Here is a 57,088-nt window from a genome sequence, read left to right as displayed (position 1 = left end):
CGCGCTGGAGCGCAAGACCGGTGCTCGAGGGCTGCGTTCGATTCTCGAAGGCGTACTGCTGGATACCATGTATGAGATTCCTTCCCAGAAGGACGTCAGCAAGGTAGTCATCGACGAGAGCGTTATCGAAGGTACTTCTCAGCCGCTGCTTATTTACGAAAACAGCGAGCCGCCTGCCAAGGCCGCGCCTGACGCGTGACAGAACAAGGGGCCTCCGGGCCCCTTTGCTTTTCTTCCTCTCCTTGTTTTTTACATCGCGCGCCCTCATCTTGATTGCCAGGGTATGAATTTCCCGTTTACCGCCGTATGGCCGTCGTAGAGCTGAATTTATGAAGACAACCATCGAATTGCCCCTTTTGCCGCTGCGCGACGTAGTGGTCTACCCGCACATGGTGATTCCGCTGTTCGTTGGGCGGGAAAAATCCATCGAGGCCCTAGAATCCGCAATGGCCGGCGATAAGCAGATATTGCTTTTGGCCCAGAAGAACCCAGCCGATGACGACCCGAGCGAAGATGGGCTATATCGTGTGGGTACGGTCGCGACCGTGTTGCAACTGCTCAAGCTGCCGGATGGCACTGTCAAGGTGCTTGTGGAGGGAGAACAGCGCGGGGTTATCGACCGTTTCTTTGACGTCGAGGACCATTGTCGAGCCGACGTCGCTCTGATCGACGAGTCGGAGATCGAAGAGCGCGAAGCGGAGGTCTTTACCCGTAGTCTTCTGAGCCAGTTTGAGCAGTATGTTCAACTGGGTAAAAAGGTGCCTTCTGAGGTGCTTTCCTCGCTTGCAAGCATCGACGAGCCGGCGCGTCTGGTTGACACAATGGCCGCGCACATGGCGCTCAAGATCGAGCAAAAGCAGGCGATTCTCGAGATTACCGATCTGCCGGCCCGCGTCGAGCATGTGTTGTCGTTGCTTGATGCCGAAATCGATCTCTTACAGGTCGAGAAGCGTATCCGTGGTCGGGTCAAGAAGCAGATGGAGCGCAGCCAGCGTGAGTACTATTTGAATGAGCAGATGAAGGCCATTCAGAAGGAACTGGGCGATATCGATGAAGGCCACAACGAAATCGATGACCTCAAGAAGCGCATCGAGAATGCTGGGCTGAGTAAAGACGCCCATACCAAAGCAACCACCGAGCTGAACAAGCTCAAGCAGATGTCGCCTATGTCGGCGGAAGCGACCGTGGTGCGGACCTACATCGATTGGTTGGTTAACGTGCCGTGGAAGGCGGCTAGCAAGGTTCGCCTCGATCTCGCCAAGGCTGAGGAGGTGCTGGATGCCGATCACTACGGCCTCGAAGAGGTCAAGGATCGGATTCTTGAATACCTCGCGGTGCAAAAACGGGTGAAAAAGTTGAAAGGTCCAGTCTTGTGCCTGGTAGGTCCGCCAGGCGTCGGCAAGACGTCGCTCGCCGAGTCGATCGCACGCTCGACGAATCGCAAGTTCGTACGCATGGCGCTGGGTGGCGTGCGGGACGAGGCCGAGATTCGTGGGCATCGTCGTACCTACATCGGCTCAATGCCCGGCCGCCTGATCCAGAAGATGAGCAAAGTCGGTGTACGCAATCCGCTGTTCTTGCTCGATGAAATCGACAAGATGGGCAACGACATGCGTGGAGACCCTGCGTCTGCCCTGTTGGAGGTGCTTGATCCTGAGCAGAACCACAACTTCAACGATCACTATCTCGAGGTCGACTACGACCTGTCTGACGTAATGTTCCTGTGCACTGCCAACTCCATGAATATTCCAGCGCCGCTGCTTGACCGCATGGAAATCATTCGTCTACCGGGTTATACGGAAGACGAGAAAATCAATATCGCCATTCGCTATCTGGTTCCGAAGCAGGTTCAGGCCAATGGGCTGAAAAAGACCGAGTTGCTGTTCGATGATGAGGCCATTCGCGACATTATCCGTTATTACACCAGGGAAGCCGGCGTTCGCGGACTTGAACGTCAGATAGCCAAGGTATGCCGCAAGGTGGTGAAGGAGCATGCGGCAGAAAAGCGTTTTGAAGTCAGCGTAACCGCCGAATCGCTCGAGCATTTCTTGGGCGTTCGCAAGTTCCGCTACGGGCTTGCCGAACAGCAAGACCAGGTTGGCCAGGTCACCGGCTTGGCGTGGACTCAGGTTGGCGGCGAACTGCTTACCATCGAAGCGGCAGTGGTGCCCGGCAAAGGGCGACTGACCAAGACCGGGTCGCTGGGCGATGTGATGGGTGAGTCCATTACAGCGGCGCTCACGGTAGTGCGTAGTCGCGCGAAGAGCCTTGGTATTGCTGTTGATTTCCACGAGAAACAGGACATTCATATTCATGTCCCTGAAGGGGCTACGCCGAAAGATGGCCCTAGCGCAGGTATCGGTATGTGTACCGCGTTGGTCTCGGCACTGACGCAGATTCCGGTTCGGGCCGAAGTCGCCATGACCGGGGAAATCACCCTACGTGGCCAGGTCCTCGCTATCGGTGGCTTGAAAGAGAAATTGCTCGCGGCACACCGGGGCGGTATCAAAACGGTGATCATTCCTGAAGAGAATCAGCGTGATCTGAAAGAGATTCCTGACAATATTAAGCAAGACCTGCAGATTAAACCGGTGAAGTGGATTGACGAAGTCCTCCAAATTGCGCTGCAATACGCGCCGGAGCCCTTGCCTGACGCGGCTCCCGATATCGTTGCAAAGGATGACAAGCGCGAGTCTGATTCCAAGGAGCGAATCAGCACGCATTAGTCCGAGAGGCTTTTTTGACACATTTTCGGCGGCCTTGATATAAGCCGGCTTTTTGTGCACTTGCTATCTCGGCACAGCTTTGCTTACACCTAAAATTAAAGATACGACTCAACAGAAATAAGGGGACTTAGAGTGAACAAGTCGGAACTGATCGATGCTATCGCCGCATCTGCTGATATCCCGAAAGCTGTTGCTGGCCGCGCGCTGGATGCAGTTATTGAATCCGTCACAGGTGCTCTGAAGGCTGGTGATTCCGTGGTGCTGGTTGGTTTCGGTACTTTTGCTGTCAAGGAGCGCGCTGCGCGCACTGGTCGCAATCCTCAGACTGGCAAGCCGATCGATATCGCGGCCGCCAAAATCCCTGGCTTCAAAGCGGGCAAGGCCCTGAAAGACGCCGTTAACTAAGCGTCTTCGATCCAGCCGGCTGTCAGTTAGCGCTGGCCCTGGCTTGGAGCGGTTAGTCGAACAGGCACTGCTTGTTGCGTTCGGGCTTGGGGGATTAGGCCCAACTGCTCCAAAAGCTCCGAGAAGGCGCATCCCTGGATGCGCCTTTCTTTTTATCCGGATTCCCGCGCTGCAGCGGTGACTGCGCAGCTGACTCCTGGGGGACGCATGCTTCAGAATATCAGGGACAATTCACAAGGCTGGATTGCCAAAACCATCATCGGCATCATCGTAGTGCTGCTGGCGCTGACCGGCTTCGACGCCATCTTCAATGCCAGCAGCAGCCGCAATGCCGCAGAGGTCAACGGTGAAGAGATATCACTGGATGAGCTCAACCAGGCTATGAACATGCAACGTCGGCAACTGGCCCAGCAGCTCGGAGGAAACTTCGACCCATCAATGCTGGACGACAAGCTGGTACGCGAATCATCGCTGCGGGCGCTCATTGATCGAGCACTGTTGCTGCAAGGGGCGCGCGATGCAGATTTCGCGTTTTCCGAAGCAGCGCTTGATCAACTGATCCTGCAGACGCCTGAATTCGCAGTGGACGGTGCGTTTAATGCTGCGCGCTTCGATCAGGTAATTCAGCAAATGGGTTATACCCGGCTGCAGTTCCGCGAGCTGTTGAAGCAGGAAATGTTGATCGGCCAACTCCGCGCAGGCATATCCGGTTCAGGTTTCGTCACGGATGAGCAGATCGAAGCATTTGCTCGGCTGGAACAGCAAACGCGCGATTTCGCAACTGTTACCGTGCCGGCTGAAACGGCCGCGGTTGACGTAAGCGATGACGAAGCGCGCGAATATTACGAAGAAAATACAGACCGCTTTCGTTCGCCCGAGCAAGTTATCGTCGAGTATGTCGAGCTGAAAAAGGAGTCCTTCTTTGATCAGGTCGAGGTCTCGGAGGAGGAGCTGCAGGATTTGTATCAGCAGCGCATCGCCGCTCTGGCAGAGCAACGTCGTGCGGCGCATATTCTGATCGAAACCGATGATAGTGGCGATGCCGCTGCCAAGAAGAAAATCGACGAGATCGCCAAGCGTTTGGCCTCTGGTGAGGACTTCTCGGCGTTAGCGAAGGAGCTTTCAGAAGATCCTGGTTCCGCAAATGAAGGGGGCGATCTCGGCTTTGCCGGTCCGGGCGTTTATGACCCGGCATTTGAGGAGGCGCTGTACGCCTTGGGTGAAGGCGAGGTCTCTGCGCCGGTTCGCTCTGACTTCGGCTGGCATCTGATCAAGCTGCTCGACGTTCAGTCGCCAGAGATCCCGACCCTGGAGAGCCTGAAGCCGGAGCTGGTGCGCGAACTTAAGGCGCAACAGGTCGAGCAGCGTTTTGTCGAAGCCAGCAAGCAGCTCGAGGACACGGCATTCGAATCATCCGACCTTCTTCAGCCGGCACAGGAGCTGGGCCTTTCAGTGCAAACGACCGAGGCATTCGGGCGTGAGGGTGGGGCTGGGGTCGCATCGAATCGGCAGGTTGTCCAGGCTGCGTTCAGTGATGAGGTTCTGGTCGATGGTGCTAATAGCAGCGTAATCGAACTGGATCCGGATACCGTCGTTGCGGTCCGCGTGAAAGAGCACCTGCAACCTGAAGTGTTGCCCTTCGATAGGGTGAAGGACGACATTGTTACTCAGCTCAAGGGCAGCAAGGCGGCAGAGCAAGCTCTCGAAGCAGGCACTCAGCTGATCGCTACGCTGCGTGATGGCGGGCAGATCGAACAGCAATGGCAACCGATCGAGGCCGCTTCTCGCAACCAGGAAGGCGTTGAGCCGGCGGTGCTACAACAAGTGTTTCGGATGCCGAAACCGGAGACAAGTGACAAACCGAGTTACGGTAGTGTTCGTCTTGCCAACGGTGATTTCGTCGTGGTTCGTCTAAGCGGCGTAAGTGAGCCAAAAGCGGATCTCTCGGCGGAAGATAAGCAGAACTATCGTCGCTTTCTGGCTTCACGCAGCGGCCAGCAGGATTTCGCTGCCTACCGCCAGATGCTGCATGCGGACGCCGAGATCGAGACCTTCTGATCGAGCTGTAGCGCAAAAAAAACCCGCATCATGTGCGGGTTTTTCTTTTACTGGCGAATCAGTCTTCTATTGCACCCATCGCGGTAGTGTTAAAGCCGCCATCGACATAGAGAATCTCGCCACTGATACCCGATGCCAGATCTGAGCAGAGGAAGGCGCCAGCATTGCCGACCTCGTCAATGGTCACATTGCGGCGTAGCGGCGTTTGCTTTTCGTTGGCCGCCAGCATCTTGCGGAAGCTCTTGATTCCGGACGCTGCCAGCGTCCGGATAGGGCCAGCAGACACCGCGTTGACGCGAGTACCCTCAGCGCCCAGGCTGCCGGCGAGATAGCGAACGCCTGCTTCGAGACTGGCCTTGGCCATGCCCATAACGTTGTAGTTGGGCATGGTGCGCTCAGCGCCGAGGTAGGAAAGCGTCAGGATGCTTCCATTGCGGCCCTTCATCATCGGGCGCCCGGCCTTGGCCAGCGCAACGAGGCTGTACGCGCTGATGTCATGAGCGATGCGGAAGCCTTCACGGGTGGTGACTTCGGTGAAGTCGCCATCGAGTTGGTCACCCGGGGCGAAACCTACCGAGTGGACGATACCGTCCAGACCGTCCCACTTCTTGCCAAGCGCTTCGAAAACCTTGACGATCTCGTCGTCGCTGGCGACGTCGCAAGGGAAGCACAGTTCAGGCCCCGAGCCCCAGCCGGCAGCGAACTCCTCGACACGGCCCTTGAGCTTCTCGTTCTGATAGGTGAAAGCCAGTTCGGCGCCTTCACGGTGCATGGCCGCTGCGATCCCGGAGGCAATCGACAATTTGCTGGCGACGCCGACGATCAATACGCGCTTACCGGTAAGAAAACCCATGTGCTTTTCCCTCTTCTGGTTGTTCATCAGTGGCTGGGATCATGAAGGCCGATTCCAGCAGCTGCTGTGTGTATGGATGTTGCGGAGCGGCGAAGATGGCCTCCGCCATTCCCTGTTCTACGACTTTGCCTTGCTTGACCACCATCATCTGATGGCTCAACGCCCGAACCACCGCCAGGTCATGGCTGATGAACAGGTAGGTCAGGTTGTACTTGGCCTGAAGTGAGCGCAGTAGCTCCACCACTTGCCGCTGTACAGTTCGATCCAGTGCCGAGGTCGGTTCATCAAGCAGAATTAAATCAGGCTTGAGGACCAGCGCCCTGGCTATGGCTATTCGCTGCCGCTGGCCTCCGGAAAACTCGTGGGGATAGCGGTGCCGGCTATCAGGGTCGAGTCCAACCTCGACCAGCGCATCGATGATTGCTTGTGCTTGTTCCTTCGCGGAGCCCATACCATGGATACTAAGCCCTTCTCCGACGATCTGCCCCACCGACATGCGGGGGCTCAGGCTGCCGAAAGGGTCCTGAAACACGACTTGCATTTGCCGACGCAATGGACGCACCGCCCGTTGCGACATGGTCTCAAGCGCCTGGTTGTCAAAACGGATTTCGCCGCTGCTCGAAATCAGACGCAGAATGGCCAAGCCCAGCGTCGATTTTCCCGAGCCGCTTTCTCCGACAATGCCCAGCGTCTGACCTTTTGGCAGATTGAACGTGACGCCGTCGACTGCCTTGATATGGTCGACCGTGTGCCTGAAAAGTCCCTTCTTGATAGGAAACCAGACCCGCAGATCATTCACTTCCAGCAGTGTCGGCGAAGACGCCTCAACCGGTACCGGCCCGCCGCTAGGCTCTGCCCCAAGCAGTTCCTGTGTATAGGGATGCTGCGGTGATCGGAACAATTCCTCGCAAGGTGCTTGTTCGACGACAGAACCACTCTTCATGACACATACATGGTGAGCGATTCGGCGGACGAGGTTCAGGTCGTGACTGATCAGCAGCAGGGCCATGCCCAGGCGCCCCTGCAGCTCCTTGAGCAACTCGAGTATTTTCAGCTGTACCGTCACATCCAACGCCGTGGTGGGCTCGTCGGCAATCAGCAGCTCGGGTTCATTCGCCAGCGCCATGGCAATTACCACGCGCTGGCGCTGACCGCCGGAGAGTTCGTGAGGATAGGCCCGGATCCGTTTGGTCGGTTCAGGTATCCCAACCAGCTCAAGCAGTTCGAGAGTGCGCGCCGTAGCGGCCTTGCCGTTGAGGCCCTTGTGGATCTGCAGCACTTCGTTGATTTGCTTGCCTATGGTATGCAGCGGGTTGAGCGAGGTCATCGGCTCCTGAAACACCATGGCTATCCGGTCTCCGCGTATACCGCGCATGCGTTTCTCGGTCGCCTGGAGTAAATCCTCGCCTGCATAGCGGATTTCTCCCGCCGGGTGCTGCGCGAGGGGGTAGGGCAGCAGACGCAGGATTGAGTGTGCTGTGACGGACTTGCCCGAACCGCTCTCACCAACCAGTGCCAACGTCTCGCCCTTGCGGATATCGAAGCTCACGCCCGTCACTACACGCTGGGCCTGGCCATTGGTGACGAACTCGACCGCCAGATCGCGGACCTCGATAAGGTTCTCGGTCATGCTATTTCCTTGGGTCGAAAGCGTCGCGAGCAGCCTCGCCGATAAATACCAGCAGGGTCAGCATGATCGCCAGGACCATGAATGCGCTGATTCCCAGCCACGGCGCCTGCAGGTTCGCCTTGCCTTGTGCTACAAGCTCGCCCAGCGAAGGAGCGCCGGGCGGTAGTCCAAAGCCGAGAAAGTCCAAGGCCGTCAATGTGCCTATCGCTCCGGTGAGGATGAACGGCATGAATGTCATGGTCGACACCATCGCGTTGGGCAGGATATGGCGGAACATGATTGCGCCGTTGCGCATGCCCAGTGCGCGCGCCGCTCGCACGTACTCAAGATTACGACCGCGCAGGAACTCGGCCCGAACGACATCGACCAGGCTCATCCAGGAAAATAGCAGCATGATGCCGAGCAGCCACCAGAAGTTGGGCTGCACAAAGCTGGCGAGAATAATCAGCAGATAGAGCACCGGAAGACCGGACCATATTTCCAGCACGCGCTGACCAACAAGGTCGACCCAGCCGCCGTAGAAACCTTGTAGAGCGCCGGCAATTACGCCGATAACCGAGCTGATCAGGGTCAGGGTCAACGCAAACAGAACCGAAATCCGGAACCCGTAAATGACTCTCGCAAGCACGTCGCGCCCCTGGTCATCGGTACCTAGCCAGTTTTCCCAGGACGGCGGAGCGGGAGCGGGCACCTGCAGGTCGTAGTTGATGCTGGAATGATGAAAAGGAATGGGTGGCCAGATCATCCAGCCATCCTTCTTCTCGATCAGCTCCTGGATGTACGGACCTTTGTAGTTCGCTTGCAGCGGAAACTCGCCACCGAAGACAGTCTCTGGATAGCGTTTGAACACAGGGACATACCAGTCGCCATCGAAACGAACCAGGATCGGCTTATCGTTGGCGATTATCTCCGCGCCGAGGCTCAGGATGAACAAGGTCAGAAATACCCACAGCGACCACCAGCCGCGCTTGTGAGCCTTGAACAGGGCGAAGCGGCGCTGGTTCAGCGGCGACAGCTTCATCTCAGGCCTCCCTGCTTTCGAAGTCGATTCGAGGGTCGACGAGCGTGTAGGTCAGGTCGCCGATCAGCTTGACCACCAGTCCAAGCAAGGTGAAGAGAAAGAGGGTGCCGAACACGACGGGATAGTCACGATTGATGGCAGCCTCGAAGCTGAGCAGGCCAAGGCCGTCGAGCGAGAAAATCACTTCGATCAGCAAGGAGCCCGTGAAAAACATGCCGATGAAGGCCGATGGGAAACCAGCGATGATGATCAGCATTGCGTTGCGGAACACATGGCCGTACAGCACGCGATTTTTGCTCAGGCCTTTTGCGCGCGCTGTGATCACGTATTGCTTGTTGATCTCGTCGAGAAAACTATTTTTCGTTAGCAGGGTGAGCGTCGCGAAATTTCCGATCACCAATGCCGTAACGGGAGGTGCAAGGTGCCAGAAATAGTCGATGATCTTGCCGGTGAGCGACAATTCATCGAAGTTTCCGGAAGTGAGTCCCCGCAGCGGAAACCAGTTCCAGTAGCTGCCGCCCGCGAACAGCACGATCAGCAGAATGGCGAACAGAAACGCCGGTATTGCATAGCCGATGATGATCGCCGAACTGGTCCAGACGTCGAACGCACTGCCATGCCGGGTGGCCTTGGCGATCCCCAGGGGAATCGACGCCAGGTACATGATGAGCGTGCTCCATAACCCCAGCGAGATCGACACCGGCATCTTTTCGATAATCAGATCAGTCACGCTGGCATCGCGGAAGAAGCTTTCGCCGAAATCCAGCCGCAGGTAGTTGCTGAGCATGATCCAGAAGCGCTCTGGTGCGGGCTTGTCGAAGCCGTAAAGGCGTTCGATTTCAGCAATCAGATCGGGGTCCAGGCCTTGCCCGCCCCGATAGCTGTTGCTGCCAGTAGCGACTTCCGATCCCCCGCCGGCAATCCGGCTGGTTGCGCCGTCGAAGCCCTCCAGCTTGGCGATCGCCTGTTCGACAGGCCCACCGGGAGCGGCCTGAATAATGATGAAATTGATCAGCAGGATGCCGAACAGGGTCGGGATGATGAGCAACAGGCGTCGGAATACATACGCGAGCATGCTTATCGCTCCGTCACACTGGGTTTACTGGTCTCTGCTGCAGCGGCAGATTCGTCATCGACCGGCTTCGGCTCAGGTTGGCTTACATCTGGCTTGATCCACCAGGTCATCAGGCCGACATCGTAACGGGGCGTCGTCTCGGGATGGGCCAGATGACTCCAGTATGCGACGCGCCAGGTCTTGATGTGCCAGTTGGGAATTACATAGTGGCCTGAGAGCAATACACGATCCAGCGCGCGAGTGCGTGTAATGAGTTCTTCCCGTGAGTCCGCGGCAATCAGCTTTTCTACCAGTACATCGATGGCGGGGTCTTTCAGCCCGATGTAGTTGCGGCTTCCCGGGTTGTCGGCGCTCGCCGAGTGCCAGTACTCACGCTGCTCGTTGCCTGGAGAGCTGGACTGGCCAAAGCCGCTGACAATCATGTCGTAGTCGCGCGAACGTAATCGATTTATGTACTGCGATACGTCGACGCGCCGGAGTTCCAGTTCGATACCCAGGCTGGCAAGGTTTCGCTTGTAGGGCAGCAGCACACGCTCGAAGTCGGCTTGCACCAAGAGAAATTCGAGTTTGACGGGTTTGCCCTCGGCGTCGACCATCTGGTCGTTTTCAATCTTCCAGCCCGCTGCGGTCAGCAGTTCGTAGGCCCGGCGCTGCTGCGCACGGATGATGCCATCGGCGTTGGTCTGTGGAAGTTCGAAAGGTTTTTCGAATACCTGATCGGGGATCTTCCCGCGTAACGGCTCAAGAATATTCAACTCCTGCTCGCTGGGCAGGCCCGAGGCGGCGAGCTCGGAGTTATCGAAATAGCTGGTGGTGCGTGTGTAGGCACCGTTGAAGAGCTGACGGTTTGTCCACTCGAAGTCAAAGAGTAACGCCAGGGCCTCGCGGACGCGCGCATCTTGCAGCCGGTCCCTGCGGATGTTGAAGATGAACCCCTGCATGCCTTGCGGATTGTGGTTGGCAATTTCCTCTTGGATGATCCGTCCATCTTTGACGGCCGCAATATCATAGGCAGTGGCCCAGTTCTTCGCGCTGGTTTCCAGCCAATAATCAAAATGTCCCGCCTTGAAGGCCTGGAGCGCCACGGTGTTGTCGCGGTAGTAATCGATGTTGACGTGATCGAAGTTATAGAAACCTCGATTCACCGCCAGGTCCTTGCCCCAGTAATCTTCGACACGGGCATAACGAACTGAGCGTCCCGCTTCTGCACGTTCGATGCGATAGGGGCCACTGCCAAGTGGGGCTTCCATGCTGCCAGTGGCAAAGTCCCTGCTTTCCCACCAGTGCTTGGGCAGGACGGGCAGTTGCCCGAGGATCAGTGGTAGCTCACGGTTGCCTGCGTGCTTGAAATCAAATCGGACGCGACGCGGACTTTCAATCACGACTTTTTCGACATCGGCGTAGTACCCACGGTAATGCGGCGCGCCCTTGCTGATCAGTGTTTCAAAGGAGAACACAACATCCTCAGCCTCTACCGGTTCGCCGTCATGAAACCGCGCCTCTGGCCGCAGGTAGAAACGTACCCATTTGTTGTCAGGACCCTTCTCGATCTTTTCTGCCAGCAGGCCATAGACCGTGAAAGGCTCGTCCAGGCTGTTGGTTGTCAGGGTGTCATACACGAGCCCAATGTCGTCGGCGGCGACCCCTTTGTTGATGAAGGGGTTGAGCGAGTCAAAGCTGCCGAAGCCTGCCTGGCGCAGTGTTCCGCCTTTGGGCGCATCGGGGTTGACGTAGTCGAAGTGCGAGAAGTCAGCCGGATACTTGGGCTGTTCATCGTATAGCGTCAGTGCATGTTGCGGTGCCGCTTCGGCCAGGCTGGCGAGCAGGAGGAGGGCGAGGTTACCCGCTTGTAGAAACAACCGTCGTGTGTTGCGTGTCATTGTGCCTTCTCCAGGTCCTTCAACCACCACGCTCGCAATCCCAGGGTATAGGGCGGTGTGGTGATGTGGGCGAACCGATTGCGGTATGCCAGACGGTGGTAGCTGATGTACCAATTGGGGATGGTGTAGTGATTCCACAGCAGAACCCGGTCGATGGCACGGGCGGCGGCAATCTGCTCTTCGCGCGTCTTGGCCGCAAGCAGCTTCTCGATCAGTGAGTCGACGATCGGGTTAGCGATACCGGCATAGTTGCGACCGCCTTTTACATCGACCTGGCTGGAGTGGAAATACAGCCATTGCTCCAGTCCCGGGCTAAGGCTCTGCCCCAGCGTTGTCAAAATCATGTCGTAATCGTATTGGTCAAGCCGTTGTTTGTACTGCGCACCGTCGACAGTGCGCAAACGAGCGGATATGCCAATCCGTGAAAGATTCTCGACATAGGGCTGAAGTATCCGCTCGAGGCCCGGATTGACGAGCAGGATTTCGAATCTAAATGTCCGCCCGGCCTTGTTGCGAAGACCTTCGGGGGTGAGCTTCCAGCCAGCGTCCTTAAGTAGAGCCAGGGCCTTGCGTAGAGTATCGCGAGGAATCCCTCGCCCGTCGGTTTTCGGTAGTTTGAATGGCTCCGTGAAAAGCTGTGCGGGGAGTTGCTCTCGAAACGGTGAAAGCAGTAGCCATTCCCCGCCTTCCGGCGTCCCGGTCGCGGAAAACTCGCTGTTCGGATAGTAGCTTTCGCTGCGTTGGTAGGCGCCGTAGAACAGGGCGCGGTTGGTCCACTCGAAATCGAACAGCAAGCCCAGCGCCTGGCGTACCCGGATGTCGGCAAAGGTCGAACGGCGCGCGTTCATGAACAGTGCCTGGGTCTGGGTGGGAATCTCGTGCGGAATCTCTGCGCGAATGACATCGCCGCGCAGAACTGCCGGAAACTGATAGCCGTTGGCCCAGTTTTTTGCCTGATGCTCGATATAAAAATCGAATTCACCAACCTTGAATGCTTCGAAGGCAACCGTTGTATCGCGATAGAACTCGACGTCGACCTGGCGGAAGTTGTACTTGCCGCGATTGGCCGGCAGATCCGCTCCCCACCAATTCTTCACTCGCTCGAAGGTGACTCGACGACCCGGCTGAACATCACTGATTCGGTACGGGCCGCTGCCCAGTGGAGGCTCGAACGTTGTGGCGCGGAAATCGCGATCTTTCCAGTAGTGTTGTGGCAATACCGGCAGTTCACCGAGACGCATGATCAGCAAGGGCTGATCCGGTTTGTCGAAAACGAAACGAATTCGATGGCGGTTGAGTATGTCGACGCGCTCGACACCCTGCAGATCTGTGCGAAAGCGCGGATGACCATCCTTAATGAGCAATTGATAGGAGAAGGCTACGTCGTAGGCCGTGATCGGTTGCCCGTCATGAAATCGAGCCGAGTCGCGCAGGTTGAAAACCACCCAGCTATGATTATCGCTGTACTCGATGGTCTCGGCGATAAGCCCGTAGGCGGAAGCGGGTTCGTCGCCGGATGGGTCGTAGACACCGGTGCCAACCATCAACGGCTCGTTCAGTTCAGAGACGCCGTACTGAAAAAAGCCAGGTGTTGCGGTTGGGCTGGTGCCTTTGAAAGTGTAGGGGTTGAGCGTGTCGAAAGTGCCGGACGCCATCAGCCGCACGCGGCCACCCTTGGGCGCATCGGGGTTCACCCAGTCGAAATGAGTAAAGTCTTCAGCATATTTAAGAGTGCCGAACTGCGCGTAACCGTGGCTTTCGCTAATGGTGGCGAACGACGGAAAGCTCAGTCCCAGACAGCTCAGCAGTAATAGGATGGGTCGCATCAAACGGTGAATCCGATCCATGGCGCTTTCGGTCTTTTCGGCCGGGTACAGTAACAGCTTGTATCCGCTGGAAAAAGGCCGGCTATCTGGGCAAACTGCCTTTCCCTTCAGCCGCCCAATCGTTGGGTGAGGTCGTTCAATTTGAGTGAAACCAGCTATGGGCTGCAGTCATGGATAGACCGCCTGAATCAATCCGAACTGCCGGCATTGGCGGCGGTTGTGCAGGACCTGCAGCGCCTCACCGAGCAGGAGCATGCCTCCGTTCAACAGCTTGCCGACGTGCTCCTGCGCGACGCTGCCCTGACCTCGAAGGTGCTTCGAGTCGGTAATAGCAGCTATTACAACCCCTCCCAGGAAACGATCAAGACCATCTCGCGGGCCATCGTCATGATCGGCTTCGATAATGTGCGGTTGATCAGTCTCTCGGTCAGCCTGATCGACGGACTGCTGGATCGTGCGCCGCGCCAGCAACTACAGGAATTGCTGGCGCGGTCATTTCATGCGGCGGTGCAGGCACGCAACATTGCGGGCTACGTTCTGACCAAGCACGAAGAAGAGGTCTTCATTGCCGCGTTGCTCCATGAAGTCGGTGAGCTTGCGTTTTGGGGTTGCGGTGGTCGGCAGGCCGATGAGCTTGGTGAGCAGCTGGCGGGCGGTACGGATCATGACGAAGCGGTCGAGCAAGTGCTTGGTACCAGTTTTCGCCAGCTTAACCTCGGGCTGATCAAAAGCTGGAATATTGGTGAGCTGGCGAGTTTCGCTCATGGATCGGGCAATCTGCGAGACCCCGCAGCACACTCCGTCAACCTCGGGGTCCGCATCGGTGCGGCAGCGCTGCACGGGTGGGGCTGCCCGGAAATGGGAGACTTGGTCAAGGAGTTTGCTGATTTCGGCGGCATTTCTGAAGCGGATGCGATGCAGCAGATCCTTGCCAGTGCCGACGAGGCTGTCAACGTCGCGACGACATTTGGAGCCAGTCGACTGTGCAAGCTGATCCCGTCCACTGACCCGGAGCAAGTTCAGTTACAGCAGGCGCAGCGGGCTGCAAGCCTCTTGCAGCCAGACCTGCTGGTGATGCAGCAGGCCATGCAGGACCTCGGCATGATGGCGGCTAGCCGTGGCGACGTCGGTTTGATTCTCGAAGCGCTGCTCAAGGGGCTGCACCAAGGCGCGGGGCTGGAGCGCGTAATGCTGACCGTACTTGCCGATCAGCAGCGTTCGTTTCGTGTCAAGTGCGCAGCGGGTGAGCAGACCGCGACCTGGCTTGAGCAATTCGTGTTGCCCGTTGATCCGTCAGGTCAGTCGCATATTTTCAGTTATGTGCTGCGCCAACGTCAGCCACTGTGGATGGGCGTACCGGCAAGCAATAACCTCGATGAGCTGGTTACCGTGCCGCTTCGCCAACAGCTTGGAAAAGGAATGTTTTTTATTGCGCCATTGATGGCGGGCACGCGAGAAATCGGTGTCCTTTACGCAGACAATCGAATATCCGGGCGAGCGCTGAAGCACGAACAGTTCGTCGCGTTCCAGCGATTTACCCAACTGGCGGGGCGCTGCCTGGACGCGCTCGGCAAGCGCAATTGAGCGGGCTGCCTCGACGCTTCGCCCGCTACACCTCAGCGCGAGATATATAGCGTTAGGGTCTGGCCCGGCTTGAGCATCGCACTGTCTCTGGGGTTCCAGGTCTTCAAGTGATTGATCTGAACGTTGAAGCGCTTGGCGATCTCATAAAGCGAATCACCTTTCTTGACCTTGTAATAGGTCGGCGCGGGTTTGGCCTGCTGGTTGTTGCCAGCAGCTTGGAGAAACAGGGCCTGACCCACCTTGAGGTTGCTGCCAGAGAGGTTGTTCCAGCGCTGTAGATCACGCACTGAAATCTTCTGTTTTTTGGCGATGTCCCAGAGGTTGTCACCCTGGCGGACCCGGTAGCTTCGCGGTGCCGGTTGGCTTCGCGCAACGGCATGCAGGAGCTCTTTAGATTGAGCTGCGCCGGCCGACTGGGGAATGCTGAGAACCTGCCCGATCTGCAGGCGATCACTGCGAAGACGATTGATGTCACGAATGATATTGACGGACAGCCGATGCTTGTTGGCGATCGCGCCAAGGGTGTCGCCAGGGCGCACCTTGTACTGCTGCCAGTCAACCAGATCCTGCGGCTTCATCAGCGCCAGGTTGGCAGCAAACATCTCGGCCTTATCGGTTGGGACCAACAAGTGCTGGGGGCCGTCCAGCGTAATGCGCCGGGTGAATGCCGGGTTCAGCTGATAGATCTCGTCTTCATCCAGGTCCACCATGTCGGCGACCCTAGCAAGATCCATACGTTGCTTCAGTGCGACCACTTCAAAATAGGGCTCGTCGGCGATCGGACTCAGATTCAGCCCATATGCCTCGGGGCTTTGAACCATTTGCGAGAGCGCCAGCAGTTTGGGCACGTAATCGCGTGTTTCTCTGGGCAGCGGCAGGTTCCAGTAATCCGTCGGCAGACCGAGCTTCTGGTTGCGCTCGATGGCGCGACTGACTGTCCCTTCTCCGGCGTTGTACGCCGCCAGGGCAAGCAACCAGTCGTCGCTGAATAAACCGTGGAGATACGTAAGGTAACGCAGCGCTGCGGCCGTGGAAGCGGTGATGTCGCGTCTGCCGTCATACCAGCTGGTCTGTTGCAGATTGAAATGACGGCCCGTCGAAGGAATGAACTGCCAGAGGCCGACGGCCTGAGCTGGTGAGTAGGCAAAGGGGTTGTACGCACTTTCGATGATTGGCAACAGTGCCAGCTCAAGCGGCATGTCGCGCTCTTCGAGTTGCTCGACGATGTAATGGATGTACGGGCTGCCGCGCTCGCTTGCCATCTCGATGGAATTCGGGCGACTGGAGAACAGCAGGCGCTGTTGTTCGATGCGCGGATTGCTGGCCAGATGGTCCTGCAGCTTGAATCCCTGTCTGATGCGATCCCATATGTCCGCGTAGGTCGCTTCCACCGGCGCCTTGTCCGTTAGCCACAGGGTGTCCTGCACTATTGGCACGGCTCGGACCTGCCCACTGCTGTCCGCCGGGGCTCGGGGAGAGGTGCTTTGGCAGCCGGTTATAGCGAGACAGATTGCCAGCGCCAGGGCCCGGCCGGAGGCTGCCAAGGCGTCCGGCTGTGGGCTGTTCGAAGAGTCAGACGGCATTGGCTGGTGGGCTCCCTACGCGCAAATTCGGGGGAGTGTAGGAATGCCGTTCGGGTGGGTCAACCCGGCGTCTCGGTTTTTGGCTACTGGTCGATCTTCATTAAAAGGAGTCTTTCCACGCTCGCAGAGCTGCGAACACGACTTCCGCTGTCTCCAGTGGGCGATCTGCATGCCGGCTGGCTGCGGCTACCACGCGAGGATCGCTGCAACGCAGGAACGGGTTGGTGGCGCGTTCGGTGCGCAGGTCAGCGGGGAGCGTAATGCGCTTTGCTTCGCGCAAGCGGATGACCTGTTCGAGGCGTTCGGCGACATCCAGGTTTTCCGGTTCGACTGCCTGGGCAAACCGCAGGTTGCTCAAAGTGTACTCATGCGTGCAATAAACCTTGGTAGATGCCGGCAGCGCGGCAAGCCGTTGCAGTGATCCGAACATTTGGCTGGCAGTGCCCTCGAACAGGCGGCCACAACCTGCGGCAAACAGCGTATCGCCACTCAACAGCCATGGGTCTTGGGTATCGTCATGGAAATAGGCGATATGGCCACTGGTATGTCCCGGCACCTCGAATATCTCGAGCTCATGGTCGAGAATGCGAATACGCTGCCCGTCGATCAGCGCATTATCCCTGGCCGGAATTTTTTCCCTCGCCGGGCCGTGTACCGTTGCGCCGTACCTGGCCTTGAGCTGCTCAACGCCACCCACATGGTCATGGTGGTGATGGGTTATCAGAATGTCGGTCAGCTGCCAGTCGGGGCGAGCGTCCAGCCATTGCTGGACAGGGTTGGCATCACCTGGGTCCACTACTGCGCAGAAACGACGTTGGGGATCCTGCAGCATCCAGATGTAGTTGTCGGTGAAGGCGGGCAGAGCGTCTATCTTCAACATATGCACGGTCGCCAAGTGATTAGCAAAAGCGCATCCTAACAGCCAACCTGGAGAGTTGAGCCGATCGGAGGCATTGATCGGCTCGGCCAAACCGACGAACGGAGGCTAGCCATGAGTGAGCCTTGTAGCAAATCGGACGAGCGCTGGCTGCTGCTGATGAACAAGGCCAGTGCCTGGTTCGACGGCCCATCCGGGCGACAGCTGCTTGAGCACGAACAGCGCGTGATCAACGAGCAGCTTTCGCGGTGTTTCGGCAGCTATCTGGTGCATTACGGGCCATTCGCCAATATTCCGATTGAGCCGCAGAAGATCAAGCGCAGCGTTCGTGTAGGGCCACCGCTACCGGGTGTTGAAATCGTGTGCGAGGAGCAATCCTGGCCGATCGGCGAGCATGCGGCCGACGTCGTTGTGCTTCAGCATGGTCTGGACTTCAGTCTGTCGCCACACGCTCTGCTGCGTGAGGCCGCTCGTAGCGTAAGGCCGGGCGGGCACTTGTTGATCGTCGGGATCAATCCATGGAGTGCCTGGGGCGCGACTCGTCTACTGTCACGCAAGGCGTTTCGCCATGCGCGTTGCATTCGTCCGACGCGGGTGGGTGATTGGTTGAACCTGCTTGGATTCTCGCTGGAGAAACGGCAGTTCGGATGCTATTGTCCGCCGCTTTCGTCGAGCCAGTGGCGGGCGCGGTTGTCCGGCCTTGAGACCGCGGGGCAAAGATCGCAATTGCCTACTGGCGGGTTCTACCTGCTGGTGGCGCGAAAGCTTATGGTAGGCCTCCGACCCGTACGCCAGAGCCGTCGCGAGCGCATGGGCCAGTTGCTGCCGATGCCCGTGGCGAAGGTCAGCCGCCGCGATGCCGAACAGTAATAGGCAAAGAATTCCTCATGAGTGACGAAACGGTCGAGATATATACCGATGGTGCCTGCAAGGGCAATCCGGGGCCCGGTGGCTGGGGCGCGCTGCTGATCTACAAGGGTGTGGAGCGTGAGCTCTGGGGTGGCGAGGCGGAAACCACCAACAACCGCATGGAATTGATGGCTGCTATCCGTGCGCTCGAAGAGCTGAAGCGACCTTGTCAGGTCAAGCTGGTGACCGACTCGCAATACGTCATGCAGGGCATCAATGACTGGATGCCTAACTGGAAGAAACGTGGCTGGAAGACCGCCGCCAAACAGCCTGTCAAAAACGCCGATCTCTGGCGGTTGCTGGATGAGCAGGTGAGCCGTCATCAAGTGAGCTGGCAGTGGGTTCGGGGGCATACGGGCCATCCCGGAAACGAGCGTGCCGATCTCCTGGCCAATCGCGGCGTAGTGCAAGCCAAACGACAACCTGCTTGAGTGAATTGAAACATGCGTAGCGTAGTACTCGATACCGAAACCACTGGCATGCCAGTGACTGATGGTCACCGGATCATCGAGATTGGCTGTGTCGAGGTCATCGGCCGCCGTCTTACTGGCCGGCATTATCACGTCTATCTGCAGCCGGATCGTGAGGTTGATGAGGGTGCAATCGCCGTTCACGGAATCACCGATGAATTTCTGACCGACAAGCCGCGGTTCAGGGAAATCGCCAATGAGTTCTTCGAATTCATAAAGGGCGCTCAGCTGATCATTCATAACGCTGCGTTTGACGTAGGGTTTATCAATAACGAGTTCGCGCTGCTTGGTCAGCAAGACCGTGCCGAGCTGAGCGATCACTGCAGCATCCTCGATACCTTGCTGATGGCGCGTGAACGCCATCCGGGCCAGCGCAACAGCCTTGACGCGTTATGCAAGCGTTATGGTGTCGACAACTCGGGTCGCGATCTGCACGGCGCCTTGCTCGATGCGGAGATTCTTGCCGACGTCTACCTGACGATGACAGGCGGGCAAACCAACCTGTCTCTTGCGGGTGAGGGGGCTGACTCCGAGAGCGGTGGGCGTCAGCAGGCTACGCCGATCCGCCGGTTGCCAGCCGGCCGTGCCAGTACCTTGGTGATCCGCGCCAGTGCGGAGGAAGTTGCCGCGCATGAGGTCCGCATGCGCGCTATCGAGAAGGCCGCAGGAGCGACGCCGCTCTGGCTTCAGTTGGAGCAATCTGCCGACAACGAGGCTGAAGCACTGCCTGCCTGAGGGGCGTGATGTCGACGCGCAGCTCGGCGCGTCGGCACTGCGGGAAAATTCTCACTTGGTGCTTGGGGACGGAGCCTCTACGCTGGAGAAGAATGCCTCCAGGAAGCCCCCATGTATAAAGACCTCAAATTCCCCGTCCTTATTGTTCATCGCGACATCAAAGCCGATACCGTTGCCGGTGAGCGGGTGCGTGAAATAGCGGCCGAGCTTGAGCGGGACGGCTTCCACATTCTCCCTACAGGAAGTGCCGCAGAAGGCCGGATTGTCGCATCCACTCATCACGGGTTGGCCTGCATTCTGGTCGCTGCCGAAGGCGCAGGCGAGAACCAACGGCTATTGCAGGATGTGGTGGGGCTGATAAGGGTTGCTCGGCGACGTGCACCTCAGCTGCCAATCTTTGCGCTTGGCGAACAGATCACCATCGAGAATGCGCCAGCCGAGGCCATGGCAGATCTGAATGAGCTGCGTGGGTTGCTCTATCTGTTCGAAGACACCGTTCCGTTCCTGGCTCGGCAGGTCGCGCGGGCGGCTCGAAGTTATCTGGATGGTCTGTTGCCACCCTTTTTTCGCGCGCTGGTGCAGCATACGGGCGATTCCAACTACTCCTGGCACACGCCGGGCCACGGAGGCGGTGTCGCCTTTCGCAAGAGTCCCGTCGGGCAAGCGTTTCATCAGTTCTTTGGTGAGAACACGCTGCGCTCGGATCTGTCAGTGTCGGTACCTGAACTTGGTTCGCTGCTCGATCACACCGGCCCGCTAGCAGCGGCCGAAGCCCGAGCGGCCCGCAACTTCGGTGCAGATCACACCTTCTTCGTCATCAATGGCACCTCGACCGCCAACAAGATCGTTTGGCACTCGATGGTGGCCCGAGATGACTTGGTACTGGTGGATCGCAACTGCCATAAGTCGATACTGCACTCGATCATCATGACTGGTGCGATTCCGCTGTACCTGACGCCCTCGCGCAACGAACTCGGCATTATTGGCCCGATTCCGCTCGATGAGTTCTCGCCGGAATCGATCCAGTCCAAGATCGACGCCAACCCGCTTACGCGCGGACGCTCGCCAAGGGTAAAACTGGCGGTCGTGACGAACTCCACCTACGACGGCCTCTGCTACAACGCAAACCTGATCAAGCGGACGCTCGCCAACAGCGTCGACGTTCTGCATTTTGACGAGGCCTGGTACGCCTACGCCGCGTTCCATGAGTTCTACGACGGGCGTTACGGGATGGACACCCGCGAGCAAGGACCACTGGTATTCACCACTCACTCGACGCATAAGGTGCTCGCCGCATTCAGCCAGGCGTCGATGATCCATGTGCTCGATAGTGAGCAGCGGCAGCTGGATCGTGATCGTTTCAATGAGGCCTTCATGATGCATATCTCCACTTCGCCGCAGTACGGCATCCTTGCGTCCCTGGATGTCGCCTCGGCAATGATGGAGGGTCCCGCAGGGCGCTCACTGATTCAGGAAACCTTTGATGAAGCGTTGAGCTTTCGCCGGGCATTGGCAAACCTCAGGCAACATCTGGCGCCCGACGACTGGTGGTTCAGCATCTGGCAGCCATCCGCGGTCGATGGGGCGGACGAGCTGGTCACCAGCGACTGGCTGCTGCAGCCAGAAGCGGATTGGCATGGTTTCGGGGATGTCGCCGATGATTACGTGCTGCTCGATCCGATCAAGGTCACCCTGGTGACGCCGGGACTTACGGCTGGCGGCAAGTTGGGCGAGCGGGGTATTCCGGCGGCAGTTGTCAGCAAGTTTCTCTGGGAGCGTGGGCTGGTTGTCGAGAAAACCGGTCTCTATTCGATCCTGGTGCTGTTTTCCATGGGTATCACCAAGGGAAAATGGAGCACGTTGTTGACCGAGCTGCTCGAGTTCAAGAGGCATTACGACGACAACGTGCCGTTATGTGATGCATTGCCAACCGTGGTGCAGGCCGGCGGCAATCAGTACTTTGGGATGGGGCTGAGAGATCTCTGCGACTCGCTCCATGATTGCTATCGCGACAACGCCACTGCAAAAGCCATGAAACGGATGTATACCGCTCTACCGGCGTTGGCAATGAAACCGGCCGATGCATACGACAAGCTGGTGCGGGGTGAGGTTGAGGCAGTCTCCATCGAGGCGCTGGAAGGCCGTATCGCCGCGGTCATGCTGGTGCCGTATCCACCAGGAATCCCCCTGATCATGCCCGGCGAGCGCTTCACAGCTGAAACGCGATCAATACTCGACTACCTCGCCTTCGCTCAGCGGTTCGCCGCACAATTTCCTGGTTTCGACGCTGATGTGCATGGGCTGCAACACGAAGAGCATCCTGACGGGGCCAGGTACACGGTCGACTGCATCCTCGAAGGTTAGCGCAGGATTCAACCAGTCCTGGCCGCTATAGCAGGTTGTCAAAGCAGATCATGTGCGAGGGCGTGGGCTGCTTCACATCGTCCCGCATCGACTTTCAGTTGGCTGTTGTTATAGTTGCACGGCTGAGAACAGTCCTTTTCTAAGGACTGTCGAACCCGTTCAGGCACTGAGTGCCTCGGCTGTCGAGGATGATAGCGTGACCGACTACCAAGCCTTCCGTGTGGAGTTGAAGGACAAGATCGCCCATGTAGCGATTAACCGGCCTGACAAGGTCAACGCCATGAATGCCGTATTCTGGAGCGAAATAGTCGATATCTTTCAATGGATCGACGATACGGACGACATTCGGGTAGTGGTGTTGTCCGGCGAGGGTAAGCATTTCTCGGCCGGCATCGATCTTCAACTGCTGGCGCAGGCCGCGTCTCAGATGGGCAGTGATGTCGGCCGCAACGCCGAACGCCTGCGTCGCCAGATTCTCAAGCTCCAGAGCTCGTTCAATGCGGTGGACAATTGCCGCAAGCCGGTCATAGCGGCGATCCAGGGATACTGCATCGGCGGCGCGATCGATCTGATCGCCGCCTGCGATATGCGGTACAGCACGCTTGATGCGCAGTTCTCGATCAAGGAAATCGATATGGGCATGGCAGCGGATGTCGGCACGTTGCAGCGACTCCCGCGAATCGTTGGCGATGGCATGATGCGCGAGCTGGCATACACCGGACGTACCGTTGATGGGCAGGAAGCGCAGTCCGTCGGCCTGGTCAATCGAACCTACCCGGACCAGCCGTCGCTTATGGCGGGTGTGTTCGCTCTGGCGGGTGAGATCGCGGCGAAATCGCCAATTGCCATCCGCGGAACCAAGGAGATGATCCGTTACATGCGCGACCATCGTGTCGATGACGGCCTCGAATACATCGCCACCTGGAATGCAGCGATGCTTCAGTCAGCCGACCTGAAGGTGGCCATGGCTGCCCATATGAGCAAGCAGAAACCGGATTTCGCTGACTGATGCATCATTCAAACGTTGCGCGGGAGGCGCGCTAGGCATGGTTACCGGAGCTACTTCACTCAGTCTGGTTCGCGATGAGTTGTTCGCCACCATGGAGGAAGCCGAGCAGAGCCTCGAGCATTTCATCATCGACAGAAACAACGGCGGGCTGCTGCAACAGGCTGTCGAAAATCTCAAGCAGGTCCGCGGCACCCTGCGCCTCATCGAGTTGACCGGCGCCGAACTGCTGGCGCAGGAAATACTTCAGCTGTCGACAGATATCCCAGTCGGAGCGGGGGAGGACCGCGACAGTCAACTGGCCTCGCTGAGCAACGCGCTGTATGTGCTCGGACGGTATCTGGAAAGCGTCGACGCCAGCCGCCAGGAAATGCCTGAACTGCTACTTCCGCCGATCAATGCCTTGCGGTTGGTTAGTGGGCAGTCGCCGCTACCTGAGAGCTTCTTTTTTAGTGTCCGCCTCGATCATGCGCGCCCGCCGATCGAGGCTGCGGTGCGCGAGCCGGCTGCGCGTGCGGCCGAAGCGCGCCGGTTGCGCCAGATGTATCAGGTCGGCTTGCTCGGCTTCATTCGGGAAGACAATGCATCGGCCAGTCTCAAGCTTATGGCTCGAGCGCTGGGTCGTTTGGATCTTCTGTTTGCCAACTCGCCAGGCGGTCGCCTGTGTTGGCTGGGGAGCGCAGCGTTGGAGGCCCAGCTGGATGGCCAGCTGTTGCCGCGTCAGGCACGCAAGCAATTGTTTTCCAGGCTTGACCGAGAGCTTCGACAGCTCAGCGGTCACGATGCCTATGAGCCGCCTAGGGTTCTGCTCAAAGAGCTGCTGTATCTCGTCGCCTTGGCCGAAAGCAGTGGGCCGTTAGCAAGCCAGGTCCGGGAAACGTTCTCGCTTGGTTCGTTACCCTTCACCGACCATCTTCTCGAGGAAGAGTCACAGCGTTTGGCCGGCCCTGGGCAAGCTGTGATGCGCTCCCTTTCGTCGGCGATCCGCGAAGAGCTGGCAGCCCTCAAAGATCTGCTAGACCTCATCGAGCGCCAGACCGCACCGGCTGAGTCGTATGCGAACCTGCATAGCCTGCTCGGCAAGCTGGCGAAGACGCTGGGTATGGTGGGCTTGTCCTCGGCATCGAGTACCTTGCATGCGCAGCTGTCGGTGGTTTCTGGCTGGAGCGCGGAGCAACTGCCCGAGCCCCGGGTACTGTTGAAGTTGGCCGATGCGGTGCTCTATGTCGAAAGCATGGTGGCCAGCCTGGAGCGCGGCGAGCACTATGATTCGCGGCCCCAGATTGCTCAGCCGGGCCAAGAGGCTGAAGCATTCGCCAACCATCAGCTCACCGAAGCCTGCATCGTGGTTATCGGCGAGGCGACCGCTGGCCTGGCCTTGGCCAAACGTGCCATCACAGCCTATCTGGAATCCAATGGGGAGAAATTGCATCTGGCCAACGTCCCTTTCAGCTTGATGGCTGTTCGTGGCGGCCTGCGTTTTCTCGAGCAGGACCGTGCCGCTGAGTTGATTGGAGCATGTGCCGACTTTATTCAGAAACAGATGCTCGAGGGCGTACAAATGCCACCAGAGCAAATGCTTGAAACCCTGGCTGATGCGCTAACCAGCCTCGAGTATTACCTCGACGGCGGAGCGTTACTGCGGCGCGACGAGTCGCGCGTTAGCGTGCTGGATCTCGCGACCGAAAGTGTGCGGGCATTAGGTCTACCGGTGGCTGCCTGATGAGTTTGCGATGGCAGCCGGCACTGCTCGATCCGGTCGCCGGTGGTGGTTGGGCTGTCGTGCATTGCCAGCAAGGATTTCTTTGTGACGCCAATGGCGTGCTGTTTCCCAGAGATTGGCTGAAGCGCCTCGACCTGCCGTTACTTAGCGAGCAGGGATTGGGTTATTTCGATGGGGACCAGGTGTTCCTAATGGAGTTGACGCACCCTGTCGAAGTACCTGGCGCGGGTTGGCAGGGGCTGCGTCAATTCATGATGCAGGATGACGATACCGAAAGGTTTCGGATGCTCGGTTTCGCTGCGCAAATTGGCACCTGGGCAAACCATCATCGCTTTTGCGGCAGTTGCGGCAACCCGATGCGCCAGCATGCTACCGAGCGTGCAATGCAGTGTGAGAGTTGCGGCATTCATCACTACCCTCGTATCTCGCCGAGCATGATCGTCTTGGTAACCCGTGGCGACGAGCTGCTACTGGCCCGCTCACCGCGCTTTGCTCCAGGTGTATACAGCACGCTTGCTGGGTTCGTTGAGCCAGGTGAATCTGTCGAACAGTGTGTCAGGCGGGAGGTGCACGAGGAGGTTGGCGTATCGATTGGTGAGCCCAGCTATATCTGCAGTCAGGGCTGGCCATTTCCACACTCTTTGATGCTTGGCTTTCACGCCGAATATGTATCGGGCGAGATCGTGATGCAGCCTGAGGAGATCGAGGATGCGGGCTGGTTTTCCATTCACGATCTGCCTGCGCTGCCGGCTTCAAAATCCATCGCCCGTTACTTGATCGATCTGTATCTGGCTCGGCGGCTAGGCCATTCCGAACCAGTGCTGCCAAGCTAGCCGCAGACTCAGTACCAGTACTACCGCGATAAAGATCGGGCGGATGAATCTTGACCCACCCTGGATTGCGGTGCGCGCCCCCAGGTATGCACCGATCATCAACGCAAGCCCCATGCCGATGCCCAGCGCCCAGGCGACCTGTCCGCCAGCGATGAAAACCGCAAGTGCGACACCGTTGCTGACGAAGTTCATGCTGCGAGCCACGCCACTGGCTTTTAGCAAGTCGAGCGGATAGAGCAACATGTTGCTGACGGTCCAGAACGCTCCCGTGCCGGGTCCGGCTATGCCGTCATAAAAGCCCAGTGTCAGGCCTTGTGGCCATTGCCTACCTGCGGCTAGTGGCGCGGCGTCCGATCGCGGTGTGGTCGGCATCTGTCCGAAAAGCAGATAGAGCCCGCAACCAAATACCACCAATGGCAATGCCTGATTTAGCCAGCGCGCCGGGATCATATGCGCCAACCCCGCGCCCAGCGCCGCCCCAACGGCAGTGGCCACGAGCGCGGATCGCCATTGCCGCGGATGGAACAGTTTTCTGCGATAGAAGGTGAAGCTTGCCGTAGCGGAGCCAAAGGTGGCGCACAGTTTGTTGGTGCCTAGAACCAGATGCGGCGGCAAGCCGGCTGTGAGCAATGCCGGTAGCGTCAGCAGGCCGCCACCGCCGGCAATGGCGTCGATAAAGCCCGCAAGGAAAGCGACGGCCATAAGGGCGGCCAATACCATGGGGTCCGTAGCGAGCTCAAACGTCAGCATCTGAAACACTCATAAGCAAAATCGACAGGGCATGTGGAGCATCATGCCGGTTGCGTCGTTTCAACGCCAAGCGGCTCGTAAGGCTGCGGTACGGATTGTTTAAGCAATGTCCGACGGAGAATGTCGACTCGTCTCCAGCCTTCCGCTCTGGTGCTGGCTGCCGGGATTGGCCATATCGATAATGCCCCATCGAATTTCGCTGGGAATGGCGGGCAATGCAATATTTAGGGCTTGCGGTGGTTGTCGCGTTACTCGCGATGATTACTGCGCTGGTCGCGGCGAAAATGCTCGCCGGCGGTCATTGGTTGCTGGGCTGGTTACGTGGCACCGTCGGGATGCTGGTGCTTTCACTGGCTGGCCTTATTGGCCTAGTCGCCTGGGATGTCACCACCTATCAGCCGCTGGGTCACGGCACTCCGCTGGCTTCGCTGACCTTTCAGGCCGATGGTCAGCAGCGTTATCAAGTGAAGGTGCAAGAAGGGCAAAACACTCGCTTCGTAACATTGGAGGGCGATCTCTGGCAGCTTGATCTGCGAGCGCTTCATTGGAAGGGGCTTGCAGCGCTCATCGGGTTGGAGCCTGGCTATCGGCTGGAGCGGCTCTCCGGCCGCTACCTTGCCGTCGAGCAGCAGGATCAGGCGCGCCGTCCCTATGTGCAGCTGGGGCATAGCCGGGCAGGCGTAGATTTTTGGGCATGGTTGCATCGTTGCCAGTGCGCTCCGCTAATGCTTGAGGCGCAACCCCGCAGAGTTAGCTATTTACCGATCACAGATGGAGCCGTTTATACAGTCGAGATGGCGCCAACCGGGCTATTGGCGAAACCGGCAAACGTGGCAGCAGAGCAGGCGATGAAAGACTGGTAGCGGTGGGTTTCGTAGAAGCAAAAGGGAACCCGAAGGTTCCCTTTTTCATGTTGGCCTGCCAATCAAGCGAGGTATCCGCCGTCCACGTTGAGCGACAGACCCGTGGTGTAGCTCGACGCATCGCTGGCGAGATAAAGCACAGCGCCAGCCATTTCGCTGGGATCAGCAACGCGATGCAGCGGAATGTGACGTAGGGCTTCTTCGCGGATCGAATCGTTCTTGACCAGCGCCGAGGCGAACTTGGTATCGGTGAGGCCGGGCAGCAGGGCGTTGCAGCGAATGCCCTGTGGAGCGCACTCCTTAGCGAAGGCCTTGGTCATATTGATAACCGCTGCCTTGGTGATTGAATAGATGCCCTGGAAGTTGCCTGGTGTGACGCCATTGATAGAGGCCACGTTGATGATGCTGCCGCCCCCATGCTCTCGCATCAACTTACCGGCTTCGACGGACATGAAGAAATAGCCGCGGATATTCACGTCAACTGTCTTCTGGAAGGCCGATACGTCCGTGTCGAGGATATGGCAGAACTGCGGATTGGTAGCCGCGTTGTTAACCAGAATGTCCAGTCGACCGAACTGCTCGCGGATTTGAGCGAAGACCGCCTGGATCTGTTCGAGCTCACCGATATGGCAGGCGACTGCAGTAGCCTTGCCGCCATCGGCGTTGATCGCATCGGCAACCGCCTGGCAGCCATCGATCTTGCGGCTGGAAACGATAACGTGGGCCCCTTGCTGGGCTAGCAGTTTGGCGATGGCTTCGCCAATGCCACGACTGGCGCCGGATACGAATGCAATTTTGCCGTCAAGATTGAACAGGGTGGTCTTGCTCATGGAGTTGGTTTCCTCTTGGTGAGCTGTGTTACAGCTTCGAGTTGTTAATAACCTGCAGGCTCACTTGCTCGAGCAGGGCATTCATTTGTACGAATTTTGCGAATCGCTTGTCTTGGGTCTGGCCGTGGAAATAGCGGTAGTAAATTTGTTGCACGATGGCAGCCAGGCGAAACAGACCGTAGGTGTAGTAATAATCGAAGTTGTCGATGCGAATGCCAGCCCGCTCAGCGTAGTAATCGACAAATTGCTGGCGAGTCAGCATGCCTGGCGCATTGCTTGGCTGTTTGCGAATCAGCTGCATCGGCGGCGGGTCCGTCGCTTCGATCCAGTAGGCCAGCGTATTGCCGAGATCCATCAGCGGATCACCCAGGGTTGTCATCTCCCAATCGAGGACGCCAATGATGTCCATCGGGTTATCTGGATTGAGGATTACATTATCGAAGCGGTAGTCGTTGTGGATGATGCCAGGCTTGGGGTGATCGGCTGGCATCTTGTCCCGCAGCCAAGCCTTGACCGGCTCCCAACCGGGCGCGTCAGCCGTGATTGCACGCTCATACCGATCGATCCAGCCATTTATCTGGCGCTGGACGTAACCTTCTGGCTTGCCCAGATCGCCTAGACCGCAGGCGTTGTAGTCGACGTTGTGCAGGTCGACAAACTTATCGATGAAACTCTTGCATAGCGCGGTGGTTTGCTCCGCCGTGAAACCAAGCTCGGCGGGCATGTCCTCGCGAAGGATGATGCCCTTGACCCGCTCCATGACATAAAACTCTGAGCCGATAACCGCCTCGTCGGTGCAGTAGGCGTAAGCCTTCGGACAGTACGGAAAGCCAGCGTTTAGCTGGTTGAGAATTCGGTATTCGCGGCCCATATCGTGTGCCGACTTGGCTTTGTGACCAAAGGGAGGGCGGCGGAGTACGAATTCCTGCTTTGGATATTCCAGCAGATAGGTCAGGTTGGACGCGCCGCCTGGGAACTGTGAAATAGTCGGCATCCCTTCCAGCCCTGGAATTTGGGCTTTCAGGTACTGGTCGATGGCCTCGGTGGGCAGTTCTTCGCCGTCGCGTATGCGGCTGGTCTGATCGGTAAGCGCCATGCTTTTCCCTTTTCTGTAATCGATGCCTCAATGACCAGTTTCGCTGCCGTCTAACCTCGGCGCCACTGACCATCCGACACCTCTAATCTAATGCGCCCATCTGGCATCACCAAGGGGAGTCGGCCGTTATTGGCCGGGGTGTTGCCGGGTAATCAAGGTGCCTGATGCGTGCAAAAAGCCCAAAAAAGCGCATAAAAAAGCCGAAGTCATGAGACTTCGGCTTTTTGTATCTCGGCAGATCAGGCCGGGAACAATTCGCTCAGCTTCAGCGCGAGCATCATGTCGCCTTCTGCACGCAGCTTGCCGGCCATGAAAGCCTGCATGCCATCTGTTTCACCACTGATGACGCCCTGCATGGTTTCGCTATCCATGATCAGCGTGACATTGGCATCGGCCGATTCGCCCTTTTGGAAATCACAGGTGCCGTCTTTCACGACCAGGTAATAGTTTTCGGCATCGGTGATATTGAACTGAAAGACCAGATCCAGGCCGGCTGCAGCGCTAGGATTGAATTTGGCCTTCATGCCCTGGATGGTTTCGTCGACGTTGCTCATCGGATATACCCTTTATTGTCGTGGGAAAAACGTGCGGCTTGAACCGCGGTGGCTGAAGCTTATCGATAGGTGACGAGCTCCGGATTCTTAAGCACTTCCAAGTGTGCATGACTATTGAACGAAGCCAGCGCTACGTCCTGGTCGCGGTACTTCAAGCGGCTGATCGAGGTGTTAACGATCTGCCAGTTCAGTTCGAATGCCGTTATGGGCGATACGCCGATGATCAATTGAAGCAACGCGGTAATCGTACCGCCAGATGTGAAAACAGCGACGTGATCCTTTCTGTCCGCCCGCTCGAGCAATCGGTTCAGCCCCGCCTGTACGCGGTCCACGAAACTCTGCCAGCTATCGAGGCCCTGCTTTTCGTGATTGCCGGATACCCATCGCTGAATGACATATTTGAACAATCGCTGAAACTCGGCGCGATGATTGGCCGCATTGGCAAAGACGTGCATGGCTTCTGGCTCAGCGGCTAATAGATCATTCATATGCGCACGAATTACTTCATCGGCTCGGAACTCATTGAAAGCCGCGTCAATCTCCAAAGCTGGTAGCTGGCTTTCGCCGCGAGGGGCCATTTGCTTAAGGGTTGCGCGGGCGGTGTCCTGTTGTCTATTCAACTCCCCACTTACGCAGCGGTCGAAGCGAATACCCAGTTGATTCAGATAGTCACCCAGGGCTGCGGATTGCTGAAAGCCAAGTGGAGACAGGACATCATAGTTTTCTGCGCCGAACGACGCCTGGCCATGTCTGATCAGGTAGATACTGCCCATGCGCTGCTCCGGAACCGAGTTTTCGCGAGCGTAGGGGCATCGCCGTGGAGTGTCAACGATAAATCATACGTTCGTTTGAATCTGCTTCCTCTGGCTGAGGCGGCGCCCTAATCGGTATGCTTGAGTGATTTTCGCCATCCAGAGTTCTGCTGGCGGCGCTGGTGGATCATGAGGAGGATCTGTGGAGTTTCTTGCTGACTATGCAAGCTTTTTAGCGAAGACGGTAACGCTGGTAGCCGCTGTACTGGTGGTACTTATCGCGCTTGCCTCGCTTCGCCGTGGCCGGTCCAAACAGGCCGGTGGCCATCTCGAAGTACACAAACTCAACGATTTCTACAAATCGATGCGTGAGCGTCTCGAGCAATCGATCATCGAGAAGGACCAGCTGAAATCACAGCGCAAGCAGGAGGCAAAGGCTGCCAAACTGGCCAGGAAAAACCCGGAAAGTCGTCCTCGGGTCTTCGTGCTCGATTTCGATGGAGATATCAAGGCCTCGGCAGTCGAGAGCCTTCGTCACGAAATTACCGCCCTGCTGACCATGGCCACACCTGAGGATGAGGTTGTCTTGCGCCTTGAAAGCGGCGGGGGCATGGTCCACGGCTATGGGCTCGCGGCCTCACAGCTGGTGCGTATCCGCGATGCAGGGGTGCCGCTAACAGTGTGTGTCGACAAGGTAGCTGCGAGCGGCGGTTACATGATGGCCTGCATCGGTCAGAAAATTCTCAGCGCACCTTTTGCGATTCTCGGTTCCATCGGTGTCGTTGCCCAGTTGCCCAACCTCCATCGACTGATGAAGAAGCATGACATTGATGTCGAGGTGCTGACCGCAGGCGAATACAAACGCACCCTGACGATCTTTGGCGAAAATACGGAAAAGGGCCGGGAGAAATTCCAGGACGATCTGGAAACCACCCATGAGCTGTTCAAGAACTTTGTCGCTCAGTATCGGCAGCAACTGTGCATTGACGATGTTGCTACTGGCGAGGTTTGGCTCGGGATCGCGGCGCTCGGCAAGCAACTGGTTGATCAGTTGCAGACGAGCGATCAATACCTGGCTTCTCGCGCCCGTGAGGCTGATTTGTTCCAGTTGCATTACGCGGAAAAGAAAAGTCTGCCCGAGCGATTCGGTATGGCCGCAAGCGCCGCCGTAGAGAGCGGTGTGCTGAAGGGCTGGACCCGCCTCAATGAACAACGTTTCTGGCAATAAGGGGTTTACTGATGGCTAGTTTTCAAGCACTGCAAACCAACGAGATCGGCGGGCGTTTCGAGACACGACTGATCGAGCGAGACACTGGAGAATTGCCCACTGGCGAGGTACTGATACGCGTCAGTTACTCTTCGCTTAATTACAAGGACGCCCTGTCAGCGAGCGGCAATCGCGGCGTCACCCGCAATTTCCCGCATACGCCAGGCATCGATGCGGCTGGGACGGTTGCCGAATCAACTGTTGCCGACTTTGCAGTGGGTGACGAAGTTATCGTCACCGGTTATGACCTTGGAATGAATACGCCGGGCGGTTTCGGCCAATACATTCGGGTTCCGGCCGGGTGGGTGATCAAGCGTCCGGTTGGGCTTTCGCTGCGTGACGCCATGGCGCTCGGTACGGCTGGTCTGACCGCGGCACTGTGCATAGACAAACTTGAACAGGCAGGACTAGAGCCGACCGACTCACCGATTCTGGTGACGGGCGCGACCGGGGGTGTCGGAAGCATTGCGGTCGCCCTGTTATGCCGCCTTGGATACAAGGTTGCGGCGGTAACGGGCAAGGCTGAACAAGGCGACTATCTTCGCAAGCTTGGCGCAACGCAAATCATCGAGCGTAGCGCGCTGCAGGCCGGTACCGAGAAACCATTGCTCAAGGAGCAATGGGCAGCAGCGGTCGATACGGTGGGTGGGGACATTTTGTTCAATGTGGTGAAGTCGTTGCAGCGTGGTGGAAGCGTGGCATGTTGCGGCTTAACTGCCGGGACGAATTTTCAGGCTAATGTGCTGCCGTTCATCTTGCGTGGGGTGAATCTGCTGGGGGTCGATTCGGTTGAAATCCCTCTGGTCGTTAAGGCTTCTATGTGGGACAAGCTTTCCGTGCAGTGGAAACTACCTAATCTGGACGACTTGGTGCAGGAAATCTCGCTGGAGCAATTACCTGAAGCGATCGAGCGAATCTTGGCTGGTCAACAGACGGGAAGGATGTTGGTTCGGCTCGATTGACAGCATCTGCTTGTTCTCGGCGATTAACGTTTTGCTTGTTAATCATAGTCAAAACCGATTTGTTCGCCGGTATCGATTGAGTGAAGCTAACGCTACTTCAACGCAGCAGGAGCCGCTCATGAAAATACTGGCAGAAAAAATCAAGGCCGCCTTTGGTAAGCACCCGATCACCGCAATGGAACAGCCAGAGGTGATAGAGCATCCCAACTTTTGGATGTATCAGTAAGTACAAAGATCCCACCGAAAACAGGCTGTTTGAAAACCTCGCTGCATACACCGCTGTGACAAACAAACGCCCCGACTTATCGGGGCGCTTGTTTGTGTGTAGAACCAAAAAACGCATTACGCGGTTGAGCTTGCCAGCCGGACCATAGGTCAGACGGCATTTGCGGCTGGGGCTGGTTGAGGCTGAGCGTTGCTGAATTCACGCGCACAGGTCCAGCTTTGCCACCTAAGCCTCGATCATTCGCACCAGATGGACTTCTGGGCCAACTCATCGAGTGTCGGCGGGACCGGCCGCTCTGCTCGCGCCCTTCGCCTGGATGTATCCCATAAACGACGATGCCCCATATATGTGGGGCATCGTCTTCCGCTAAACACCGAGCGGCTAGGATTTGCGCCTCTGCAAGAGCAGGGTTTCTACTGCAACACCAGCCAAATCAGCCTTGTCGACGGCGGAACAGCGGGAGCGGCTCGTCAGCGGCAGACTGGTAGGTGACGGAGAAGTCCTTCAAGCTTTCCAGTGCTTCATACGGATCGCGGTCGGGGCGCACAGCAAACGCGTCAAAGCCGCAGCGACGCATGTAGAACAGCTGATCGCGCAACACGTCACCGATCGCGCGTATCTCACCTTTGTAGCCGTAACGCTCGCGCAACAGGCGTGCACTGGAGTAATGCCGTCCGTCCGTGAAGACCGGGAAGTTCAGCGCGATGACCTGAAAGTGCTCCAGATCGTCAGCGAGCTCTTCCACGGCTTCGTCGGAATCCAGCCAGATCCCCAGCCCGCCATCGCGGGCCTTCAGTGCATGGGCATGATCAAGCCACAGCTGATACGGAACGATCAGATCGTCGCAGTTGGACAATCCGTCCAGAGTTACGTCCTTAGGCAGCAGGTGCCAGGTCTCGTCGATGACCTGGCCGTCCTTAATGATTCGCTGCATAGACGCGCTCCTTGAAAGGGTCGATTCCGATACGGCGGAAAGTGTCGAGAAACTGTTCATCTTCTGTACGTTGCTCCACATAGACGCCGATGATCTTTTCGATCACGTCGGGCATTACATCCTGAGCAAAGGACGGCCCGAGAATCTGGCCGAGGCTTGAGTTGCGGCCGGAGCTGCCTCCGAGCGAAACCTGGTAGAACTCGGCGCCTTTCTTGTCCACGCCGAGAATGCCGATGTGTCCCACATGGTGGTGCCCACAGGCATTCATGCAGCCAGAGATGTTCAGGTCGATATCGCCGATGTCGAACAGGTAATCCAGGTCGTCGAAGCGGCGCTGGATGGCTTCGGCAATAGGTATCGACTTGGCATTGGCCAGCGAGCAGAAGTCGCCGCCGGGGCAGCAGATGATATCGGTAAGCAGACCGATGTTCGGTGTTGCAACGCCAAGCTCGCGAAGTTCGTTCCACAATTCGAACAGTTGCGATTGCTCAACGTCCGCGAGAATCATGTTCTGCTCGTGGGAGTTACGCACTTCGCCGAAACTGTAGCGATCGGCCAAGTCGGCGATGGCGTCGAGCTGCTTGTCGGTGACATCACCGGGTGCGACGCCTGTGCTTTTTAGCGACAAGGTAACAGCGGCGTACCCAGGCTTCTTGTGAGCGACCACGTTACGCTGGCGCCAGCGGGCGAAACCGGGGTGCTCGGCTTCCAGCTGAGCAAGCGCTTCATCCTGATCTTCAATTGTCTTGTAGGCTGGATCGACGAAGAATTTGCTGATCCGTGCGACTTCGGCATCGGTCAGTGTGTTCGGGCCGTCCTTCAGATAGGACCACTCGGCTTCCACACGCTCGGCGAACACTTCAGGAGTAAGCGCTTTGACCAGAATCTTGATCCGCGCCTTGAACTTGTTGTCACGACGGCCATAGCGGTTGTAAACGCGCAGGATCGCGTCGAGATAAGTCAGCAGATGCTGCCACGGCAGGAATTCATTGATGAAGCTGCCTACGATCGGCGTACGGCCAAGGCCGCCGCCGACCGACACGCGGAAGCCCAGCTCACCGGCGTCGTTCTTGACGGCTTCAAGACCAATGTCGTGCACTTCAATGGCAGCGCGGTCGCTTACGGCGCCGTTGACCGCGATCTTGAACTTGCGCGGAAGAAACGCGAATTCCGGATGGAAGGTCGACCATTGGCGAATGATTTCGCACCAGGGGCGCGGGTCGATCAGTTCGTCCTTGGCCACACCGGCGAACTGGTCGGTGGTGGTGTTGCGGATGCAGTTGCCGCTGGTCTGGATGGAGTGCATCTGCACGGTTGCCAGTTCGGCGAGGATGTCAGGTACATCCTCCAGCTCGGGCCAGTTGAGCTGGACGTTGGTCCGTGTACTGATATGGGCATAGCCCTTGTCGTACTTGCGCGTGATATCCGCCAGCTTGCGAATCTGGGTAGACGACAACAGTCCGTAAGGCACAGCCATGCGCAACATCGGCGCATAGCGCTGAATGTACAGACCGTTCTGCAGGCGAAGAGGCAACAGTTCTGCGTCAGTCAGTTCACCCGCCAGATAGCGGCGAATCTGGTCACGGAACTGACGCACGCGATCCTCGATGATGTGTTGGTCATACTGGTCGTATACGTACATAAATGTCCTGTCATTTCAGGCTGTCTACAGCTTCTGCGCGCACGGCCGCGCACCCGTTCATGGGAGGCCGGCACGATACCAGCTAGCGTTTATGCGCAAAAGTGATGTTTGGGAATATGTTTAGAACGAAACGCTGCTTTTAATGCATTTCAAGCGCGGTCTTGAGGGACCGGCGAGTATGGGCTTAACTGCAATCAATGCAATCCATAACAAGAAGGTATATCGCTGTGTCCGACAATTTTAAACGCCATGACAGTGACAGCCGTGCAGATGCCGCCGCGATCTTCTTTCTGATCCTGCTCGCGGTCTCGACAGCAGTGTTTTGGGTGAGTCACCAGTAACAGACGGCCTAAGTGAACCGGATTAAACGCCGCTGAGGTAGAGCACCAGCTTGACGACGCCCAGAATCACCAAGATGAACGCTACGGTAAACCCGACGCCGAGAAGAATGAAGTGACTGGGTTTGCCGTGGCTGAAGTCCCGTTCGCGGTTTTTCCCGCTTTGCACGCCTAAAGCGCCGGCCAGCATGCTTTGAAGCATCTGTCGTAGCGTGAGTGATTTGGGTTGCCGGTCTTCGTTCATAACTGTCTCCGTAGGGCTGTCCTGAAGTTTAGTCAGCATTCCTGCTTCTGCAGAGATCGGCGCAATAACCTGCTAAGCCATTGCATCGTCAGGCCTGCGGACTGATTGCGGCGCTGGTCGTCCAGACGGATTTGCTCCAACAACTGACCGCAGCGAAGCAGCCAGTTGCCGTCGAGCGGGCGGGAGCTACCCAAACTGCCGGACAGCCTTGAGGGTGACGGCGGAAAAGGGCTGCAAAGCGTCGGTCAGGTTTTCCGTGATCCGGCTGCCAGCAAACTGATCCTGATCGGCGATTGAAGCGTGCTGTAGCCGCATCATGCTCATGAGCTACCTTCCGGCTATCAGCCCTTGAACCAGTCCCACAATCCCAGCGAGTAATTTGGCAGCAGATTGATCCCGAGTGCCGACTTCACCAGGTACAGAGCGACCAGGCCTACCAGCGCTGAGAAGAACAGAAACGCGGTAATTGCGCCGGCCTTCGCCGCCAGTGACAGGCTCCGCTGAGCACGGCTCAGGCTGCGCTTGTTTCGCCCGCCAACCAGTACGAAATAATACTGGCTGCTCCACAGACTGAAGGTGCCGCGCCAATCGAGCTTGTGCTTGGCCCACGAGCGGGTCGCGAACGCATTGCGTAACGCGTCCAGCTGCTGCGGGGTAAAGCTTTCTCGCAGCTCGGCAGGGAGTCGTTCCTTGAGTCCGACCACGAACGGGTCGTGATCCAGCGTGACATTATCGTAGGCGCTGGCGTAGCGTTCAGAGGCGTTATCGGGTTTTGGTTTTGGAGCGAGCATAGCGTCAGGTTGCCGTCGGAGAGCGATATGGACGGTGACTTATGCAACTACCTGGCCGAAACGCTCCGTTGCGGCGTCAGGTCTTCTAACTGGTCGACCAATTGGGTGAAGCTGGGCCGTTGGCTCGGGTCTTCCTGCATGCATTGACGCTGCATGCTCTCAAGAAACATAAGGCAATCAGCTTGGTCGTGGGCGTCGCAGCGTGCCAGCAGCTCCTCGAGTAAACAGCCGAACGCTCGGGTTTCGAGACGCTGCAGCGCCCGGCCCTCAGAGGTGTCTGGATCGAAGAACGAGGCCGCACCGAAGTCGCTGAGCAGCGTTTGGCCACGCGAATCGACCAGCAGGTTGTGCGCGTAGAGGTCACCGTGCAGGACGCCTAGCGCATGCAGATGACTGGTCGCCGAAGCGGCACCTGTCGCGATCCGCAGCAATTGGTCTATGGAAAACCGTTGCGCCGGTGCGTAGCAGTCCCGAGTGCAGCTCACCAATGACGGTGGGCCGGCGAGCACCTGGTATGACGGATCGATGAGTGCCATCAACAAGCCCGGTAGCGCATCGGTGCGTTCGGCCAGTGGTCCGGCAACGGCTATCAGGTTGGGGTGTTCGCCAGCGGCTATGCAGGCCGCCATCTCGCTGTGTGGCAGTCCATCGCTGGTCAGGTTGCCTTTGAACAGCTTGGCCGCCATGGCTTGCACAGGTTGGCCAGGCGCTTGCCAATCAGCACGGTGAACGACGCCGGACGCGCCCTGGCCAAGCACTTCTCTGAGGATGACCTGTTCGCGGTCGACCGGTGGCAGCGGGTGCTGTGCCAAGGTTTGCGCCTCCAGCGCATCGCTGAACGGATTTCCCGCGAACGCCAGCCAGCTCAGGCACGGCATGGACAACAGCCACTGCGGTAATGCGGTCATGCGATTGGCTGCGATGCGCAATAACTCCAGCTGGCGGCAGTTGGCAAGCGTTTCGGGTAAGGCAGCCAGCCGATTGCCCGCGAGCATCAGCTTTTGCAGACGGCTGCAGTGGCCAATCTCGTCAGGCATCTTTTCGAGCTGGTTGTCGGTGAGAATCAACCAGCGCAGCTTGGGAGGCAGCGCTTCGGCGGGCAGGTGGCGAATGCGACAGGCCTTGAACCCGACCATCTCCAGATTTTGACAGCGGCCGATCGAGGCGGGCAGCTCGGTGAACGGGTTATCCGAGCAGAACAGGACGCGCAGCTTGTGCAAGCGCGACAGGTCATCAGGCAGGCTGCTCAGCCTGTTGCCGGACAGGTTGAGCACTTCCAGGCTGTCGGCCAGGTCGAAGATTTCTTGTGGGAAAGTGTCGAGCTCTTCAGACAGGTCGAGGCGGGTGATGCCCGTCAGCTCACCGCGCTTCAATTGTTCCACTGTATGCATGCTGTTCTCGTCGCCCGCCGTGGGGCATGGTTGCGCGATCGCCGCCGTCTGTATCGATCCGTCGAGGGCTTGGTTCGACAGGATCGCGCTAGGACAACGGCATACGCGACTTGTTCAGCGCAACGGCTCTGGGCTGGATGTTTGCGGGGTCTGGCGGCGATCGCGCACGATGCGTTCGGCGCGTGCACGCAGCTGCCCGCAACCGCCATCGATATCCTGGCCGGCGGAATTGCGTACTTTGGTTAGCACCCCGTTTTCGTGCAGGTAGCGCATGATCTGGTGAATGCGATCCGCCTCGGGTCGCTGAAACTGGTCGTCATCGAGGCTGTTGTAGGGAATGACGTTCATGATCGCGAACTTGCCGCGAAGCAGGCGAATGATGCCGTCCATCTCGTCCTGGCTGTCGTTGATGCCCTGGAGCAACGTCCATTGGTACTGGATCGGATAGTCCACCAGCCGGGCGTAGCGCTCGCCTAGTTCGACCAGTTCGGCGGGATCGAACACGGGAGCCTGTGGTAGCAGCGCACGACGCAGCGCGGCATCGGTACTGTGCAGCGATAAGGCCAGCGCCGGCTTCACCTTCTGCCGAGGCAGCCGCTCGAACACCCGCGGATCGCCGACGGTGGAAAAAACCAGGTTCTTGTGGCCGATGCCGCCGTCGGTGCCGAGCAGGTCGATCGCTTCAAGCACGTTGTCGAGATTGTGCGCTGGCTCGCCCATGCCCATGAACACCACTTTCTTGACCGGGCGAAAACGCCGCGCCAGTGCGACCTGGGCGACGATCTCGGCACTGCCGAGTTGGCGTAGCAAACCGCTCTTGCCCGTCATGCAAAACACGCAGCCCACCGCACAGCCCACCTGGCTCGATACGCAAAGCCCATCGCGAGGTAAGAGCACGCTCTCGACCATCTGCCCGTCCGCCAGCTCCACCAACAGGCGGGCCGAGCCATCGGCGCCTGGGTGTTCGGAGCGAAGCCGAACCAGTCCGTCCAAGGCGTCGCTGACCGCAGGCAGGCCGTTGCGCACTGACAGAGGCAGAAAGTCTTCGGTTTTCTGGTGACGAGTTCCGACATCCAGCGCCTGTCCTTTGAGCCAGGCACGCGTGACCCGACCGATGTGGACGGGCTTGGCGCCGATCTCGGTGAGCTGCTGATGAAGGTCTTGGATACGCATAGGGCGCGCATTCTAGCCAAAGGCCGAGGCTCGGTCTGTAGTGTGGTGAAGATTGCCAGGCTCCGCCCCGGCGGCACTTATTCTTTAAAGCGGCGACTGCCTAGCGCGAGTCCGAACAACAACATCGCGAGCAGGCCAAAAGCGAGCGTCAGCGAACCATAGTGAGCGATCACGCCAATCACGGCCGGGCCGGCAAGCACGCCGGCAAAACCAATGGTGGTCGCAGCGGTGATGGCCTGATGCACCGGCATGTCGTGCTGCCGGCTCAAGGAAGAAATCAGTACCGGTGAGACGTTTGCGCAGCCCAGACCACACAAGCCGTAACCGAGGAGGGCGAACCCCCAGTGCTCGGTCAGGATGCTCAGGCCGATGCCGATTCCCGCCAAGAGGCCGCCATAGCCGATTACCCGCGCGGTCCCCAGGCTGCTTACCACAGGTGCTCCGGCGAAGCGGCCGATGGTTACCATCAGCGCGAAGCTTGCATAACCCAGCCCGCCCTTGGCGGTTTCCAGTGCCTTGTGCTCGGTGAGGTAGAGGGCGCTCCAGTCCAGCACTGCACCTTCGGCCAGGTAGACAACGAAACACATGGCGCCGACCAATAGCACTATGCCGGTAGGGCGGATAAGAGCGACGCCGCCGCCTGGTGCCCTGTCGCGGAGGAATCCAGATGCGACGGCAAGATTGGCCAAAGCGATTGCAGCGATCATCAACAGCGTGCCGGTCGCCGGTGCGAGGCCTAGGGTCAACGCGCCGGTGAGGGCCAGCGCGCCACAGATCGATCCCAGGCTGAACATGCCGTGAAAGTTCGACATGTGTCGCTTGCCGGTGTCGCGCTCGATCAGCACGCCCTGGATGTTGAGCACCACATCGATAACGCCGAGGCTACCACCGAAACAGAACAGCGCTAAAGCGAGGATCCAGATCGATTCGGTGAGCGCCATGGCGGCCAGTGCTAAAAGCAATAGCCCTACGCTGGACAGCACCACTGGACGAATGCCACTTCGGGTCACCAGCAACCCGGACAACGGCATCCAGGTCAGCGAGCCAATACCGATGCACAGCAACAGCGTGCCGAACAGTGCGTCGCTCATCTCGATGCGCTCTCGCACATACGGGACCAGCGGCGCCCATATGGACAGACCGAATCCCGCCATGAAAAAACCGACGCGTGTGGCGCGGCGGGCAACGGGTGATGTGGCATCAATTGAGCGGGGCGCCGCAGACATCTGCAGGTGTCCTTGACCGAAAGTTAGTTGGGGCGCCAGGGCGCGGAGCGAGAGTATGCTGGCGGATCGTGAAAATTACGCGAAGACTGCCAGCCCGCTCCTAATGGTGCTACTGATTTTGAACTGACTAGCGTGCGGTGTAGCCGCCGTCGATAAGGTGAACGCTGCCAGTGATAAAAGCGGCGTGGTCAGAAAGCAGGTACGCGACAAGATCGGCAACTTCCGCTCGCGTTGCGGTCCGTCCTACCGGATGGGCCATCGCCATCGTGCGCAATAGCTCGTCACCCGCCTCGCGAATACGGGGAGTCTCGACATAGCCGGGCGCAACGGCGCAGACGCGCACGCCTTGCGCGGCCGTTTCGAGGGCGACCGATTTCGTCAGGCCAATGATTCCATGCTTGGCCGCGGTATAGGCGCAAAGTCCTGCAATCCCGACGACGCCATTGGCCGAAGACATGTTGACGATCGCGCCGCCGCCGCTGGCGACAATGGCAGGCACCTGATACTTGAGCCCATAAAATACACCGCTCAGGTCGGTTTCTATGACGTCATGCCAGGTGTCGATATCCAGCTCCGACACGGCATTTCATGCGGCCCGGTAATGCCCGCATTGTTCACGGCGAAGTGCACCCCGCCAAATCGGTCCTGCGTCACCTTGACCATGTCGCGGACGCTGGTGTGGTCGCGTACATCGGTTGCAATCGCCAGGGTTCGTTCACCGGTAGGGTCCAGACGCGCCGCCACGTCGCGTGCTGGTTCGAGATGCCGGTTGGCAAGAACCACGTTCGCGCCGGCGGTGAACAGTCGCTCAACGATTGCTTCGCCGAGGCCGGTGCCGGCTCCCGTAACGATGGCTGTCCGCTTGCTGAATTCGCTCGAATTGCACATACCTTTTCCTCTTGCCATAGCATGAAAGAAAAACGTTGCGGTGGATCGGCTAGCCTAGCCACTACCATCGTACGGCGCGAATCATCCCCGGATTACCGGCGGGCGCATCCAAGTCTGTGGTGCGCATGTTAATGTTCGCGTTTGCCAGCAATGCGGTCCGGAGCGGTACATGAAGTTCATTCACCAGCGCGAACACCTCAACGAAGATGACTTCGTGATCATCGAATGTTCGCAGCCCTGCAATATCCGTTTGATGAACGACAAGAATTTCCGCAGCTTCAAGAATGGCGGCCGGCATGCCTATCACGGCGGCGCCTTCGACAAGTTTCCAGCGAAGATCAAGGTGCCCAACACCGGCTTCTGGAACATCACCATCGACACGGTGACGCGCAAGGCCATCAGTGTCACGCGTAAGCCGACGCTCACCCATTCGATCAAGATCGTCCGCAATTCGCCGTCCGAGCTGAAGTAACGCTTTCCATCCGGTGCGCAGCCCCGGCTGCAGCCGGATTCGTGTCTAGCTCACACGTCACTCGTCGATCAGTGCATCGCCTGCAAGGTTATCGCTTGCCTTTGGTTCTTCGTTTAATTAGCTTTACATAAAGATTCTTTTTATGGAGATATCTATGCGCAAGCCCAAAGGCGGCGATCACGTCGATGGCGTGCTCGCTCAATGGCAAAATGTTCGCCCTGAAAGCGATGCATCGCCGATGGCGATCTTTACGCGCGTGTATCGACTGTCGAAATACCTCAACCGACGTATCGCCGATGTTTTTCGCAGGCACGGGCTGCATGACGGCGAGTTCGATCTGCTCGCGACGCTTTATCGCAGCGGCCAACCGCTAGGGCTTACACCGAACGCCTTGCGGCACGCCGCCGTGCTCAGCTCAGGTGCCATGACTAATCGGCTCGATCGCCTCGAGGCGGCGCGGCTGATCCAGCGCGTTCCCAATCCGGACGATCGGCGCAGCCTGTTGATACGCCTTACTGATGAAGGGCAGACCGTATTGCTCGGCTGCCTCGATGAGTATCTGGCGACCCTGGATGGCCTGCAGGCGCCGCTCGATAAGGAGCAAAGACAGGCCTTGGCGAGCGGGCTGCGCATATTGCTGCGGACGCTGGAGGAGCAGGGCGATGACTGAGGCGAAGCGTGGCACCACAGGTGCGCATCTGGGCATGCTGCTCTGGGCGCTGTTCGTTGGCCTGTCCTTTCCCGCGGTGGGGTTGATGAGCGAAGGTTTGCCGCCGTTGCTGCTCACTGCCATCCGTTTCAGCATTGCCGCCTTGGCATTGCTGCCACTGTTGTTGCGCCAGCGCGAACGCTGGCCAAGCCTGCCGGGGCTGCTTCTGTATGCATTGATGGGCCTGAGTTTGGCCGGTTTCTTCGGCACCATGTTCTGGGCCGCGCACCGTATCAGCGCCCTGTCGATGGCCACGCTGTTCGTCAGTGTGCCGCTGCTGGCTTATTGCATCGGTCGCGGCTTGGGCGTCGAACAACCTGCGGGCCGGCTGCTGGCGATTCTGGCGCTGGGTGCGTTGGGTGCGCTGGGGCTGGCCGTGGCCGAAAGCAACGGCGACCTTGGGCAATTGAGGTTTGGCTTTGGTGAACTGGCGTTTTTCTTCGGCTGTATCGCCTCGGCGATGTACCCGGTGCTTAGCAAGTGGGGGCTGCACCGTGGCGTACTGGCGCCACAGGCCGGTTTGCGCACGTTCTGGAGCCTGCTGACGGGCGCGATGCTGATCGGCGCGCTCGGGTTGGTCTGGGAACAACCGACGGCCCTAGCCCGGATGGATCTGGGTGATATTGCGCTGGTGATCTATCTGGGTGTGTTCTCCAGCGGCATGACCTTCTTCCTGCAGCAGCGGGCCACGGCGGTGCTGACCCCCGGCGCCGTCACCGCATATAGCTATCTGGTCCCTTTCGTGTCAATGGTGCTGTTGTTCATCAGCCAACCGCAACGAATCGGCTGGCATTGGCTGCCGGGTAGCTTGATGGTCGTGCTCGCCATCGTGCTCTTGCTACGGCGTGGCGACAGCACGCAATGAGAGGCGGTCAGTCGTCGTCACCACTCGCAATGATTGCGCCGAGGCACCGTAGGCGTGTCTGCGGTGCTTCTCCGATAGTCCAGTACTGTTCGTCTTCGTTCAGCTGCGCTTCCATCACGCTGTTGTAGCTGAACGCCCAGTGGCGCCGCTCGCGGCCATCGAGCGACTCGATGCGCACCACGATGTCATCGCTGGCGAAGGGTTCACTGGCGATCGCGGCGGCCTCGGCGCGATCGAGCAGTTCCTCGCTGAGGGTAAATTGCCAGGCATGCAGGCCGTCGACCTCGAGCATGTCGGCGGTTTCCAGTTCATCGAGCAGGTAGCGGGTTTCGGTAGGCATTGCGGGCTTCGCATAGAGGTGGCGTTGATTGACAGTCATGGCCGCGACGCCAGTCAGGAGGGTGCGGCCATGTTCGGCTCTGTTCAGCTATCGTAGCCGAGGTTGGGCATCAACCAGCGCTCGGTTACGGCAAGATCCTGCCCTTTGCGCTTGCTGTAGCTCTCGGCCTGGTCCTTGTCGATCTTGCCTACCGCAAAGTACTGCGCCTTGGGATGGGCGAAGTACCAGCCGCTGACCGCTGCGGTCGGAAACATCGCGAAGTGCTCGGTCAGCGTCACTTGGCTTGCTCCGTCGCTGTCCAGTAACTTGAACAACGTGGCTTTTTCCGTGTGGTCGGGGCACGCCGGGTATCCGGGGGCAGGGCGGATGCCTTTGTACTGCTCCTTGATCAGCTCCTCGTTGCTCAGTTGTTCTGCCGGTTCGTAACCCCACCATTGCTTGCGCACTTGCTGATGCAGCCACTCGGCACAGGCCTCGGCGAGGCGATCAGCAAGCGCTTTGACCATGATCGAGTTGTAGTCATCGCCGGCGTCCTGATAGGCCTTGGCCACTTCCTCGGCGCCAATACCGGCAGTGGTAATGAAGCCGCCCACGTAGTCGGTCACACCGCTGCTTTTCGGTGCGACGAAGTCGGCCAGCGAAAAGTTCGGCTTGCCGTCTGTCTTCACCGTTTGTTGCCGCAGGTGGTGCAGTGTTGCAAGCGCTTCGCCGTCGTTGCCATAGACCTGGATATCGTCCTCGTCGACCTGATTGGCCGGCCAGAAGCCAAACACCGCGCGGGCCTTGATCAGCTTTTCATCGATCAGTTTGTTCAGAATCGCTTGCGCGTCGTTGAACAACGACGTGGCGGCTTCGCCGACCACCTCGTCTTCCAGAATGCGCGGGTATTTGCCGGCAAGGTCCCAGGCGATGAAGAACGGCGTCCAGTCGACGTAATCCACCAGTGTTCGCAGGTCGATGTCTTCCAGCACCTTGCGGCCGGTGAATGTCGGCTTGACCGGTGCGTAATCGCTCCAGTCGAACGTGGGTTTGACCGCAATGGCCTGCTCGTAAGTGAGGCGCTCGGTGCGGGCGCTGCGGTTGGCGGTGCGCTCGCGGATCATTGCGTATTCTTCACGGGTCTTTTGCGCGAAAGCCGGCTTGAGCTCCTTCGACAGCAGCGTCGTGGCGACGCCGACCGCGCGCGAGGCGTCGGTGACGTAGACCACCGCGTCATTCTTGTAGTGCTGATCGATCTTCACCGCTGTGTGCGCTTTGGAGGTCGTCGCGCCGCCAATCATCAGCGGCAGCCGGAAGTCCTGGCGCTGCATCTCGCGGGCGACATGTACCATTTCATCCAGCGAGGGCGTGATCAGGCCGGACAGGCCGATGATGTCGCATTTTTCGGCAATCGCGGTCTGCAGGATTTTTTCCGCCGGGACCATGACGCCCATATCCACCACGTCATAACCATTGCAGCCGAGCACCACGCCGACGATGTTCTTGCCGATGTCGTGGACGTCACCCTTGACCGTAGCCATGAGGATCTTGCCCTTGGCTTCTGGTTTGTCGCCTTTCTCGGCTTCGATAAAGGGGATCAGGTGCGCCACGGCCTGCTTCATCACACGGGCCGACTTGACCACCTGCGGCAGAAACATCTTGCCCGAGCCGAACAGATCGCCCACCACGTTCATGCCGCTCATCAGCGGCCCTTCGATGACCTCGATGGGGCGCGCGCACTGCTGACGGAACTCCTCAGTGTCCTGAACGATGTGGGTGGTGATGCCCTTGACCAGCGCATGTTCCAGCCGTTTTTCAACGCTGAAACCGCGCCATTCCTCGGTTTCGGCTTCCTTGACGCTGCCATCGCCCTTGTATTCGTCGGCGATCGCGAGCAGTGCCTCGGTGCCGTTGGGCGTGCGGTTCAGTACGACGTCTTCGACCGCATCACGCAGCTTCTTGGGGATCTCGTCGTAGATTTCCAGCTGGCCGGCGTTGACGATGCCCATCGTCAGTCCGTTCTGGATCGCGTAATAAAGGAAGACCGAGTGGATCGCCTCGCGCACCGGGTTGTTGCCGCGGAACGAGAACGACACGTTGGACACGCCGCCCGATGTCAATGCGTAGGGGAGGTGGTCGCGGATATAGGCGCAGGCTTCGATGAAGTCGACAGCGTAGTTGTTGTGCTCCTCGATACCGGTAGCGATCGCAAAGATGTTCGGGTCAAAGATAATGTCTTCCGGCGGGAAGCCGACTTCGTTAACCAAGATGTCGTATGAACGTTGGCAGATCTCGCGCTTGCGCTCGGCGGTGTCGGCCTGGCCTGCTTCGTCGAAGGCCATCACCACCACGGCGGCGCCGTAGCGCTTGCACAGGCGAGCGTGGTGTTTGAACGCCTCGACGCCTTCCTTCATCGAGATCGAGTTGACGATGCCTTTGCCCTGGATGCACTTGAGGCCCGCTTCGATCACCTCCCATTTTGATGAGTCGATCATGATCGGCACACGGGAGATGTCCGGCTCGCCCGCGATCAGGTTGAGGAAGGTCACCATGGCCTTCTTCGAGTCCAGCATGCCCTCGTCCATGTTGATGTCGATAACCTGCGCGCCGGCCTCGACCTGCTGCAAGGCGACTTCCAGCGCCTCGGTGTAATTGTCCTCGCGAATTAGCCGGGCGAACCTGGCCGAGCCGGTGATATTGGTGCGCTCACCCACGTTGACGAACAACGAGCTGCGATCGATGGTAAACGGCTCAAGACCCGACAGACGGCAGGCCTTGGGAATGTCCGGAATGACGCGTGGTGCGTACTGGGCCACGGCCTGGGCGATCGCCTCGATATGCGCAGGCGTCGTACCGCAGCAGCCGCCGACGATATTGAGGAAGCCACTGGCGGCGAATTCCTCGACCACTCGCGCCATTTCCGCCGGGCTTTCATCGTACTCACCGAAGGCGTTCGGCAGTCCGGCGTTGGGGTGCGCCGAGACGTGAGTTTCGGCCTTGTTCGACAGCTCTTCCAGATACGGACGCAGCTCCTTGGCGCCGAGCGCGCAGTTCAGGCCGACCGAAATCGGTTTGGCGTGGCGTACGGAGTTCCAGAAGGCTTCGGTGGTCTGCCCCGACAAGGTGCGGCCGGAGGCATCGGTGATGGTGCCGGAGATCATGATCGGCAGCTCGACGCCTATCTCTTCAAACACGCCCTGTACTGCGAAGATCGCGGCCTTGGCATTGAGGGTGTCGAAAATGGTCTCGATCAGAATCAGGTCCGAGCCGCCTTCAATCAGACCACGAGTGGCTTCGCTGTAGTTCTCCACCAGTTCGTCGAAGGTGACGTTGCGGTAGCCCGGATTGTTCACATCGGGTGAGAGCGAGCAGGTGCGGCTGGTCGGGCCGAGCACGCCCGCTACGAAGCGTGGGCGGTCCGGCGTTTCGGCGGTCTTGGCGTCGGCGGCATGGCGAGCGAGGCGGGCGCCTTCGACGTTCAGTTCGTAAACCAGCTCTTCCATGCCGTAATCGGCTTGGGAAACGCGTGTGGCGTTGAAGGTATTGGTCTCAACGATGTCGGCGCCGGCATCGAAATAGGCTTTTTCGATAGCGCTGATGGCGTCCGGACGAGTGAGGATCAGCAGGTCGTTATTACCCTTCAGATCCTGCGGCCAGTCGGCGAAGCGTTCGCCACGGTAGTCGGACTCCTCCAGCTTGTAGCTCTGGATCATGGTGCCCATGCCGCCGTCGAGAATCAGGATTCGCTGCTGGAGGGCTTGCTGGAGAGCCTGGAGACGTGCGTTTCGGTCGAGCATGAATACTACCTGAAGCTGGTTACGAGAATGGCGAATGATAGCAAAGCTGCATGATTTTTGATCACCGCCCGCTTTTCATGAATTTGATTCATGTGGGTGGTCGAGGGGGAAGATGATGTGGGAAGGCGGCGATGTCATCTCGTCCGACGCGGTGTGTACGCTGATCGGCGGTGGCGGGAGCCAGGGAGCGACAGCTGGGCTGAACCCGCTGCGTATCAGCGTGGTTCTCCAATTTCTCTATTTCCTACTAAAATGCTAGGACTTTATCCGGGCCGGTGGTTGGCGTACACTGCCAAACATGTATGAGAGGAGTTCCCATGAGCGCCATTACCATTACCGAAGCTGCACACGATTACCTGGCCGATCTGCTTGAAAAGCAGAACACTAACGGGATTGGTATTCGGGTCTTTATCACTCAGCCTGGTACCCCGTACGCGGAAACCTGCATCGCTTATTGCAAACCGGGCGAGGAAAAGCCGGACGACGTCGCGATTGCCCTCAAGAGTTTCACCGCCTGGATCGACTGTATCAGCGAACCCTTTCTGGAAGACGCACTGGTTGACTACGCAACCGACCGCATGGGCGGGCAGCTTACGATCAAGGCTCCGAACGCCAAGGTGCCGATGGTCAATGATGATAGTCCGCTCAATGAGCGCATCAATTACTACCTGCAGACGGAAATCAATCCCGGCCTTGCCAGCCACGGCGGGCAGGTGACATTGATCGATGTTGTGGATGAAGGGGTGGCAGTGTTGCAGTTCGGTGGCGGTTGCCAAGGCTGTGGGCAGGCTGATGTGACCCTCAAGGAAGGGATTGAGAAAACCTTGCTGGCACGGATCCCTGAGTTGAAGGGCGTGCGCGACGTGACCGACCACACCAATCGGGACAACGCCTACTACTGACGAGGTAATAGCCGAAACGATGGTTGTTTCGGTCAGCTCGATGGCATAACGCCACTATTGTCTCGCGTCCTCCCCACGGCGCTCGTTTGCTGAGATAAGCTGTCCAGGTTCCAGAGGCCTGGCTAAGTGAGCGAGCGCTGCATGTCTGCCGTTTCCCTTTTGATTTGCGATGATTCGAGCCTGGCGCGCAAGCAATTGCTGCGCGCGCTGCCGGCTGAATGGCCGCTGGATATTTGTCAGGCTGCCAGCGGTCGCGAGGCGCTTGAAAGAATTCGCGAAGGCGACATCGACCTCTTGTTGCTTGATCTGACCATGCCAGACATGGACGGCTACGAGCTTCTGGCCGTTCTTCGCGACGAGCAGCTGGCGTGCAAGGTCATCGTGATTTCGGCGGACGTCCAGGAAGAGGCAGTGCGCCGGGTGCTGGAGCTGGGAGCGCTGGCGTTCATTCGCAAGCCCGCCGATCCCACGCATTTGCAACAGACCCTTGCGGGCCTCGGGGTGGTCGGCAGCCAACTGCCAGCGCTCGGAGAACGAAACGCAGGGCCGATCGCGTTTCGTGACGCCTTTCGCGAGGTGGTCAACGTTGCGATGGGGCGCGCGGCGGCATTGCTTGCCAAGGTGTTAGGCGTATTCGTTCAACTGCCCATCCCGAATGTGAATATTCTCGAAGTCGGCGAGCTGCACATGGCCCTGGCCGATGCGGCTCAAGGCGACAAACTGTCGGCGGTGTGCCAGGGTTATATCGGCGGCGGCATTGCCGGCGAGGCGCTGCTGATTTTCCATGACTCTGAGATTGCCGATATGGCGCGTTTGATGCGCGCCGATGATTACCTCGAACTGGAAATGCTGCTGGACCTGTCCAGTCTGCTGATCAGCGCATGCCTGAGCGGCATTGCAGACCAGATCGACGTGGTTTTTTCGCAGGGGCACCCACAGGTGCTGGGCCAGCATGCCTCGATCGACGAGCTTATTCGTGTGAACCGAAAACGCTGGAAAAATACGCTGGCGGTGGAAATCAGCTACAGCCTGGAAGGTCATGACGTTCATTTCGACCTGCTCTTACTGTTCACTGAAGATTCGGTTGAGCTGCTGTCTCGCAAACTTGCCCACCTGATGAACTGAGCATGTCCGACTCAATCAATCTAAGCGAATTTCACTGGCTGCTGGCAATCGTCCAGAGTATCGACGTGGGTGTGGTGGTGCTCGATCGCGAATACCGCATCGATGTATGGAACACTTTCATGGAAAACCGCTCCGGACGGCTGCCGGAAGAGGCGCGCAAGAAATCCTTCTTCGAGCTGTTTCCAGAAGTCGATGAGCAATGGTTTCGGCGCAAGGTGGAAAGTGTCGCAACGCTCGGGACGCCGTCGTTCACCATATGGGAACAGCGGCCCTACCTGTTGCGGTTCAAGAACTACCAGCCAATAACCGGGCTGGAAGATTTCATGTACCAGAACACCACCTTGATGCCTTTGAAGGCCCTCAACGGCAGCATCGAACAAATCTGCCTGATCATCTATGACGTCACCGATGTGGCGACCAACCGTCGTCAGTTGCAGGCGGCGAATCAGGAACTGCAGCGTCTTTCCAGCACCGACCGGCTGACCGGCTTGTTCAACCGGGGCCATTGGGAGGAGATGCTGCGTCAGGACTATGCGCGGCATTGTCGCTATGAGCGCAACGCAGCGCTGGTGATGTTCGACATTGACCACTTCAAGAAGATTAACGACAGCTACGGCCATCAGGCCGGTGATGCCGTGATTCAGCAGACCGCCGAACTTGTTTGCCAGTGCATGCGCGACGCAGATATTGCCGGACGTTACGGCGGGGAAGAGTTCGTGGTGCTACTACCGGACACTGATAGCGAGGGCGCTCTGACCTTTGCCGAACGGTTGCGGCAAACCATCGAAGCACATGAGGTCGTCCACGACGGGCACAGCATTCGCTTCACCGTCAGTTTGGGGATCGCGGACCTTAGCGAGTCCACCAGCGGCTATGCGCAATTGATCGAGCGCGCCGACAACGCCCTGTACGCATCGAAAGCTGCAGGTCGAAATCAGGTCACCCTGTATCGCTAGGAAGATGCGGAAGATGCAGTGCGGGCGCTCAGGAACTTCAGCAAGGTGACTTCTTCACTGCTCATCCACTTTCGCTTTCTTGCCTTGCCCAGTTTCGCCAGCTCGCCAGCGGCGAAGGCATCAAGCACGCCGGGATGGACGTAGCACTGTCGGCACACGGCGGGCGTATTGCCGAGCTGGCGAGACACCTGCGCGATCACTTCGACCAGATTGCGTCGCGCCACGGTCTCCGGTTGCCATTCACGTTTGCGCAGATAGTCAAGTGCCAGGGCGCTGCCTGCCCAGGTTCGATAGTCCTTGGCGGTGAAGTCGCCCCCGGTCATCTCCTGGATGAATTCATTGACGTCGCTGGAGCTCACTGGATGACGCACACCTTCTTCGTCCAGATATTGAAACAGATGCTGGCCGGGCAGCTCCATACAGCGGCGGACGATGCGTGCCAGCCGCTGGTTCCTTAGCGTCACGCGGTGCTCTACACCGCTTTTGCCGCGGAATTGAAAGCGGATCGAGGCGCCCCGGACATCGACATGCCGGGTTCGTAGAGTGGTTAGCCCGTAGGAACGGTTTTCCTTTGCATAGCGCGAGTTCCCGACACGAATCAACGTCGATTCGAGCAACTGCACCAGCAGCGCCATGACCTTTTCCCTTGGCATGCCGCGCAGGGTCAGTCGCTGCTGCAAGCGTTCGCGCATACGCGGCAGGGCCGTTCCAAATGCCAGAACACGTTCGTACTTGTTGTTGTCGCGGATTTCCCGCCAGCGAGGGTGATAGCGATATTGCTTGCGGCCGCGGGCATCTCGTCCCGTCGCCTGCATATGGCCTTGTGGGTCCGGGCAGATCCAGACCTCGGAATAAGCGGGCGGAATGGCCAGTTTGTTGATCCGCGCTATTTCCTGTGCATCACGGATACGCTCGCCAGACGGCAGGAAATAAGCGAACTTGCCTCTAAGTTTTCGGCGACTGATGCCTGGCCCATGATCGTCCACATAGTGAAGATCGGTTGGAAGCTCGGGGCACAGGGCGGTGCCGGTGTCCGGCTGCTCATCCGCCGGTAGCGGGCGGCTACCCTCCGCCAACAGCACAACCGTCTCACCGCCCTGATCGATCAACATACGCGCTCCTCACCGAACTACAACGCAGCCCTGCGAGGCCTGGCTGCATCATTGCCTCGAAGTGAGTACAGACAGGCCGCTCTTGATGGGCTATAGCGTCTCGCAGGACGCGGACGCGGATTCAGTCATCGCTTTCCTTGCTGTTACGCATCAACAGCCGTATTGCAGCTACCAGCTCGTCAATAGCTTCTCGGTAGATGGCTGGGTCCGCCTTTTTTTCGGCGTGATCAGCATGCCGTCGCGCAGTGTCCAGATGGTCGTTTATCGAGGAATAGTCACCGATCATGTAAGCGCTCCTGGGTTTGATGGAACAGGACGAACTGTGCTGACACAGCCACAGTGCGTGTCTCAATAAGAGACCGGTGCAAACGAAAGGGGTTCGGGCCGCATTTTTTTTCACCTACTGTCCGTGTTGCAGGAACTGGAGGTCAGCCGGTAATGCCGGGCTGCGCGGGCAGGGACCACGCGCTCAACTGCACGCCATCCCTGCTCAGCTGGAGCCGGGCGCTCTCCAGCACGCCTGCGAGGTGAGCAGGGTCCGCATACTGGGACCGCGCGATGTGTGAAATCGACAGGGCTTCGGCACCCGCTGCGTTGAGGACGCGCAGCGAGAAGCTGCTGTCGTCGCGATCGGCCCGAGTGACTGCGTGGCAAGGCAAGAACGCCATCTCGCTGATGCGCCTGGCTTCATCTATTGAAAGGCGTTGTGCAGTCATCATCATGCTCCGCCGTGAAGATGTTTATTTCTCAGCTGCGACCTCGAAAACCAGGTTGATTCCATCACCGCTGCCGTCTCCGATAACTGAGCCCTGAATGGGTCTATGAGTCACCTGACGGCCTTTGTAGAAATCGCTCAGTCGCCGCTGCGCCACTTCGCAGACGTGCGTGATCAGCCCGGTGGACTGCGTATCGCGAGCAATGATGAACTTCAAAGTAATGCAGTGGCTCTGGGCGCCCTCGGGCAAGTCGGCTAATCCGCTGCTGTGCCATTGATCGTTGACGTAGGCTTCTGCACCTTTCATGGGAGCGCTCCTTTGTTTATTCGCTTATTGCTGGGACCGTTAAACAACTGAATGGGTCCGTTTGCCAGCAGAGCCAGTCTTGGTGGCCAAGCGAAACGCAAAGAAAAAGGCCCGGCGCTTGCGCAACCGGGCCTTATGTTGAAGGAGTGCGTTATTCAGGCATCTGCCAAGGGGCGAGATGCATACCCTGACGACTAAGATCGGCGCGCGCCTGCTCCAGGGAGTGACCGAGCTTGACCGGGTCGGAGTAGACATTGCTCGCCAATTTGCAATGGCCTACCGTGCGCGATTCGCTGCCATCCAGGACCGTTATGCTGAGTTCGCCATTGCCTTCGAGCAGCGTCCAGGCGACGCACTGGAACGGCTTGAATGCGCGGTCAGTGATAAGGAGGGCGTCGTTAAAGCGAAGCGGGCTGTTCATCAGGCATGTCTCTCTGTGTGATAACCAAAAATCGGATTTAAGCCTGCCGCCAGGCTGCCGGCGTTGGCCTTACATATCCATTGATGTACACAGAGGACTGTTAAGTCACAGGGTTGTTTCGTGTTTTGTTGTTTTTTTTGCAATTAGCCAAAGGTCTAGCATTAGTTGCAACTTCGATGCTCGGCTTAATCTCGCGCTAACTATCTGTTTTTTGTACGATTTACCGAGTGGGTACGGTGAAAACTCTGCTAGAACTCACCACGTTGCGCCATCGAAGCTGTGGCGAAAAGCCGCAACCGGTGCGGAGAAGAAAAACGGCCAGACCCGGGTTGGATCTGGCCGTTGTGTACACGTTTTGCCGGCAAAGCTTAGTTAGACTTTGAATTGCTTGAGCAGACGATTCAATTGTTCGGCCAGCTCGCCGAGCCGCTCTCCCGCCGCGCTGGACTGTTCTGCCGCCCGGGTGCTTTGCTGTGCCAATCCAGCTGCCTGGGTGACGTTCTGGTTAATGTCTTCGACGACGTGCGTTTGTTGCAATGTCGCGCTGGCTATCGATGCGTTCAATCCCGACAGATTGCGCAGCGCCTGAGCGATCTGACCAAGGCTGGCCCCGGCCTGACTCGCTTGTTCCACGGTGGCTTGGGACGCTCGACTGCTTTCCATGATCACCGTGACTGCCGCGCCTGAATTCTTCTGCAGACGCTCGATCATGGTGTGAATTTCGGCCGTTGAGGTCTGGGTGCGCTGCGCAAGCAGGCGAACCTCGTCAGCCACCACTGCGAAGCCACGACCCTGCTCGCCAGCACGGGCTGCCTCGATTGCCGCGTTCAGCGCGAGGAGGTTGGTTTGATCGGCGATGGAACCGATAACCTCGAGCACCGATCCGATCTTCGTGGTCTCGTCCGCTAACGACTGGATGACTCCCACAGCTTCGTTAATGGTGGTTGAGAGCTGATCGATCTGCTGCAAACTGGCTTCAATATTCCGTTGACCCAAGCCCGCCTGTTGCTCCGCATCGCCGACTTCGTTCGAAGCGTGCTCGGCGTTCTTTGCCACTTCCTGAACCGCGTAGGTCACCTCGTTGACGGCGGTGGCAACCAGCTCCATCTGCTGCGACTGCTGCTGACTTTGCTTGTGTGCCTGTCCGGCCAGCGCGCCGAGTGCGCTCGATGAGGTCTCCAGAGCGCCGGAGGTCTCGAACAGTTGCCCGATCACTGTGCGGAGCTTTTGAGTGAATGTGTTGAAGTCGCGGCTAAGCGTGGTCAGCTCGTCGTTACCCGAGACGTCGAGGTTGCGTGTCAGGTCAGCTTCGCCGCTGGCGATGTTGGCCATGGCCTGCATGGAGTGACGCAGCGGCTGGATGATGCTGCGGATGAGAATGGCGACCAGAACAGCCATCAGAGCAGCTACGGCCAAACCGATGAGCGAAAAACGTACCAGATAATTCTGAAATTCCGCCTCGACATCGTCAACGTAGATGCCTGAACCGATGATCCAGCCCCAGGGTTTGAATAGCTCGACATAGGAAATCTTCGGCACCGGGTCTTTTTCTCCGGGCTTCGCCCATTGATAGTCAACCAGCCCGGCACCTTTGAGTTGAGCGACCTTCACCATTTCATTGAACAGTGCTTTGCCGTTCGGATCTTTGACCTTGGAGAGGTCCTGACCTTCAAGCTCCGGCTTCATAGGATGCATAACCATGACCGGCTGCATGTCGTTGATCCAGAAATAATCGTTCTGGCCATAGCGAATCAAGCGAACCTGGTCCATCGCAGCTTTCTGCGCCTCAGCGGTTGTCATGCTTCCGCTGGCTTCGAGCTGCTGATAGTAGATGAGCACTCCTCGCGCCGTCTCGACGATGTTCTGCGTCATCACCTGTTTGCCTTTGTACAGGTCGATACGAACCTGCTGGATCATCAACAAGCCAAGCACAAAGAGCATCGCAACTGCGACCAGAGGAATCAGCCAGAGGCGCTTACTGATTGGGAGGTTTCTTAGCAGATTCATGGGGTTGTAAGCTCCTGTTGATGCGTTTTGTTCTTTATTATTCAAATAGGCAGTGCAGCGCGACGACATGGTCCGCCTTGCAAAACCAAGTACAACAGTGGCTGTTGGCCATGGCTTATGAATAGCGTTTCGGCAGTTGTTGGAAAAAGATGAGGGTGGCCACGTCTGCCCAATGAATTTACTTGTCTCAAACGAGTCAGAACAGCGCTCAGATGGCTATCTGACATATACCTTTGTTGCATATTCAGTCGCGGTGAGTTGCGCCGCTAATGGGGATCGGATGGACCTTTGGCTTGCCTTTCAGGCGTTGCTTCTCGGGGTGGTGGAAGGCATTACGGAATTTCTGCCGATTTCCAGTACCGGGCACCAGATCATCGTCGCCGACCTGATCGGCTTCGGCGGCGAAAGAGCATTGGCTTTCAATATCATCATTCAGCTAGGTGCCATCCTGGCCGTCGTCTGGGAATATCGAGGCAAGATATTTGACGTGGTGGTCGGTCTGCCGAAGGAGAAGCAGGCTCAGAAATTCACCGGGAATCTGCTGGTCGCGTTCTTTCCTGCGGTAGTGCTCGGCGTTGCGTTCGCTGACGTTATTCATGAGTACCTGTTCAACCCGATCACGGTTGCAACAGCGCTGGTGATTGGCGGTGTGGTAATGCTCTGGGCAGAAAAGCGGCGGCATGCAGTGCACGCCGAAACGGTCGACGACATGCACTGGACCCAGGCGCTTAAAGTCGGTTTCGCCCAATGCCTTGCCCTGATCCCGGGCACATCGCGTTCCGGCGCTACCATTATCGGAGGGCTATTGTTTGGCCTATCGCGTAAGGCCGCCACTGAGTTTTCGTTCTTTCTGGCCATGCCAACGATGGTCGGCGCCGCGGTGTACTCCGGCTACAAGTATCGCGACCTCTTCCAGCCGGCCGATTTGCCAGTCTTCGCCATCGGATTCGTTACGTCCTTCATTTTCGCGATGCTGGCGGTCAAAGCCTTGCTTAAATTTATAGGCAACCATAGCTATGCGGCATTTGCCTGGTATCGGATCATCTTCGGCATCATCATCCTTGCGACCTGGCAGTTCAGCCTGATCGACTGGACTACCGCGGCAGGCTGAACGCTCAGAGCAGATAGCCAAGGAGCGACTACGTGTACCCATTCGAACACCAGCTTTTAACGGTCAATGGCATCACCCTCAGCCTCTACAGCGCCGGTCCAGTCGGAGGGCCGATAGTCTGGCTGCTGCACGGGTTTCCGGAAAGCTGGTTTTCGTGGCGGCATCAGATCCGGATGCTAGCGGATGCCGGCTATCGAGTGATGAGCCCTGAAATGCGCGGTTACGGGCAGAGCAGTGCGCCGGACGACGTCGCCAGCTACGACTTGATTACCGTATGCGGTGATATACAGGCCGCGATGGACCTGCTTGGCCAGACCTCGGTTGCGGTAGTCGGCCACGATTGGGGCGCACCGGTCGCCTGGCATCTGGCTTTGCTCGAGCCGCAGCGCGTCAAGGTGGTCGCTGCCATGGCGGTACCCTACGGAGGTCGCCCGAAAAGGCCTGCGATCGAGATCATCCGCAGCCAGTTCGCTAATCGGTTCAACTACATCCTTTACTTCCAGCAGCCTGGTGTTGCTGAGACCGAATTAGATCAGGACATTCCGCGCACGTTGCGGATGATGATGCACAACACGTCGGCATCGGTTCCCAGGGACTTCTTCCTACAGGACAAACCGGTCGGCAGCTCGCTCTATCAAGGCATGCGAGATCCCGGCGCGCCGCCAGCCTGGTGCGATTCTGACGCGTTCGCCGTCTACCTCGCTACGTTCGAGGGGCGCGGCTTTCGTGGCGCACTGAATTGGTACCGCAATTTCGAGCGTAACTGGGCGCGCACCGCGCCGTTG

At 58.2% G+C, this 57,088-nt stretch carries 54 protein-coding genes (2 of these 54 only partly in view); 23 read left to right on the top strand and 31 right to left on the bottom strand.

From position 1 onward, the window contains the following. The 4 genes from clpX to PSTU_RS0101240 form a co-directional block, all read left to right on the top strand. On the top strand, positions 1 to 199 hold the 3' portion of the coding sequence (clpX, locus tag PSTU_RS0101255; RefSeq protein ID WP_019339233.1) for an ATP-dependent Clp protease ATP-binding subunit ClpX. It extends 1,082 nt beyond the left edge of the window; 199 of the gene's 1,281 nt are visible here — the last part of the coding sequence; its start codon lies off the left edge, out of view; the stop codon is at positions 197 to 199. 130 nt (positions 200 to 329) lie between these two features. Then, entirely contained in the window at positions 330 to 2,726 is a 2,397-nt protein-coding gene (gene lon / locus PSTU_RS0101250) for an endopeptidase La (RefSeq protein WP_019339232.1), read from the top strand. Positions 2,727 to 2,858: 132 nt separating this feature from the next. After that, on the top strand, positions 2,859 to 3,131 hold the full coding sequence (gene hupB, locus PSTU_RS0101245; RefSeq protein ID WP_019339231.1) for a nucleoid-associated protein HU-beta: 273 nt from the start codon (positions 2,859 to 2,861) through the stop codon (positions 3,129 to 3,131). Between the two features lie 207 nt (positions 3,132 to 3,338). Further along, positions 3,339 to 5,189, top strand: a complete 1,851-nt coding sequence (locus PSTU_RS0101240) for a SurA N-terminal domain-containing protein (protein ID WP_029404552.1) — start codon at positions 3,339 to 3,341, stop codon at positions 5,187 to 5,189. A 58-nt stretch (positions 5,190 to 5,247) separates the two neighbouring features. Here the strand turns inward: PSTU_RS0101240 and fabI are convergent, their stop codons facing one another. Genes fabI through PSTU_RS0101210 form a run of 6 tightly spaced genes read right to left on the bottom strand, consistent with a single transcriptional unit; the run spans position 5,248 to position 13,474 of the window. Further along, on the bottom strand, positions 5,248 to 6,042 hold the full coding sequence (fabI, locus tag PSTU_RS0101235) for an enoyl-ACP reductase FabI (RefSeq protein ID WP_019339229.1): 795 nt from the start codon (positions 6,040 to 6,042) through the stop codon (positions 5,248 to 5,250). After that, positions 6,023 to 7,672 carry an ABC transporter ATP-binding protein gene (locus PSTU_RS0101230; RefSeq protein ID WP_019339228.1) on the bottom strand — a complete coding sequence of 550 codons (1,650 nt, stop codon included), beginning with the start codon at positions 7,670 to 7,672 and terminating at the stop codon, positions 6,023 to 6,025. The genes fabI and PSTU_RS0101230 overlap by 20 nt, the downstream gene beginning before the upstream one ends. Before the next feature lies 1 nt (position 7,673). After that, complete coding sequence (locus PSTU_RS0101225; RefSeq protein WP_019339227.1) at positions 7,674 to 8,693, bottom strand: ABC transporter permease; 1,020 nt, start codon at positions 8,691 to 8,693, stop codon at positions 7,674 to 7,676. 1 nt (position 8,694) lies between these two features. Next, positions 8,695 to 9,768, bottom strand: coding sequence for a microcin C ABC transporter permease YejB (locus PSTU_RS0101220; RefSeq protein ID WP_019339226.1), 1,074 nt, complete (start codon positions 9,766 to 9,768; stop codon positions 8,695 to 8,697). A 2-nt stretch (positions 9,769 to 9,770) separates the two neighbouring features. Next, on the bottom strand, positions 9,771 to 11,648 hold the full coding sequence (locus PSTU_RS0101215; RefSeq protein WP_019339225.1) for an extracellular solute-binding protein: 1,878 nt from the start codon (positions 11,646 to 11,648) through the stop codon (positions 9,771 to 9,773). Next, positions 11,645 to 13,474, bottom strand: a complete 1,830-nt coding sequence (locus tag PSTU_RS0101210; protein WP_029404551.1) for an extracellular solute-binding protein — start codon at positions 13,472 to 13,474, stop codon at positions 11,645 to 11,647. The genes PSTU_RS0101215 and PSTU_RS0101210 overlap by 4 nt, the downstream gene beginning before the upstream one ends. A 141-nt stretch (positions 13,475 to 13,615) precedes the next feature. On the opposite strand from PSTU_RS0101210, the gene PSTU_RS0101205 reads away from it, so the two are divergent. Next, the gene (locus PSTU_RS0101205; protein ID WP_019339223.1) at positions 13,616 to 15,058 is read left to right on the top strand and encodes an HDOD domain-containing protein; all 1,443 of its coding nucleotides are present in this window, start codon (positions 13,616 to 13,618) and stop codon (positions 15,056 to 15,058) included. Positions 15,059 to 15,090: 32 nt separating this feature from the next. Here PSTU_RS0101205 and PSTU_RS0101200 read toward each other — a convergent pair whose 3' ends face one another. Then, positions 15,091 to 16,641, bottom strand: a complete 1,551-nt coding sequence (locus tag PSTU_RS0101200) for a lytic transglycosylase domain-containing protein (RefSeq protein WP_080571161.1) — start codon at positions 16,639 to 16,641, stop codon at positions 15,091 to 15,093. Positions 16,642 to 16,741: 100 nt separating this feature from the next. Continuing rightward, positions 16,742 to 17,521 carry a hydroxyacylglutathione hydrolase gene (gene gloB / locus PSTU_RS0101195; protein ID WP_019339221.1) on the bottom strand — a complete coding sequence of 260 codons (780 nt, stop codon included), beginning with the start codon at positions 17,519 to 17,521 and terminating at the stop codon, positions 16,742 to 16,744. A gap of 111 nt (positions 17,522 to 17,632) precedes the next feature. Between gloB and PSTU_RS0101190 the strand changes: the two genes are divergently transcribed. The 7 genes from PSTU_RS0101190 to nudC all read left to right on the top strand — a co-directional run bounded on the left by PSTU_RS0101190 (position 17,633) and on the right by nudC (position 25,558). Continuing rightward, positions 17,633 to 18,388 (top strand): class I SAM-dependent methyltransferase, encoded by a 756-nt coding sequence (locus PSTU_RS0101190; protein ID WP_019339220.1) that lies wholly within the window; start codon positions 17,633 to 17,635, stop codon positions 18,386 to 18,388. Positions 18,389 to 18,405: 17 nt separating this feature from the next. Further along, a complete protein-coding gene (gene rnhA, locus PSTU_RS0101185; RefSeq protein WP_019339219.1) occupies positions 18,406 to 18,858 on the top strand; it encodes a ribonuclease HI in 453 nt (150 codons plus the stop codon). A 12-nt stretch (positions 18,859 to 18,870) separates the two neighbouring features. After that, on the top strand, positions 18,871 to 19,632 hold the full coding sequence (gene dnaQ, locus PSTU_RS0101180) for a DNA polymerase III subunit epsilon (protein ID WP_019339218.1): 762 nt from the start codon (positions 18,871 to 18,873) through the stop codon (positions 19,630 to 19,632). Positions 19,633 to 19,743: 111 nt separating this feature from the next. Next, complete coding sequence (locus tag PSTU_RS0101175) at positions 19,744 to 21,996, top strand: arginine/lysine/ornithine decarboxylase (RefSeq protein ID WP_019339217.1); 2,253 nt, start codon at positions 19,744 to 19,746, stop codon at positions 21,994 to 21,996. Between the two features lie 196 nt (positions 21,997 to 22,192). Further along, entirely contained in the window at positions 22,193 to 23,005 is an 813-nt protein-coding gene (locus PSTU_RS0101170; RefSeq protein ID WP_019339216.1) for a crotonase/enoyl-CoA hydratase family protein, read from the top strand. Between the two features lie 37 nt (positions 23,006 to 23,042). Continuing rightward, positions 23,043 to 24,725, top strand: coding sequence for a hypothetical protein (locus PSTU_RS0101165; RefSeq protein WP_019339215.1), 1,683 nt, complete (start codon positions 23,043 to 23,045; stop codon positions 24,723 to 24,725). Further along, entirely contained in the window at positions 24,725 to 25,558 is an 834-nt protein-coding gene (nudC, locus tag PSTU_RS0101160) for an NAD(+) diphosphatase (RefSeq protein ID WP_019339214.1), read from the top strand. The genes PSTU_RS0101165 and nudC overlap by 1 nt, the downstream gene beginning before the upstream one ends. Here the strand turns inward: nudC and PSTU_RS0101155 are convergent. Beyond that, complete coding sequence (locus tag PSTU_RS0101155; protein ID WP_019339213.1) at positions 25,526 to 26,308, bottom strand: TSUP family transporter; 783 nt, start codon at positions 26,306 to 26,308, stop codon at positions 25,526 to 25,528. The two genes, nudC and PSTU_RS0101155, sit on opposite strands and share 33 nt — an antisense overlap. Before the next feature lie 215 nt (positions 26,309 to 26,523). On the opposite strand from PSTU_RS0101155, the gene PSTU_RS0101150 reads away from it, so the two are divergent. Next, the gene (locus tag PSTU_RS0101150) at positions 26,524 to 27,171 is read left to right on the top strand and encodes a hypothetical protein (protein WP_019339212.1); all 648 of its coding nucleotides are present in this window, start codon (positions 26,524 to 26,526) and stop codon (positions 27,169 to 27,171) included. A gap of 62 nt (positions 27,172 to 27,233) precedes the next feature. Here the strand turns inward: PSTU_RS0101150 and PSTU_RS0101145 are convergent, their stop codons facing one another. From PSTU_RS0101145 to PSTU_RS0101130, 4 genes are all read right to left on the bottom strand, one after another. After that, positions 27,234 to 28,001: an SDR family oxidoreductase gene (locus tag PSTU_RS0101145; RefSeq protein WP_019339211.1), complete on the bottom strand. Its 768-nt coding sequence runs from the start codon at positions 27,999 to 28,001 to the stop codon at positions 27,234 to 27,236. A gap of 28 nt (positions 28,002 to 28,029) precedes the next feature. Continuing rightward, complete coding sequence (locus PSTU_RS0101140) at positions 28,030 to 29,097, bottom strand: phosphotransferase family protein (RefSeq protein ID WP_019339210.1); 1,068 nt, start codon at positions 29,095 to 29,097, stop codon at positions 28,030 to 28,032. Positions 29,098 to 29,336: 239 nt separating this feature from the next. Next, the gene (locus PSTU_RS0101135) at positions 29,337 to 29,651 is read right to left on the bottom strand and encodes an SCP2 sterol-binding domain-containing protein (RefSeq protein WP_019339209.1); all 315 of its coding nucleotides are present in this window, start codon (positions 29,649 to 29,651) and stop codon (positions 29,337 to 29,339) included. A gap of 59 nt (positions 29,652 to 29,710) precedes the next feature. Continuing rightward, positions 29,711 to 30,424: a histidine phosphatase family protein gene (locus PSTU_RS0101130; protein WP_019339208.1), complete on the bottom strand. Its 714-nt coding sequence runs from the start codon at positions 30,422 to 30,424 to the stop codon at positions 29,711 to 29,713. 181 nt (positions 30,425 to 30,605) lie between these two features. On the opposite strand from PSTU_RS0101130, the gene sohB reads away from it, so the two are divergent. Continuing rightward, entirely contained in the window at positions 30,606 to 31,631 is a 1,026-nt protein-coding gene (gene sohB / locus PSTU_RS0101125) for a protease SohB (RefSeq protein ID WP_019339207.1), read from the top strand. Between the two features lie 11 nt (positions 31,632 to 31,642). Further along, complete coding sequence (locus PSTU_RS0101120) at positions 31,643 to 32,632, top strand: YhdH/YhfP family quinone oxidoreductase (protein WP_019339206.1); 990 nt, start codon at positions 31,643 to 31,645, stop codon at positions 32,630 to 32,632. Between the two features lie 659 nt (positions 32,633 to 33,291). Here PSTU_RS0101120 and PSTU_RS0101110 read toward each other — a convergent pair. The 10 genes from PSTU_RS0101110 to PSTU_RS22140 form a co-directional block, all read right to left on the bottom strand. Next, entirely contained in the window at positions 33,292 to 33,792 is a 501-nt protein-coding gene (locus PSTU_RS0101110; RefSeq protein ID WP_019339204.1) for a DUF934 domain-containing protein, read from the bottom strand. Then, positions 33,776 to 35,434, bottom strand: a complete 1,659-nt coding sequence (locus tag PSTU_RS0101105) for a nitrite/sulfite reductase (RefSeq protein ID WP_019339203.1) — start codon at positions 35,432 to 35,434, stop codon at positions 33,776 to 33,778. The genes PSTU_RS0101110 and PSTU_RS0101105 overlap by 17 nt, the downstream gene beginning before the upstream one ends. Positions 35,435 to 35,797: 363 nt before the next feature. After that, positions 35,798 to 36,016, bottom strand: a complete 219-nt coding sequence (locus tag PSTU_RS0101100) for a DUF2970 domain-containing protein (protein ID WP_019339202.1) — start codon at positions 36,014 to 36,016, stop codon at positions 35,798 to 35,800. 186 nt (positions 36,017 to 36,202) lie between these two features. Next, the gene (locus PSTU_RS21730) at positions 36,203 to 36,340 is read right to left on the bottom strand and encodes a hypothetical protein (RefSeq protein WP_019339201.1); all 138 of its coding nucleotides are present in this window, start codon (positions 36,338 to 36,340) and stop codon (positions 36,203 to 36,205) included. Positions 36,341 to 36,357: 17 nt separating this feature from the next. Continuing rightward, complete coding sequence (locus PSTU_RS0101090; RefSeq protein WP_019339200.1) at positions 36,358 to 36,807, bottom strand: hypothetical protein; 450 nt, start codon at positions 36,805 to 36,807, stop codon at positions 36,358 to 36,360. A gap of 47 nt (positions 36,808 to 36,854) precedes the next feature. After that, positions 36,855 to 38,198: a leucine-rich repeat-containing protein kinase family protein gene (locus PSTU_RS0101085; protein ID WP_019339199.1), complete on the bottom strand. Its 1,344-nt coding sequence runs from the start codon at positions 38,196 to 38,198 to the stop codon at positions 36,855 to 36,857. 114 nt (positions 38,199 to 38,312) lie between these two features. Further along, on the bottom strand, positions 38,313 to 39,371 hold the full coding sequence (locus PSTU_RS0101080) for an RNA methyltransferase (protein WP_019339198.1): 1,059 nt from the start codon (positions 39,369 to 39,371) through the stop codon (positions 38,313 to 38,315). Positions 39,372 to 39,448: 77 nt separating this feature from the next. Continuing rightward, on the bottom strand, positions 39,449 to 40,597 hold the full coding sequence (locus PSTU_RS0101075; protein ID WP_019339197.1) for an MFS transporter: 1,149 nt from the start codon (positions 40,595 to 40,597) through the stop codon (positions 39,449 to 39,451). A gap of 127 nt (positions 40,598 to 40,724) precedes the next feature. Further along, complete coding sequence (locus PSTU_RS22145) at positions 40,725 to 41,177, bottom strand: SDR family NAD(P)-dependent oxidoreductase (protein ID WP_202799398.1); 453 nt, start codon at positions 41,175 to 41,177, stop codon at positions 40,725 to 40,727. Continuing rightward, positions 41,138 to 41,485 (bottom strand): SDR family NAD(P)-dependent oxidoreductase, encoded by a 348-nt coding sequence (locus tag PSTU_RS22140; RefSeq protein ID WP_202799397.1) that lies wholly within the window; start codon positions 41,483 to 41,485, stop codon positions 41,138 to 41,140. Before PSTU_RS22140 ends, PSTU_RS22145 begins: the two co-directional genes overlap by 40 nt. Positions 41,486 to 41,654: 169 nt before the next feature. On the opposite strand from PSTU_RS22140, the gene PSTU_RS0101065 reads away from it, so the two are divergent. From PSTU_RS0101065 to PSTU_RS0101055, 3 genes are all read left to right on the top strand, one after another. Continuing rightward, complete coding sequence (locus tag PSTU_RS0101065; RefSeq protein WP_019339196.1) at positions 41,655 to 41,957, top strand: DUF1883 domain-containing protein; 303 nt, start codon at positions 41,655 to 41,657, stop codon at positions 41,955 to 41,957. Between the two features lie 154 nt (positions 41,958 to 42,111). Next, positions 42,112 to 42,627, top strand: coding sequence for a MarR family winged helix-turn-helix transcriptional regulator (locus PSTU_RS0101060; protein WP_019339195.1), 516 nt, complete (start codon positions 42,112 to 42,114; stop codon positions 42,625 to 42,627). Continuing rightward, positions 42,620 to 43,531, top strand: coding sequence for a DMT family transporter (locus PSTU_RS0101055; RefSeq protein WP_036992439.1), 912 nt, complete (start codon positions 42,620 to 42,622; stop codon positions 43,529 to 43,531). Before PSTU_RS0101060 ends, PSTU_RS0101055 begins: the two co-directional genes overlap by 8 nt. Positions 43,532 to 43,538: 7 nt before the next feature. On the opposite strand, the gene PSTU_RS0101050 is transcribed toward PSTU_RS0101055, so the two are convergent. Beyond that, entirely contained in the window at positions 43,539 to 43,910 is a 372-nt protein-coding gene (locus PSTU_RS0101050) for a DUF5629 family protein (protein WP_019339193.1), read from the bottom strand. Positions 43,911 to 43,954: 44 nt separating this feature from the next. Next, a complete protein-coding gene (gene metH / locus PSTU_RS0101045; protein ID WP_019339192.1) occupies positions 43,955 to 47,647 on the bottom strand; it encodes a methionine synthase in 3,693 nt (1,230 codons plus the stop codon). Between the two features lie 317 nt (positions 47,648 to 47,964). On the opposite strand from metH, the gene nfuA reads away from it, so the two are divergent. The 3 genes from nfuA (at position 47,965) to PSTU_RS0101025 (ending at position 50,630) form a co-directional block, all read left to right on the top strand. Next, positions 47,965 to 48,549, top strand: coding sequence for a Fe-S biogenesis protein NfuA (nfuA, locus tag PSTU_RS0101035; protein ID WP_019339190.1), 585 nt, complete (start codon positions 47,965 to 47,967; stop codon positions 48,547 to 48,549). A gap of 141 nt (positions 48,550 to 48,690) precedes the next feature. Next, complete coding sequence (locus tag PSTU_RS0101030) at positions 48,691 to 49,674, top strand: response regulator (RefSeq protein WP_019339189.1); 984 nt, start codon at positions 48,691 to 48,693, stop codon at positions 49,672 to 49,674. Between the two features lie 2 nt (positions 49,675 to 49,676). Next, positions 49,677 to 50,630: a sensor domain-containing diguanylate cyclase gene (locus tag PSTU_RS0101025; RefSeq protein ID WP_019339188.1), complete on the top strand. Its 954-nt coding sequence runs from the start codon at positions 49,677 to 49,679 to the stop codon at positions 50,628 to 50,630. Here PSTU_RS0101025 and PSTU_RS0101020 read toward each other — a convergent pair. The 6 genes from PSTU_RS0101020 to PSTU_RS0100995 form a co-directional block, all read right to left on the bottom strand. Next, complete coding sequence (locus PSTU_RS0101020; protein ID WP_019339187.1) at positions 50,627 to 51,742, bottom strand: DNA topoisomerase IB; 1,116 nt, start codon at positions 51,740 to 51,742, stop codon at positions 50,627 to 50,629. The two genes, PSTU_RS0101025 and PSTU_RS0101020, sit on opposite strands and share 4 nt — an antisense overlap. Before the next feature lie 121 nt (positions 51,743 to 51,863). Then, positions 51,864 to 52,028, bottom strand: a complete 165-nt coding sequence (locus PSTU_RS21805; protein WP_019339186.1) for a hypothetical protein — start codon at positions 52,026 to 52,028, stop codon at positions 51,864 to 51,866. A 142-nt stretch (positions 52,029 to 52,170) separates the two neighbouring features. Then, a complete protein-coding gene (locus tag PSTU_RS0101010; protein ID WP_019339185.1) occupies positions 52,171 to 52,458 on the bottom strand; it encodes a hypothetical protein in 288 nt (95 codons plus the stop codon). A gap of 24 nt (positions 52,459 to 52,482) precedes the next feature. Beyond that, on the bottom strand, positions 52,483 to 52,764 hold the full coding sequence (locus PSTU_RS0101005; RefSeq protein ID WP_019339184.1) for a hypothetical protein: 282 nt from the start codon (positions 52,762 to 52,764) through the stop codon (positions 52,483 to 52,485). A gap of 151 nt (positions 52,765 to 52,915) precedes the next feature. Next, positions 52,916 to 53,185, bottom strand: a complete 270-nt coding sequence (locus PSTU_RS0101000) for a hypothetical protein (RefSeq protein WP_019339183.1) — start codon at positions 53,183 to 53,185, stop codon at positions 52,916 to 52,918. A 372-nt stretch (positions 53,186 to 53,557) separates the two neighbouring features. After that, entirely contained in the window at positions 53,558 to 55,192 is a 1,635-nt protein-coding gene (locus tag PSTU_RS0100995; protein WP_019339182.1) for a methyl-accepting chemotaxis protein, read from the bottom strand. Positions 55,193 to 55,472: 280 nt separating this feature from the next. On the opposite strand from PSTU_RS0100995, the gene PSTU_RS0100990 reads away from it, so the two are divergent. Beyond that, entirely contained in the window at positions 55,473 to 56,303 is an 831-nt protein-coding gene (locus PSTU_RS0100990; protein ID WP_019339181.1) for an undecaprenyl-diphosphate phosphatase, read from the top strand. Between the two features lie 32 nt (positions 56,304 to 56,335). Further along, positions 56,336 to 57,088: the 5' portion of an alpha/beta fold hydrolase gene (locus tag PSTU_RS0100985; protein ID WP_019339180.1), read on the top strand. It continues 222 nt past the right edge of the window; only the first 753 of its 975 coding nucleotides appear in the window; it begins with the start codon at positions 56,336 to 56,338; the stop codon falls past the right edge of the window.

This window comes from Stutzerimonas stutzeri SDM-LAC, from assembly GCF_000235745.1.
Classification (GTDB): domain Bacteria; phylum Pseudomonadota; class Gammaproteobacteria; order Pseudomonadales; family Pseudomonadaceae; genus Stutzerimonas; species Stutzerimonas stutzeri_H.
Note: the sequence above shows the minus strand (reverse complement) of the source record. Positions and strands in the feature narration are given on the sequence as shown.

Coding starts and splice junctions, on each gene's coding strand:
- lon (WP_019339232.1), top strand. CDS start 330: ATGAAGACAACCATCGAATTGCCCCTTTTGCCGCTGCGCGACGTAGTG.
- PSTU_RS0101240 (WP_029404552.1), top strand. CDS start 3,339: ATGCTTCAGAATATCAGGGACAATTCACAAGGCTGGATTGCCAAAACC.
- fabI (WP_019339229.1), bottom strand. CDS start 6,042: ATGGGTTTTCTTACCGGTAAGCGCGTATTGATCGTCGGCGTCGCCAGC.
- PSTU_RS0101230 (WP_019339228.1), bottom strand. CDS start 7,672: ATGACCGAGAACCTTATCGAGGTCCGCGATCTGGCGGTCGAGTTCGTC.
- PSTU_RS0101225 (WP_019339227.1), bottom strand. CDS start 8,693: ATGAAGCTGTCGCCGCTGAACCAGCGCCGCTTCGCCCTGTTCAAGGCT.
- PSTU_RS0101220 (WP_019339226.1), bottom strand. CDS start 9,768: ATGCTCGCGTATGTATTCCGACGCCTGTTGCTCATCATCCCGACCCTG.
- PSTU_RS0101215 (WP_019339225.1), bottom strand. CDS start 11,648: ATGACACGCAACACACGACGGTTGTTTCTACAAGCGGGTAACCTCGCC.
- PSTU_RS0101210 (WP_029404551.1), bottom strand. CDS start 13,474: ATGCGACCCATCCTATTACTGCTGAGCTGTCTGGGACTGAGCTTTCCG.
- PSTU_RS0101200 (WP_080571161.1), bottom strand. CDS start 16,641: ATGCCGTCTGACTCTTCGAACAGCCCACAGCCGGACGCCTTGGCAGCC.
- gloB (WP_019339221.1), bottom strand. CDS start 17,521: ATGTTGAAGATAGACGCTCTGCCCGCCTTCACCGACAACTACATCTGG.
- PSTU_RS0101190 (WP_019339220.1), top strand. CDS start 17,633: ATGAGTGAGCCTTGTAGCAAATCGGACGAGCGCTGGCTGCTGCTGATG.
- rnhA (WP_019339219.1), top strand. CDS start 18,406: ATGAGTGACGAAACGGTCGAGATATATACCGATGGTGCCTGCAAGGGC.
- dnaQ (WP_019339218.1), top strand. CDS start 18,871: ATGCGTAGCGTAGTACTCGATACCGAAACCACTGGCATGCCAGTGACT.
- PSTU_RS0101175 (WP_019339217.1), top strand. CDS start 19,744: ATGTATAAAGACCTCAAATTCCCCGTCCTTATTGTTCATCGCGACATC.
- PSTU_RS0101165 (WP_019339215.1), top strand. CDS start 23,043: ATGGTTACCGGAGCTACTTCACTCAGTCTGGTTCGCGATGAGTTGTTC.
- nudC (WP_019339214.1), top strand. CDS start 24,725: ATGAGTTTGCGATGGCAGCCGGCACTGCTCGATCCGGTCGCCGGTGGT.
- PSTU_RS0101155 (WP_019339213.1), bottom strand. CDS start 26,308: ATGCTGACGTTTGAGCTCGCTACGGACCCCATGGTATTGGCCGCCCTT.
- PSTU_RS0101150 (WP_019339212.1), top strand. CDS start 26,524: ATGCAATATTTAGGGCTTGCGGTGGTTGTCGCGTTACTCGCGATGATT.
- PSTU_RS0101145 (WP_019339211.1), bottom strand. CDS start 28,001: ATGAGCAAGACCACCCTGTTCAATCTTGACGGCAAAATTGCATTCGTA.
- PSTU_RS0101140 (WP_019339210.1), bottom strand. CDS start 29,097: ATGGCGCTTACCGATCAGACCAGCCGCATACGCGACGGCGAAGAACTG.
- PSTU_RS0101135 (WP_019339209.1), bottom strand. CDS start 29,651: ATGAGCAACGTCGACGAAACCATCCAGGGCATGAAGGCCAAATTCAAT.
- PSTU_RS0101130 (WP_019339208.1), bottom strand. CDS start 30,424: ATGGGCAGTATCTACCTGATCAGACATGGCCAGGCGTCGTTCGGCGCA.
- PSTU_RS0101120 (WP_019339206.1), top strand. CDS start 31,643: ATGGCTAGTTTTCAAGCACTGCAAACCAACGAGATCGGCGGGCGTTTC.
- PSTU_RS0101110 (WP_019339204.1), bottom strand. CDS start 33,792: ATGCAGCGAATCATTAAGGACGGCCAGGTCATCGACGAGACCTGGCAC.
- PSTU_RS0101105 (WP_019339203.1), bottom strand. CDS start 35,434: ATGTACGTATACGACCAGTATGACCAACACATCATCGAGGATCGCGTG.
- PSTU_RS0101100 (WP_019339202.1), bottom strand. CDS start 36,016: ATGAACGAAGACCGGCAACCCAAATCACTCACGCTACGACAGATGCTT.
- PSTU_RS21730 (WP_019339201.1), bottom strand. CDS start 36,340: ATGAGCATGATGCGGCTACAGCACGCTTCAATCGCCGATCAGGATCAG.
- PSTU_RS0101090 (WP_019339200.1), bottom strand. CDS start 36,807: ATGCTCGCTCCAAAACCAAAACCCGATAACGCCTCTGAACGCTACGCC.
- PSTU_RS0101085 (WP_019339199.1), bottom strand. CDS start 38,198: ATGCATACAGTGGAACAATTGAAGCGCGGTGAGCTGACGGGCATCACC.
- PSTU_RS0101080 (WP_019339198.1), bottom strand. CDS start 39,371: ATGCGTATCCAAGACCTTCATCAGCAGCTCACCGAGATCGGCGCCAAG.
- PSTU_RS0101075 (WP_019339197.1), bottom strand. CDS start 40,597: ATGTCTGCGGCGCCCCGCTCAATTGATGCCACATCACCCGTTGCCCGC.
- PSTU_RS22140 (WP_202799397.1), bottom strand. CDS start 41,485: ATGTGCAATTCGAGCGAATTCAGCAAGCGGACAGCCATCGTTACGGGA.
- PSTU_RS0101065 (WP_019339196.1), top strand. CDS start 41,655: ATGAAGTTCATTCACCAGCGCGAACACCTCAACGAAGATGACTTCGTG.
- PSTU_RS0101060 (WP_019339195.1), top strand. CDS start 42,112: ATGCGCAAGCCCAAAGGCGGCGATCACGTCGATGGCGTGCTCGCTCAA.
- PSTU_RS0101055 (WP_036992439.1), top strand. CDS start 42,620: ATGACTGAGGCGAAGCGTGGCACCACAGGTGCGCATCTGGGCATGCTG.
- PSTU_RS0101050 (WP_019339193.1), bottom strand. CDS start 43,910: ATGACTGTCAATCAACGCCACCTCTATGCGAAGCCCGCAATGCCTACC.
- metH (WP_019339192.1), bottom strand. CDS start 47,647: ATGCTCGACCGAAACGCACGTCTCCAGGCTCTCCAGCAAGCCCTCCAG.
- nfuA (WP_019339190.1), top strand. CDS start 47,965: ATGAGCGCCATTACCATTACCGAAGCTGCACACGATTACCTGGCCGAT.
- PSTU_RS0101030 (WP_019339189.1), top strand. CDS start 48,691: ATGTCTGCCGTTTCCCTTTTGATTTGCGATGATTCGAGCCTGGCGCGC.
- PSTU_RS0101025 (WP_019339188.1), top strand. CDS start 49,677: ATGTCCGACTCAATCAATCTAAGCGAATTTCACTGGCTGCTGGCAATC.
- PSTU_RS0101020 (WP_019339187.1), bottom strand. CDS start 51,742: ATGTTGATCGATCAGGGCGGTGAGACGGTTGTGCTGTTGGCGGAGGGT.
- PSTU_RS21805 (WP_019339186.1), bottom strand. CDS start 52,028: ATGATCGGTGACTATTCCTCGATAAACGACCATCTGGACACTGCGCGA.
- PSTU_RS0101010 (WP_019339185.1), bottom strand. CDS start 52,458: ATGACTGCACAACGCCTTTCAATAGATGAAGCCAGGCGCATCAGCGAG.
- PSTU_RS0101005 (WP_019339184.1), bottom strand. CDS start 52,764: ATGAAAGGTGCAGAAGCCTACGTCAACGATCAATGGCACAGCAGCGGA.
- PSTU_RS0101000 (WP_019339183.1), bottom strand. CDS start 53,185: ATGAACAGCCCGCTTCGCTTTAACGACGCCCTCCTTATCACTGACCGC.
- PSTU_RS0100995 (WP_019339182.1), bottom strand. CDS start 55,192: ATGAATCTGCTAAGAAACCTCCCAATCAGTAAGCGCCTCTGGCTGATT.
- PSTU_RS0100990 (WP_019339181.1), top strand. CDS start 55,473: ATGGACCTTTGGCTTGCCTTTCAGGCGTTGCTTCTCGGGGTGGTGGAA.